Source organism: Pseudomonas sp. NKUCC02_KPG, assembly GCF_019345465.1.
Taxonomy (GTDB): Bacteria; Pseudomonadota; Gammaproteobacteria; order Pseudomonadales; family Pseudomonadaceae; genus Aquipseudomonas.
In genome coordinates this window covers 1-57671 of the sequence record NZ_JAHKRC010000021.1, presented here as the reverse complement: position 1 = coordinate 57671, position 57671 = coordinate 1, and the positions used below count along the sequence as shown (strand labels likewise).

Below are 57671 nucleotides of genomic sequence, written 5' to 3'. Positions count from 1 at the left end.
GAAAACATGTAATAAAGTGCAGTCACCCGCTGGTGCATTGGCAAGCTTTTTATTGTGTGGGTTTCTGCTCTTTCTGACAGTGTTTTTTGCCCCCCATGCTCAAGCATTGACGGCTGAAATCACTGCTGTTTTCAACCCCGATCCGGGCAACCCTCAGGTCAACCAGTTCAAAAACACCACGCCCAATTCCGGTATTTGCGCCAGCTACCCCAGCATATGTATTCCCAGAGGTTACTTCAGCATCGGTTTACGTAATCTCGAGGCACGTTCGCAGAGACCGATTCTGGCTAACCATGCCAATGTCAGAGACGGTGCGATGTTCAAGGTCCCGGCCGAACCGAGATCCGTTCAAGTGACCAACTCCCGTGGGCAGGTGGCGCAGGTGCAGTTTTCCATTTCGGCCCTGGGTGGAACCAACTGGACCCGTGACGTCAGGCTGATGACAGGCATACCGACAAACAGTGCAACTACCGCTCAGAGCCATCTTTGGGGCGGGTTCCAGTGGGGCTGGAGTTCGCCAGCGGCTTGCCCGCGGGGGCCTGCGATGGGACCTTCTTATACGGGCGCCAATTTCTTTTGGTTTACCCCTCAGCCCGTACCCTGTGGCGTTTCTCAGGCGTATGAGATCGACAGTCTGATAATGTCCAATATCAGCGTGTCGTACCTGATGACCTCTCCTGATCCCCTGCGAATGGAAACAGGCACTTATCGCGGCTCGATCACCTATTCGGTGGGGCCGGGCGGGGACTTCGATTTTGGCGACAATCTGCTCCCTACCGACAACAGTGTCACCCTCAATTTCACCCTGGACGTTCAACACACCCTCAGGTTTCAGTTTCCGGCCAACAGCAGTCGTATTGAACTGATCCCTGGCGGCGGCTGGCAGCAATGGTTGAACCAGGGGCGTCGGCCGCAAAGGCTCTGGGCTGATCAGGGTTTCAACATCTCGTCGTCCACCCCGTTCAGCATGGCACTGCAATGCGAATACCTGGTGGGCACCCTGTGCGGGATACGAAACCCAACGGGTCATACGGTGGCGGTTGAAACTCGGCTGACACTGCCAAATGGCTTGCGCGACGCCTCGGATCAACCGGTGAACCGCCAACTGCTAAGCACAACGCCTGCCGTCTATTCCCCCAGTTTCTACGTGGATAACGGTCAAGCGAAACTGCACTTTGAAGTGGCCCAGGATCAGATGCAAAGCATGCTCAATGATCATTCGGGCAGCACGTACAGAGGCACCATCACGGTTATCTCGGACAGTGAAATCAATTATTGATTCGCTGCGCCAGGCCCTGATCATCAAACCCGCCATCCGGCCCGTTCGTGGGGGTGTGACGTTTTTGTTGTGCAGGCCATTTAAGTAAACGCAATGTTTAGTCGCTTTATAGATAGACGCCCTTTAACCCGAGTCAAAGTCTGCCCATGCGCCTATCTGCCAAAAAAAAGCTCACAGTACCTATACTTGCAAGATGGCTACTTTGTAGTTGTCTTGCTCTTCTGACAGGGTTTTCAGCGCCTCAAACCCAGGCGTTGACAACCAATATCACGGCTGTTTTCAACCCTGATCCGGCCAATCCGCAAGTCAACCAGTTTAAAAACACCACGCCCAATTCTGGTATTTGCGCCACGTATCCCGGCACATGCATTCCACGGGGGTATTTCAGCATCGGTTTTGGTGGGTTCCAGGCGATATCGCAGACGCCGATTCTGGCCAACCACGCCAATGTTCGGGACGGTGCGATGTTCAAGGTCCCTGCCGAACCGAGGCCCGTGCAAGTGGTTAGCGCGTCGGGGCAGGTGGCCGAGGTGTTTTTTTCCATTTCGGCCCTGAGCGCAACCATCCGAACCCGTGACGCCAGGCTGATTATCGGTATGCCAACAGCAGAACATAATTACGCTCACAGCTTGCTTTGGGGCGGGCGACCGTGGGGATGGAACTCACCAGTGGCATGCCCAAGGGGAGCGGGGATGTATGCGGGTACCACATTCTCCAATTTCTTCTGGTTTACCCCGCAGCCTGTGTCTTGCGGCTTTCCTCCTGCGTATGAGATTGACTGGCTGAAGTTTGACAATATCAGTGTGTCTTACCTGATGACTGCCCCGGATCCATTGAGAATGGAAACGGGTACTTATAGCGGCTCCATCACTTATACGGCCGGCCCGGGCGAGGACTTCGACTTTGGTGACAACCTTCTTCCCACCGATAATAGTGTCACCTTCAATTTCAGCCTGGAGGTTCAACATACCCTCAGGTTCCAGTTCCCGGCCAACAGTCTTCGGGTCGTGCTCAACCCCGCCGGCGGCTGGCAGCAATGGTTGAACCAGGGGCGTCGGCCGCAAAGGCTCTTTGCTGATCAGGGTTTCAGTCTTTCGTCGTCTACCCCGTTCAGCATGACGCTGCAATGTGAATACCTGATGGGCACTCAGTGCGGGATACAAAACCCAGCGGGTCATACGGTGGCAGTCGAAACTCGACTGACACTGCCAAATGGCTTGCGCGATGCCTCGGATCGCCCAGTGGAACGCCAACAGTTGAGCACGACGCCTGCGGTGTATTCCCCCAGTTTTTACGTGGATAACGGCCAGGCAAAATTACACTTTGAAATCCCGCGGGATCCGATGCAAAGCATGCTGGATGCTCATTCGGGCAGTACGTACCGGGGCACGATTACCGTTGTTTCAGACAGCGAAATCGATTTTTAGTGAGGCAATCGTGGAGCAGGCGCAGAGGGGGCTCGCAATGGCATCAGCCCCCTTGCGAACTGACGCCAACCTTGATTTAGACGCGCTACATGGGTTATAGCTAAAAGGGTATCCAATCGCATTACAGGAAATTTCAACGCCCTTATGGATGGAATCACACGTATCAATCGCCGGTTCGGCTCACACTTCGCATCCCTGATTGCGAGTTGTGGGCCTCACGTCAAATGCTGCAATCATGCAGTCACAGGGTTTGTTTCCCGCCTTCTTGCACACACCGCATTACCTCTGCTCAGGCCCTGCTTTGCGGGCAGCTGCGCCAACTGGCACCATTGTTACGTCCCTCCACCTGATTATTGCTGACCACTCGCCGTTCCGGTGCGCTCACGCCCCGCTTTCAATGGTGCGTCCTGCTGCCCGGCATTTGTATTTGAAACCACTTTTTGATTCGAAGCGTTTCAGCGAGCGAAGCCAAAAGTCTCGCCTTACAAGGAGCTGTGCTCATGATTTATTTTCAGGGTAAACGAATTTTCAGTGCCATCTTCGATATGGACGGCACCATGTTTGACACCGAGCGCTTGCGCTTTAAAACACTCAAACAGGCAGCCATCGAGATTCACGGCACGCCGCTCAGTGAAGAAACACTGATGGGGTCACTGGGCTTGAGCGCCAAAAAAGCCGAGGCGCTGGCCAAGGCCAATCACGGCCAAGACTTCCCGTATGCGCAAGTCCGCCAGCGTGCCGATGAGCTTGAACTGGCCCATGTGCGCAATCAGGGTGTGCCGATCAAGGACGGCCTGCTGGAAGTGCTGGAGCGTTTGCGCAAGTACGGTCTGACCATGGCCGTGGCCACGTCGAGTCGCCGGGCCATCGCCGAGGAATACCTGATCAATGCCAACGTGCTCAAGTATTTCGACGTCACGGTGTGTGGCGATGAAGTCAGTCAGGGCAAACCCCACCCCGAGATATTCCTCAAGGCGGCCAGTGCCCTGAATTGCCTGCCACAGCATTGCCTGATGCTGGAGGATTCGGAGAACGGCCTGCTGTCGGCGATACGTGCCGACGGGCAACCGATCCTGATCGAAGACATCAAGCCTCCGGCACCCGAGGTCAAGGCCGGAGCACTCATGGCGTACCAGACCATGCACGGTTTTCTGGGTGATCTGAATGAGTGCATGCCCGACCTGGGCACCCCGGCGCTGACCGAGAGCTTCCCGCCGACACTCAACCAGTTCAGTGCCGGGATTCATGGTTTTGGCGCGATGGGAGGTGGCTACCTGACGCAAATCTTCTCCCATTGGGATGGCTACACGCGCCCCTGCGAGATCATCGCCGCCACCCGCTCACGGATGCTGCGCGAGACCATCCAGGCGTTTGGCCGCTTCAGCGTGCGCTATACCGCCACGTCCTTCGACCAGACCATCGACAACCTCAACATGATCGACATGGACGACGCCGAAGCGGTGATCCGTATGTACGACGTGGCGGAAATTGTCGGGCTGAGCCTTCCGGAAACGGCGATCCGCAAGCAGGCGGGGGTGATTGCCAAGGGCCTTATCCGTCGCTACGAACGACGGGGCCGGGAGCTGACGATCCTGATCGTGCTGAACAAGGTCGGCGGAGCCGACTTTGTGCGCCGGCATGTGCAGGCGCAACTGGAGCTGCTGGTTTCCCCCCAGCTGTGCCAACAGATACTGGACAACACCCATTTCGTCGAGACAGTCGTCAGTCGCATCGTCTCCAAATTGTCCAACGAAGCCCTGGTGCGCCAGTTGCGGATCAAGTCGAAGATATTCCAGAACAGCTTGATTGACGAGGTCGATACCCCGAAGGCCGAAACCCGCACACCGGTGCCCGAATATGAGCGCCTGATCAGTCGCTTTCGACCTTTTGCCCAGTCCAGTAACGCCCTGAGCCAGTTGCACCTGATCCTGTTCAACAGCGAGCCGGACATGCCCCTGTATGCGCAGCGGTGCAGCAACCTGCTTGAACGATTGCGCCAGGTGAAGACGGTGGACGACATCACCCAGACCCAGGTGATCAAGAACCTGCTGTGGAATGGTCCCCACGCGATCATTGCCTGGTACGCCAGCCTGCTCGGGTATTCGTGGTTGGGACAGGGCATGGGCGATCCCCGTGTGAGTGCGTTGGCCCGGCGCTTGATCGGCGAGGCTGTCGGCCCGGCCCTGGTGGCCGAAAACCCCCATATGGCGGACGCCGTGGCCGGCTTTTCGGCTACCTTTCTGGAGCGTTGCAACACCTCCTTCAAGGATCCCTGCGCCCGTGTAGGGCGTGACCCGCTGCGTAAACTGCAACGTAACGAGCGGATTTTTCGCAGTATCGACCTGGCCAAAAAACACGGGATCGACAGCAGCGCCCTGGAACTGGGCACCGCGTTGGCGCTGCACTACGCGTTGCGTACAACCGACAGCAAGGATCAGGAATGCCAGCTCATGCGCACGCTGTACCGGGACGGCGGCAGCATTGAGGCGGTACTGACCTATGCGGGGAGCTACAACGGCCAGCCATATCCGGGGCTGGACCCGATAAAGGATGCTGCGCTGATCGAGTCTGTCTGCGCTCATTTTCATGGCCCTGTCTGTGCTGAATTCGTCATGTCAGTGGCTTGATTCGATCAAGCCGCAGGGCCTGCAATGGGCCAGTCTGTAAGGTCTGTTCAAGGAGCTGATCATGATCCGACTGACCCTGGCCCAGGCTTACGAGCTGGCCGAATCGATCTTGTTGCATAACGGTTTCAATCCGGCCCATGCCCGCGCGGTGAGTGAAACGGTGCTGGCCGGGGAGCGTGATGGTTGCGCCTCTCACGGCTTGTACCGGGTGCTGGGCTGTGTCAATTCGCTGCGCGCGGGCAAGGTCTCGGCCGACGCCGTGCCGCGCGTGATCGATCAGGCGCCTTCGATTGTGCGGGTGGATGCGGGGGGCGGTTTTTCCCAGTTGGCCTTCCAGGCGGGTCTGCCGTTACTGCAGGACAAAACCCGGGCTAACGGTATTGCGGCGTTGGCGATCAATCGGTGTGTGCATTTTTCGGCACTGTGGGTAGAGATCGAACAATTGACGGCGGCCGGTCTGGTGGCATTGGCCTGCAACCCGAGCCATGCCTGGGTTGCGCCTGCCGGCGGCAGCCAGCCGGTCTTTGGCACCAACCCGATTGCGTTTGGCTGGCCACGGGCGGGCCGTGATCCTTTTGTCTTTGACTTTGCCACCAGTGCGATTGCCCGTGGCGACATCGAGTTGCATCGCCGGGCAGGCAAGTCGATACCTGAAGGCTGGGGCGTTGACGCTGAGGGGCGGCCGAGCACCGACGCCAATGTCGTGCTGGATACGGGCGCGATGCTGACGTTCGGCGGGCACAAGGGGTCTGCGCTGGCTGCGATGGTGGAATTGATTGCCGGGCCCTTGATCGGAGATTTGACCAGTGCCGAATCCTTGGCTTACGACGCGGGCAGCAAGTCGTCGCCATACCATGGCGAGTTGATTATCGCGTTCGATCCGCAGCGCTTTCTGGGGGCTGCAACCGAGCAGCATCTGGCACGGGCAGAAGTGTTGTTTGAAAGTATCGAAGGGCAGGGCGCCCGTTTACCGTCGCAACGCCGTTACGATGCGCGGGCGCGAAGCCAGGTGGAAGGGGTGCAGATCCCGCAGGCGTTGTACAACGATCTGCGGGCATTGTTGAATTGAGGACATTGTGCGGGCGGTGAAACCCTCTCGATCGCAGCGACTACAGCACGGAGTTGGTGACGAATCTGTAGTCGCTGACGAGCCGTGCGAGGCTGCGATCGGCGGCGAAGCCGTCATAAAATCGGTTCCCACGGTTAGTCAGGCATACCCCGTGCGCCGGTTTACGACCGCTACGCCGCCGATCGTAGCCTCGTTCTACTCGACAGCGACTACGGAACGCCTCACCGGCTACAAGCCGACATCGGGCAACTGCGGACGGTTGGCCAGGGCCTTGGCCATGATCCGCTCGACAAATTCACGGTCTTCCCGGGGCAGGGCCAGGCGCGGTGGGCGGGTCAAGGCGCTGCCGCGACCGGCAATGGCCTCACACAACTTGATGCACTGCACCAGGTCGGCGCGGGCGTCCAGGTGCAAAATCGGCATCAACCACTCATAGATCGGCATGGCCTCGGCAAAGCGCCCGGCCTTGGCCAGGCGGAAGATGGTTTCGCCTTCTTTGGGGAATACGTTGGACATCCCCGATACCCAACCCTCGGCACCCACGGCGATGCTTTCGAGCACCACGTCGTCAAGGCCTGCAAACAGCACAAAACGGTCGCCGACTTCATTGCGAATGTCGATAAAGCGCCGGGTGTCGCCCGAGGAGTCCTTGAAGCACACCACGTTGTCGCAATCAGCGAGGGAAATCAGGATTTCAGGGGTAACGTCATTTTTGTAGATCGGCGGGTTGTTGTAGACCATAAGCGGAACGTCGGCGTTTTTGGCCACGTAACGATAATGTTCGGCCGTTTCAAAAGGCTTTGAGCCGTAGACCAGCGCGGGCATCAACATCACCCCGTCGACCCCGACCTTGCGCACGGCATTGGCCACCTTGGCGGCTTGCACGCTGGTGAACTCGGCCACGCCACAGATCACCGGTACACGACCGCGAGAGGCATCCACCGCGACCTCGGTCACGGCGATTTTTTCTTCGGCGGTCAACGAGGTGTTTTCCCCCACCGATCCGCACACCACCAGGCCCGAGACGCCGTCGCGAATAACGTTGGAAATCACCTGGTGGGTCTTGTCCAGGTTGATGGTGAAGTCATCGTTGAATTGAGTGGTCACCGCAGGGAAGACGCCACTCCAGTTGATGCGCTTGCTCATTGTTTGTTGCCTCCGGTTATATTGATGGTATTTCGTATACGATTAAATTCAAAAAAAGGCCTTCGTATCAGCGCTGTGGGGGGGTTACGCACCCGACCAGGTGTCCGACAGGCGATAGCCCTGTGGCCACGGGTCGCTTGGGTCCAGCAGTAACTGATGGGTGCCGGTGATCCAGGCCCGGCCAGAGATGCACGGGTAGATCGCGGTGCGTCCGGCGACTTCGGTCATGGAGTCGATGCGGCAATGGAACTCGGAACCGATGATCGAGCGCCCGATAAAGCGATCACCCACCTTGAGCACGCCCTTGGCCTGCAATACCGCCATGCGCGCCGAGCAGCCGGTGCCGCAGGGCGAACGATCGATCTTGCCCGGACGGATCACCACTGCGTTGGCACCACTGGCAATCCCGTTCTGGTACTCCACGGGGGCTGCAATCTGGCAAAAGGAGATATGCGACCAGTCGGGGTTCAGCGGGTGGACAAAGCCCAGTTGCTCGTTGGCCGCACGGGTGATTTTCAAGCCGATTTCAACGATGTCTTTCGCTTCGTCCGGGCTGATCGAAAACCCCAGTTCCCGGGCATCGGCGAGTACGAAACTGTCGCCGCCATAGGCGGTGTCGACCTTGAGCGAGCCAAGGCCTTCAACTTCGATCCAGGCATCCAGACGGTCCGCGAATGACGGTACGTTCTTGATCTCGACCCGTTGCACCTTGCCGTCCCGGCAATCGGCCACGGCTTCGATCAGTCCGCCCGGGGCTTCGAGCACCAGTCGGGTTTGCGGTTCGGTCATCGGCAAAATGCCGCTGTCGAGCAACACCGTGGAGACGCATATCGAGTTGGAGCCCGACATCGGCGGCGTGTCGGCCGGCTCCATGATGATCCAGGCCATTTGTGCCCGTGGATCCTTGGCCGGAACCAGCAGGTTGACGTGGCGGAACACGCCGCCACGGGGTTCGTTGAGGACGAAGTTGCGCAGGGTTTCGTCCTGGGCAATCCACCGCGACTGTTCCCACACGGTGGCACCCGGCGGCGGGGCCACGCCACCTACAATCACGTCGCCAACCTCTCCCTCGGCGTGACAACTGACCACATGAACGATTTTCGATGACCGCATGGCTTGCTCCTGTTGTGTTGAGGTGGGCCTTGTCGCGAGCATGCCCGCGCCCACAGTGACTGGGGGTTATTTGACCGACTTGAGGAAGGCCGCCGTTTCCGCGTGCACCGGGTTGCCGATGACTTGATCGGGTGAGCCGATTTCGTGCACCAGGCCGTTGCGAAAGAACGCCACACGGTCGGATACATCCCGCGCAAAACGGATTTCATGGGTCACCAGGACCATGGTCATGCCGTCTTCGGCGAGCATGCGCATGGTGTCCAGCACTTCGCCGACCAGTTGCGGGTCGAGGGCCGAGGTGGCTTCGTCAAACAGCATGTAGTCCGGCGACATGGCCAGGGCACGGGCAATGGCCATGCGCTGTTGCTGACCGCCGGACAGCTTGCCGGGGAAGGCCTTGAGCTTGTCGCCAAGGCCCACATGGGTCAGTTGCTGCACCGCCAGGGCCTCGGCTTCGGCCTTGCTTTTGCCGAGCACCTTGCGCGGTGCAAGCATCACGTTTTCGAGCACGGTGAGGTGCGGGAAGGCGTTCCATTGCTGGAACACGATGCCGATTTTCTGCCGCAGGTGGTTGAGGTTAGTGGCGCGGTCATGGACTTCGATGCCATCGACGCGGATATGGCCCTTCTGGATCGGTTCCAGACCGTTGATGCACATCAGCAGGGTCGACTTGCCGGAGCCGGAACCGCCGATAATCGAAACCACTTCGCCCTTGTTCACGGTCAGGCTCACGCCCTTGACCACTTCAAGGTCGCCGAAGGATTTGTGTACGTTGACGATCTCAATCATTTTCTTGCCACCTTTTTTCCAGGCGAGCGCCAAGGCGGGCAACCACCAGGCTCATGACGTAATAGATAAGGCCTGCGATGCACAGCACCAGCATCGGTTCCTGGATGCGGGTGACGACGATTTGCGAGGCACGCAACAGTTCAACAATGCCGATCCACATCACCAGGGCGGTGTCTTTCATCACACTGAGCACCAGGTTGAGCCAGCCGGGGAAGGCCACCCGCATGGCGATGGGCAGCACGATATAGCGCAGGTCCTGCAAGTAGCTCAGGCCCAGGGAGCGGCTGGCCCGGCGTGTGGTAAATGGCACGGCGAGCACGCCGCTGCGCACGATCTCGGTAAAGTACGCGGCAGCGTAGACACCAAGCACGATGCAGCCGACGGTGAAGGCGCTGATGTTCAGGCCGACAATGCTCTTGAGCGAGTTGAACAGCACAAACTGGATCAGCAACGGTACGCTGCGAAACACGTCCAGCACCCAGGCCAGCGGCAGACTGGCCCGCGGCAGCAAGGCGCGCATCAGGCCGAACAGCAGTCCTGCAACAGTGCCCAGCAAAATCGCCCAGGTGGTCAGTTGCAGGGTGACCCAGGCCCCGTCCAGCAAAAACAAAAAGTCGTTCCAGGTAAAACTGGTTGAAAACATGGGTCAGTCCTCAGTAACGAAACAGTCGCCAGGCCAACAGCCGGGCTACTGCAACGATTGCTTTGGCAATCAGGTAATACAGCACCGCGGCCATGGCGAAGTATTCGAAGGTGCGGAACGTTTTGACGTTGTAGTCCTGGGTCACGCCGGTGAGGTCATTGTTCAGGCCCACGATCACGCCCAGGGACGTCATCAGTACAGCCCAGACCATCTGGTTGGTCAGCGGGTAGAACACAATGCGCAGCAGCTGCGGGACGACGATCATGCGGTAGGTCTGGAATGCACTCATGCCCAGGGAGCGGGCAGCACGGACCTGGGTTTCGGGCACGGCTTTGAGGCCGCCACGGAAGTTTTCGGCCAGGTAGCCGGCGTTGTTGAACGTGATCCCGGCCAGCAGGGCCACCCATGAACTGACATGCAGGCCCATGGAGCCCAGGCCGAAGTACAAAATATAGATTTGAAACAGCGACGGGGTGTTGCGGGCAATGGATACCCAGGTATTGCCGATGCCGCGCAACCACGGGTTCCTGGTTTCGCGCATCACGGTCAGCGCCAGGGCGATCACCACGCCGAAGATCATCGACAGTGCAGCGGTCTCAAAGGTGACCAGGGCACCTGCGAGCATGTCCGGCAAGGCGCGCATTGCCGATCGCCATTGGAAGGTGTAGTCAAACATGGGCGTAGTTCTCCAGTGAGGCAGCGGTTTGCAGCCACAGCGGCAAGCGACCGCTGGCCGTGGCACTGCACGCCGCATCCACACACTCGGCGAGGCTGGCGAAGTGAACCTTGCGCCCCACAAGGCCGGGTGCGTAGTGGGCGTATTTGCCCGAATTGGTCATCAGGTTCCTGGCGGACGGCGGGATCACCGGCTCACCCAGCATGCACCAGCAGGTATCAGTGACCAGCGTGACGCCGAAGGCTTCGAGTACGGCGATATGCCCGGCTTCGCGTGCCTGCTCCAGTACGGCACGGCCACAGGTGATCGCCAGTACCACATCAGGGTGGCGATGCCGGCCCTGGCACAGGCGCGCCAAATGAGCGAACTCGGTCAGGGAAAAGTGCGGGTTGCCCAGGGAGACCACATCCACTCTGGAATCACGGGCACTGTTGAGTTCCTGCCAGCTGAGCAGCAGGTCCTGCACATTGATCGTGATCACCGCCAGTGCTTGATCCAGGACCTGTGCCGGATTCAACGCTTCAGGTGTTACCCCGGCAATATGAAACAAAGGCGCCGCGCTGGTGGTGGCAAAGGCCGCACCGAATGCCTTGAGATCGTCCCGGTCCGGGTGATGGTGTTCCAGCCCCGACACCAACGGGATACGGCTCCCGGCCAGGGCACCGATGTGATAACCGAGCAGGGGATAGAAAGAGTCGTCGAGGTCAGCCAGTTGCGGCACCTGAACGTGTAAACGGGCTTTGCGCTGACTCTCCAGATGGCAGCCAATCAACGGCGCACGGCCGGTGAGGGCAATGCAGATATCCAGATAATCGGGGTATTTGAGTGTGCGTGCGCCGAGCACGCTGTTGGCGTACACCACCGCGTTGGACTCGGCCCAGACGATCTGCTCGCCCTCCTTGGGCGCGGTGTCCAGCAGATAAGGCGCGCAGGTGAAACTCAGCTGCGCACCCATGGCCATATAGGCATCGCCCAGAGCACTGGCCGGTACGCCGAGTACAGGGTCGATACCCAGTTCACGCCAGCGGCGCTGGTCTACGGAAATCGAATTGAGGGTAGTGGGCACCCGGACCCGGGCGCCCCATTCAACCAGTTGTTGGGCAAAGCGCAGGCTGGCAGGCCCGGTATAGATGCAGCCGTCGATATGCGCCTGGGTGATGTCGATCAGTTGTGCGGCCCCTTGCAATTGCGCCATGCGCAAAACGATTTGCATCGCGACCTGGGCGGCCTTGCCGTAGCTGCCATCGAGCAGTGCCCGATCGTGCTCGGTCAGCTCGATTTCGGTGCCTGGGTCTGCAGTGGGTGTATCGCTGAACGATGTTGTTGCGGTGTAGTCAGGCGCTGTATCAAACAGGCTCAGGTGTGTGCCGTTGACACTGGCGAACGCCTTGCGCTGCAAGCCGGCAAAGGCTTCGCTGCCGATGCAGAGCACCGGCAGGGAGCGTTCGAACAGGGTCTGGGCGACCAGCACGCCAAGGGTCAGAATCTCATCGGCCTCAGCCAGCACCAGGGCTGCGGGGGCATGACCATTGCTGATCAGCTCCATCAGCACGCTGCTACCGGTGCAGGAGCCGCGCCCGCTGGGAATCGCCAGCACCCGGCCCGCCAGGCATTCGCCACTGAGCGGGTGGTGACGGTCGATCACCTCACCGCTGAACGGGTCGACGCCGCCCCAGAAACTCAGGCCGACATCGGCGTAGAGCAGTGGGCCGACCGCTGCGCCATCAACCAGGCTGCGACCGCAGAGAGAAGTAATCCCGGACATGCTGAATACCTCAGTAGTAAACGTGAGGTACGGTCAGATCAGCCGGTGGAATCTCGGTGCCGACCCACTTGACCCACAGATCCTTGTAGCGACCGGTGCGTACTTGCTGGTTGACGAACAGGTTCAGGTAATTGAGCAGGCCGTACTCGCTGCGCTTGGCGCCCAGGGACACGTAATCAACCACGTAAGGTGCGTTGCCGGCGACTTTCAGGTTTTTGTACTTGCCAGATTTAATGGTCGCCGCGGCCACGGTGTTGGTGACGACGGTGGCTTCGATATGGCCCTGGGCAACGGCCAGCAGGGTGTCGTTTTGCGACTGATAGGCACGGAACGATCCGCTGCCCCAGCTCTTCACGTCTTTTTCCAGGGCGATGGCTTCATAGGTGCCGCTGGTATTGCCCACGGCCTTGCCCTTGAGATCGTCGAAGTTGTTGATGCCGGTATCGTCGCGGGTCAGCACCACCATCTGGAAGGCGAAGTAAGGGATGCTCAGGCCAACGGTTTTTGCACGTTCCAGGGTGTCCGAGGTAGAGGCCACGATCACGTCGGCACGGCCGGAGACCAGCGCCGGGATACGGTCAGGGAAGGGGGTTTCAACGATTTCGGCATCGACTCCGAGCACTTTCGCCAGATCGTTGCAGTAGTCCACATCGAAGCCTACCGGCTTGTTGGATGCATCACGCGAGCCCATCGGTGGGAAGTCCAGGGTGACGGCGCAGCGCAGTTTGCCCGATCCAATGATGTCGTCGAGCTTGTCGGCCTGGGCCGTGGCGATAAAGGAACTACTTAGAACAGCGCTGAGGGCTACGGCAAGTACGGGGTTTTTCATGGAAGCCTCGGAGTCGTTGAAGTGCTGTTGAATATCGATTTGAGGATTTCGTATACGATATTTGTTTAGCAAATCGTGTGCCGATTTTTCCTACAGGCACGTAAATAGTGCGCAGGCGGTGATTTCGGGTTTGCGAGGCGCTGATGGCTTGAGCCGTTGGGGTGCTGTGGGGTGGGGCGGTGTTACAGAAGGGAGCATGGCTGCAGGCAATGCCCCGAAAGGAAACATTTGTGGGGGGCAGGCGGCCAGGGTTTGCGACTACCAAGCAGCCGAGCGCACCCCGTCAGGGTGTGCCCAGGTTGTTGACGTAAAAGCCGCTCAAGCGAAACTCGCTGGGGGACAGGGAGAACGCACGGCGGAACAGCTTGGAAAAATAATTAGGGTCGCCGATCCCCACGGACAATGACACTGCCTTGATCGACAGGTCGGTCATTTCAAGAAGGTGCGCCGCGCGTTTCATGCGTTCGTGCAATACATACTCTGCCGGGGACATGCCGGTCGTACGGGTGAACACCCGGGAGAAATGGGCGCGGCTCAAGCCAGCAAGGCGGGCGAGACTGGCTACGTCCAGTTCGTCCGTGGCGGTGGGGTGGGCGTGTTTGTCCGGCCCCGTTTTCAGGCAGGCATGCACATGATTCTGGATAGTCGCGACCACACCTGAGCCACGGGTAGGCAGGGTGCAGTCCTGAACGCTCAAATCATCATGGAGCAGCATCAGGGCGTCATAGGCCAGGGCAGATGCCCGGCCTGCGGTGAGTTCCGGGGTGTGGACCAAGGTATCAATGGTGGTGGCCAGGGCTTCAATGGTCTGGTTGCTCAGTTGTAGCACCGGCCCGCGCTCTGCCAGCAGTGCCCGTTGCAGGCGCAGCGCCTCCTTGCCGTACATGGCAATCCAGAAGAACTCCCAGCTGTTGCCTTCCTCCAGCCAGTAGCAATGGTCGTGGGGCACCAGCAGCAACATGGTGTCCCCGGCATGGAGGCGGTGGTGGCGGCCTTCGAAGCGCAAATTGCCTTCGCCCGCGAGGGTGTGCTGCAAGATCACAAACGGGGTGTCCCCACGCCTGCGCCCGTCCCAGCAATAGGAGGTGTCCTGCGCCCGGTCGTAACCGGCGTTGGTGGGCATGGTGTGCAGTTGATGCCTGCCGCGGGGCAGTGAAATGACCGTGGTTGACGGCCCTCTTGCCATCATCTCGCTGAGCACAGATTTACCCGTCATCGCATAAAACTCGTCTATTCAGGGGGTGGGTCGCCTCCTACCATAGGAATCAAGCGGTTCCCAGGCAGCCTCTACAGGCATGGACTGCGGTGATGCTCTGATATTTTTTTACCTGTGTCCACTGCGAATAGAACAAGGATAAGCAGATGACTTTCAAGACCACGAAGATTGCCCTGATAGGTGCCGGCTCCACGGTATTCATGAAAAACGTGCTGGGCGATCTGTTGCACGTCGAGCTGTTGCGCAATGCGCATTTTGCGTTGATGGATATCGATCTGCATCGCCTGGAAACCTCGAAGATGGTGGCGGGCAAGATCGCCGAGACCCTGGGTGTGTCACCCGTGTTCGAGGTGACGACCGATCGCCGTCGAGCACTGGAAGGGGCCGATTATGTGGTCACGATGATTCAGGTCGCAGGCTACAAACCGGGTACCGTGACCGATTTCGAGATCCCCAGGCGCTTCGGCCTGCGCCAGACCATCGGCGACACCCTAGGCATCGGCGGCATCATGCGTGGCTTGCGTACCGCCCCGGTACTGGTGGACATCGCCAAGGACATGGGCGAACTCTGCCCCGGTGCCCTGATGCTGCAATACGTCAACCCGATGGCCATTAACTGCATGGCGCTCAATCGCTTCGTTCCCCAGGTGCGTACGGTGGGGCTGTGCCATTCCGTGCAGGGCACGGCAAAGGAGCTATCCCTGGACATCGGTGTACCGATCGAAGAAATCCGCTATCGCTGCGCCGGCATCAATCACATGTCGTTCTATACCTCGTTCGAGCGCCTGTTGGCCGATGGCAGCGTCGAAGATCTTTACCCGCGTATCCGCGCCGTGCTTGATGAAGGAAAGGTCCCGGACTGGAACCGGGTGCGTTATGAGGTGTTCAAGCACTTCGGCCATTTTGCGACCGAGTCTTCCGAGCATCTGGCCGAGTACGTGCCGTGGTTTATCAAGCGCCATCGCCCGGACCTGATCGAGCAGTTCAATATCCCGCTTGATGAATACCTGCGCCGCTGCGAGGAGCAGATCAGCGAGTGGGGCGTGCAGGAGCAGGCGCTGATCAACGGTGAAGGGCTCAAGGTGTGCCGCAGCCACGAATACGCTTCAAAAATCATCGAGGCCGAACTCACGGGTATTCCGACCGTGATCAACGGCAACGTGATGAACGCCGGATTGATCAGCAATCTGCCTGATAATGCCTGCGTAGAGGTGCCCTGTGTGGTTGACCACAACGGTATTCAACCTACCCGTGTAGGTCATCTGCCGGTAGGTCTTGCCGCGTTGATGCAAACCAATATCAATGTTCAGCTCCTGACCGTGGAAGCCCTGGCCAGCGGTCGTCGTGAGCATGTCAAACAAGCCGTGATGCTTGATCCCCACGCGGCGGCAGAACTGAGCCTCGACGAAATCGCGACCATGGTTGACGATTTGATCGAGGCCCACGAAGGCTGGTTGCCGCACTTGGGTTAAGCGCAGGAAACCTGCTGTCTTGGCCTGAAATTCTACCCGAAGTACCCGTCAAACGGCCTTGACGGGCGGCCAGTTCCTGCGCGATCAACAGATCCGCCGGGGCTGGCGCTCACGCTCGCGCAAGTGAGCACTCTCGGCACGTTTGTCCATAAAAACAATGAGTCCAGGGTGGACCTATGAACGTGACGCTCGGAACTGCAATTGGCGGGGTTCTGCCGTTTTTCAAATACGGCATGATCTTCTTTTTCTACTACTTCATCACGGGCGGTACGGCGCCTTTTCTTGCGGTGTGGCTGGGAGATGTCGGCACGCTGGATGCTGGCGCCATCGGCTTGATGTTCGGCTCCCAGGCGGTCTTTGCAATGCTGTTCCAGCCGCTCTTTGGCGTGCTGAGTGATCGTCTGGATCATCGCAAGCACCTGCTGTGTGTGGTCATCGGCCTGCTGATTTTGCTGGCACCCTTCATGAACTGGGTCTTTGCGCCGCTGCTGCGTACCCACCTGATGCTGGCGGCACTGGTGGGCGGCGTGTACCTGGGGATTACCTTCGCCGCTGGCGGCGGGGCGTTGGAGGTGTACATCGAAAAAGCCTGCCGGGCCAACCGTATCCCCTATGGTCGGGTGCGAATGTTCGGTGCCATTGGTTTCGGTTTCTCGGCGGCGATTTCCGGGATGCTGATCAGCACCAGTCCCGAATCCATTTTCTGGCTGGGCTCGCTCTGTGCGGTGCTGATGGCCGTGCTCGTCTACCGGATCAAGCCGTGCCTGGGTGTTGTGCCGACAGGGGATGGCGCCGAGAAAACGCCACCGGTTTCCTATGCCGCCATCGGGAGCCTGTTGCTGGATCGGCGTTTCTGGTTTCTGGTGCTCTACGTCGTCGGAGTCGCATGCCTGTACGACATTTTCGACCAGCAGTTTGTGAACTACTTCCGTGGTTTCTTCGAATCGCCGCAGCAGGGCATGCAAGTGTTCGGGTTTGTCACCACGCTGACGGAGTGCATGGTTGCATTGGGCATGTTCCTGATCCCTGGCGTGCTGAACCGTATCGGTGGCAAAAATGCCCTGATCATTGCGGGGCTGGTGATGTGGCTGCGCATTACCGGTTCGGGGCTCGCAACCACGCCGTATGAAATGGTGGCGTTGAAGATGCTCCATGCCCTGGAAGTGCCACTGGTGTTTATCGGTATGTTCAAGTACATCGAGGATGTCTTCGGTACACGCTTGTCGGCAACGATTTACATGGTGGGGTTTGTGTTTGCCAAGGGGGTAGGGGCGACGTTCATTTCACCGCTGGCAGGGCACATGTACGAAGTCTTCGGCTTCCGGCATACCTATATCGTGCTGGGCAGCTCGGCCTTGTTGTTCACCATCATTTCAATGTTCAGCCTCGACAGTGGCAAACACAGGAAGCCTGTCCGGCTCGACTTGCGCAAGTCGCGCTCGGCGGTGGTCAAGCTTCAGGTCATGAGGCAGCCGGTGGTTGCAAAGTAAGGCTCAAGTCCTGCAGCCGGGTGCGCAGCCTGTTCTAGTGCTGTTCACTTGAGAGCAACGCTGCTCGAGTGTGGGAGCGGGCTTGCTCGCGAGGGTCGTTAACGATGACGCGTATTGAGTGAGTCAATCCGGCGTTCTGAAGACCATCGCGAGCAAGCCCGCTCCCACAGAGGCTGAAAACGTTTAAGTGAACAACATTGGGGGGCTGCGGCCGGGGTCCAGATGATTTCTATGCCACCGCCAAAAATCCTCCACCAAATGGGAGCAGATGTACTTGGCGCTTTTTTACCTCGGAAAAAATTTCCCGCACGCGAGAACTCAGAGTTCTGGTGTGCGGGGAGAATTCATTCTTTGAAGCCGGGTAGACCATTGGCTGCTCGCCATTCCTTAACTGTCCGGGTAATCCCTTCGGCAGAATCATCAGCTCCTTCTTCTGGGTAGTAAATCAGGTCAGTACCGTCAGGATGCCCTGTGAGCTGTCTGAACTTGTCAAGAAACTCCCCCAGTTTTTCATCGGATGCACCATTATCGTTTGCTTCAAATAGCTCATCCAAAAACTCGATGAACTGCGCTTCGGTATAATCAGAAATTGTCTTGCTCATGGGGGCACTTACCTGTGATTCTCAATATGGTTTTTTGGAGTATTGACTCGTAAGTTGTCCACGTCATAAACAGGCCCTCCGTCCGTGATGCGCTCGACATGGTGCAGTTCGAAAGTATTTCTCTTTCCGACGGTATCCCGTTCCCGAGCATTTGGTGCGTAACCTTCACGCATACGATTGCGGTTACGCTTTACAAACTGCGCACTCAATTCTGGATCATTCGCAACTTCCTCCCAAAATGCCGCCCGGAATTTGTCGAAGCTAGAGAACTTGCGACCTCGGAGTCTATCGGCAATGCATGTTGGAATCGGTGCGCCTGGTCCGGTGTCCGCCCCAGCTAGCCAGATTCCTGATACGTCCTGCCCGCTGCCTGTCACCACACCAGGAACATGGCGCACACTTAATGACAGGTATATTGGCGCGATTTGCGGCTGACTCGGAAACCAGATAATCGCGTCCTGATAATCCGGTGGGTACTCGGGGTTAATCAGGATCTGGTCAGCTTTCTCGCCCGGTGGATACACCCACACGGCAGGCTTCAGCGTGACCCCTTTGAGCGCCGGTATCCCCAGCACGGCGTTGGGGTCTGCGGCCGGGGTCCAGATGATTTCTATGCCACCGCCGAAATCCGCCACCAGTTGCTCGCCACGTGGCTCAGCTTTGATCACCGGGACGTTCTGCCATTGCGATTGGCCCCCGGTGTAAAACCCGTACAGGTCGACCGAGCCGTCGGGCAGGTGTTTAACCGTTACCCGTGCCCGCGTATTGCCCTGGGTCAACTCGGCATATTGCGCGGACGAATAGAACGCACTGTCGGGCGAGGTCGTGTTCGGCATCAGCGCCGCCACAACGATTGACAGGTTGGCGGGCACCACCGCCGCAAGGGTTCCGCCCAGGCGACTGGCCAGGGCCGTAGCACTGGCGAAACCGCCAATCCACTCCAGGGCTGTGGCGCCTGCCGTCATCGCGCTGCCCGAGCCGAGCACCGCGTAAGTTCCGTACTGTTTCAGCGACTCCACCGGTATAAAACCTTGGTGGTTCGTGACGCCATCGGGCAGTGCGCAGGACTTCGCAAAAACGTAGCCCGCCTGCTTGCCCTCTACCTTTCTCTGGGCCGCTTCCCAGCGTTCATCGGTGTCCCGGTCGTTCTTTTCGTTCGCGGCCACCGCTCTGGCCCAAGCCGCCTGCGCCGCCTCGGCTTTTTCTTGGCTGTCGTCAAACGCTGGAATGGGTAGCGAGTCCGGAGTGTCTTTAAATCCGGGTTTGTTTTGGTACATGAACGCTCCATGTCATCAGAAAGAATCCTGGGGCAACGCCAGGCATTATTCCTTCAGGCAAAATAGGGTGAGTATTTGCGTTCCATCCTTGGGCCAACTAGGGGTGACAAAATCTCCGGTCTGATGGACGGCTCGTCAGTCGCAACGAATCCGAGTAGAAAATAGCGTTGATTGCGGGCTCAGTGGCTTTGCGGCAAATGCTCGAACAGGGTTTTGCACACCCCGGCGATATGTTCATCCAGCAGCCCGACGGCCCGCTCCACATCACCGGCGCGGCAAGCATCGAGTATCTCCCGGTGTTCGTGATCTGCGCGGTGCTTGCCTGCCGACAAACTCATCTGGATACGCAGGTAGCGTTCAAGTTTGTCGTTGACCGAGCGGATCAGGCTGATCATGAAGGGCCGCTGCGCCGGCTCGTAGAGGCAGGCGTGAAGTTCCCAGTTGAGCTCGGCCCAGCGACCCACGTCATCCTCGCCGACAAACTCCTTACAGATGCGTTCGGCGCGAGCGAAGGTGTCCGCGGTCATGTTGGGGATGGCCAGGCGCAGCAATTTGTCTTCGAGCAGCATGCGCACTTCAAACATCTGGGCCAGCTCGGCCTCGGAAATCCGCGTGACCATGGCCCCGCGATTACGCTGGAACATCACCAGGCCTTCAGCCTCCAGACGCTTGAGGGCTTCGCGTACAGGAATCTTGCTGACATTGAACTGGCGGGCGATTTCGTCCTGGCGAATCGGCTCATCCTCGGCAAAGTGCCCGGCGACGATGGCATCGCGCAGATGCAGGGTGATGATTTCCGAGGTGGACGGTGAGTTGCCCAGGTCGGGAGCATTGAATTTTGGGTGGGCCACGGTCGTCATCGTTCACTGGTAAAAAAGATATGGTATACGAAAGTCGAAAGGTATTCCTTGTGCCGATGGTCGGTTGGGCTTCTTTGATTAAGGTCTCAGCGGACAAACGCCAGCACGCTGGCTGGCGACCCGGAGCCCGCCTGCAGGCGAAGCACGCCGATAACCAGCGTAATGCCGGTTGGCGGTAACTGGTCAAGATTGTTCAGGCACTCCAGAATTATGCCGTTGCGCGCCAGTACTAGCCGGTTGCAGGCAAAGGATGTTTCCTGGCCGGGATCTACACCGTGGGTGTCGATCCCTATCCCGGCGATGGCGCGTTGCTCAAGCAAAAAACGGCTGGCATCGGCACCGACGCCAGGAAAGTGCAGGCCTTGCTCATCGCCATTGAAAAATCGCACGGGTTGCGACCAGCGCGATTGCCAGCCGGTATGAAACAGCACCACCGAGCCGGCTTCGATGAGGCCGTTGTCGACTTCCCACTGCTCAATGTCCTGAATACTGATGACATGGTCCGGGTTGTCACGGGCCGGGGCCTGAACATCAATGACCACGGCCGGGCGCACAAGGGCCTCGGGTCGATAGCCGTCGATGCCCATTGCCTGGGGAAAAAAACTGCTCGGGGCGTTCATGTGGGTTGCGCTGTGCTCGCCCATGCTGAAGCTGCGCAGGTAATAACCGTGTTCCTGCAGTGAGGCCTGGGGAGTAAAGGTGGTGGGTGGATCATCGGGCCAGACGGGGATATGGGTAGTAATCAGATGGCTGAGGTCGACAATTCGATCGAACTGGATGTTTGGCATGGCTGATTTGCTCCTCGGTGAGGTCATGCATGGTGCCAAAGATTATTTGATCAAACAAAGCGCAATTCAGATCTGATAGGGACTCCGTTTTTTGTGTCGAAAGGCATTACCCTTCGTGTTCAAACCTGAGCACGGCATCCAGCCCGCCGTCGGGTCGATTGTGCAGTTCCAGTGTTCCACCGTGGGCCGCCGCGACGGTCTGGGCGATGCTCAGCCCCAGGCCATAGCCACCGGTGCTGCTGTTGCGCGATGACTCAAGGCGATAGAACGGCTCCATAACCTGGGTCAGCTGTTCGGGCGCAATCCCCAGGCCGCTGTCCCTGACCGTGATGGTCAGGCTGGCGGGCTGCTCGTCGACGATCACGTGCACGTCACGGGCATACCGCACGGCATTTTCCAGCAGGTTCTGGACGCAGCGTTTCAGGCTGCGGGCATAACCCGAGAGCGGTCGGGCAGCCCGGCCGGTGAGGGCGATGTGTTCACCCACATCCTGCAGGTCGGCCTGAAGGCTTTGCAGCAATGCGTTGATATCGATGCTCTGGCGGGGCTCGTTGATTTCACCGCTGCTGACGAAGTCCAGGGTGGTGGACACCAGCCCCTCCATATCGGTCAGGTCTTTGCGAAAACGCTCCTTGAGCGGCTCGTTGTCGAGCATCTCGGTGCGCAGTCGCAGGCGTGTGATGGGCGAGCGCAAGTCGTGGGACACCGCCGCCAGAAAACGCGTGCGCTCGGCCAGACTGGCCAGCAGGCGTTGTTGCATCAGGTTGAACGCCTGGGCGGCACGTTGCACTTCCACCGGCCCCTTGATGGGCAGCGGCTGGCGCCGGATGTCCTGGCCCAGCGCCTGGGCAGCCTGTGCCAGTTGATTGAGCGGGCGAACGGCCAGGCGCACCGCCAGCAAGACAATGATGGCCACTACGATGATCCGCACCAGATAGATGCGCAGAAAGTAATCGATCATCACATCCGCCGGCGCCAGGCTGGTCCAGCCCTGATCCTCGCGGGCTTGTACATGCAGCCAGCGGCCATCGGCCAGGCGCAGCTCAAGGGTAAATTGACCGGCGGCGGGGCTTGAACCGAACAGCGTATCGATCCCGGCCTTGTGCCCCTGATTGTCGAGCAGGGTCAGGTTGAGCAGGTTCAAGGGTGTTTGCGTTGCCGTCTTTTCATCGATCAGGCTGCGCAGCAACGACTCGGTTGCCCGATCCTGGGCCGTGAGCGGCGCACGTTCGGCACTGGGGGCATTACGCAGTTCAAGGTTGAAGGCGGGGGTGCTCAAGCTTTGCAGCAAAAGCCCGGTGCGCCGGGGATCGGTCGTTGCCATGCGGACAATATCGGCCAGGCGACTGGCGATCAGGCGCGTGGGGATTTCCAGTACCTGGCTGTGGCGCACGTCATACCAGATGCTGCTGGTCAGCACTTGGGCTGCCAGCATGCCGCTGACCAGAATCACCACCAGCCTCCCATAGAGGGTGCGGGGCAACAGGGTCATGACTCGCTCGTCACGCAGGCCGAGGTGAGCATATAGCCCTCATTGCGCACGGTTTTGATCAGGCCGGGCGCCAATTGCTGGCGCAAACGGCTGACGCAGACATCAATGGATCGGTCGAAGGGCGTGCTGTCCTTGTCGAACACATGGTTGAGCAAAAAGTCCCGGCTCAACGGACGGTTGGGGTGCTGCAACAGCAAGCGCAGCACGCGGTAGTCGGAGTTTCCCAGGCTGATCACCAGACCGTCGGCGGACAGCACTTGCCGGGCGCGGGTGTCGAGCCGCCACTCATCAAAGCGCACATAAGTGGCCTCATCGACCCGGGCACGCTGCGGAAAACTCTGCGCCCGGCGCAACACCACTTTGATGCGTACCAGCAACTCCCGGGGGTCGAAGGGCTTGGGCAGATAGTCATCCGCGCCGATCTCCAGGCCCACGATACGGTCTATCAGGCTGGCGCGTGCGGTCAGCATGATCACCGGGATATTGGAGCTGCCGCGCAGCGTGCGGCACAGGCTCAGGCCGTCTTCGCCGGGCAGCATCAGATCGAGCACGATCAGGTCGATAACGCTCAATTCCAGACGGCGGCGCATTTCCTTGCCATCGCAGGCGGTGGACGCCTGATAACCCGCGTCGCGCAGATAGTCGGCCAGCAACTGGCGGATGTCGGGGTCGTCATCGACGATTAACACATGATCTTGCTTGGACATGGGCAGTACAGACGCCTTGAGTCAGATGAACATTGAGCCGGGGAGGGGCGCACAAATAGCCGATTCCACGGCGCGCAGCCGGGCTAAATGTAATGGAATGTTGTGGGTGCTGTTTTCATGCACTGGCAATACAAAGTCAGGCGATCCGCTGCAATGACGCTCTTTAGAATGGCGAATCTAAATGCGAGTCATTGTAATTAAGGAAGGCCCGATGCCATCGTCACCCGATGCGGCAGTAGTTCGCAATACCCCTTGTGCATTGAACAGTACGCTTGCCCCCGTTTTCAGCCTGCTGGCCCTCGGCGTATTGAGCCCGGCGAGCCAGGCGGCGCAGTCCTCGACAGAGGTGCTGACCCTGCCCGCATCGAACGTGGAGGGCTCTTATGACTCGCCGTTCAAGGTCGACGAAGTGTCATCGCGCAAGGTCATGACGCCGCTGCTGGATGCCCCGCAGAGCATCACCATCGTGCCCCAGCAGGTGCTCAAGGAGCAGAACGCCCAGAGCTTGCAGGACATCTTGCGCAATGTGCCGGGCATCACCTTCATGTCCGGAGAGGGCAATCTCGGCTGGGGTGATCTGTTTTCCATCCGCGGGTTTTCTTCCGAGCAGAGCCTGACCGTCGATGGTGTGCGCGATGCGGGCATGTCCAGCCGCAACGACACCTTCAACCTGCAACAGGCCGAGGTGTTCAAGGGCACCGGCGCCATCGAGTCGGGTATTTCGGCAGTGGGCGGCAGCGTCAATCTGGTGAGCAAGGAAGCCCATATGGGGGATGCCAATCGGGTGTCTGCCGGTGTCGGGACCGATGGCTATCGACGCCTGACCGCTGATATCAACCATGAGTTGAATGACACCAGCGCGGTGCGCATCAACCTGATGAAGCACCAAAGCCAGGTGGCTGAACGCGATGAGGTCGACTACGACCGCTGGGGCATTGCCACCTCGCTGGCTCTGGGGCTGTCGACGCCGACCCGGGGCTTTGTCGATTTTTTCTACCAGAAGGATGACAACACCCCGGACGGCGGCCTGCCGATCTTGCGCGGCACAGATGGCAAGCGCATGCCCGGGGTCAAACGCAGCAACTGGTACGGCGACTCCAGTCTGTACACCCAGCAAACCGAGACCACTTCGTTGACCGGGCGCCTGGAACACGACTTCGACAACGGGACGTTGCTGACCAACCAGGTGCGCTGGCAGCGCACCGACAGCTTTTCGGTGCTGTCACCGGCGCGTTTTACCGCCGCAGGCGCCGACGGCGCGAAAACCTGTACCGCCAACCGTTGCGCAACCCTGGGTTATGTCGGCGTGGGGCCGGTGTCGACGGTCAACGGGGTCAATGTCTACACCGACTACACCAACACCGGCAGCACCGCCAACGGGATACTGCGGGGCAGTGATTTCGGCTTGTCCAAACGCTACACCATCCTCGATAACCAGACCGACCTGAGCTTTGAATTCGACACCGGCGCCATCAGCCACAAGGCCGTGGCCGGGCTCGATGTCTACCATGAAACCTACGGTGGCCTTGAGCGCAACGCCAAGGTGCCGGCGCCGAACATGACGTTCGACATGGCTGACCCACAGCATGACTTTGCGGCGGTCTACACCACCAAGGGCGTCGGCGAGCCGCGTTCGAGCATCGACAACGCCGGGCTGTTTTTTGGTGACACCCTGACCCTGAATCAGTGGTGGCAGGTCATGGGGTCCCTGCGCTATGACCACTGGAGTGCCGAAACGACTCAGCGTGGCCAGGACGATGTCAAGGACACCTCGGGTGCCTGGAGCGGTCGCGCCGGGGTGGTATTCAAACCACAACCCAACGGCACGATTTACGCGTCCTACAGTGAGTCGACCCAGCCTTCGGCGCTGGGAGCCTCGACCAACAACCAGATCTACGGTGCTGCCAGTACCCGTCGCTATACCCCGGCCAAGTCCAGGACTTATGAGCTTGGCACCAAGTGGGACCTGCTGGACAAAGGCATGAGCGTGACCGCGGCGGTGTTCCGCACCGAGCTGGTCAACTCCTGGGAATACGCCGAGGGTGAAGCATCGCCGGTGCGTGCCTTGCCTGCCAAGCGGGTCGATGGCGTGGAGCTGGGCCTGCAAGGCACCTTGACCGATCGCTGGACGGCCTACAGCGGTTTCTCGGCCCTCAAAAGCGAACAGACCAAGGGTGTCAACAAAGGCGCAGAGGCCAAGAACGTGCCCGACCTGACGGCCAACCTGTGGACCACCTACGCCTTTACTGATGACCTGAGCTTGAGTTATGGCGCCAACTACGTGGGTCGTCGTCGCTACACCGACAACAAATACGTGGGTGGCCTGAATAACAACAGCAGCTATGCCGACGGTCCTTCAGGGGTGCTTGCGATCTACACCCAGGACAAGGAAAAGGCCCCCGGCTACTGGGTGCACTACCTGGCAGCGCAGTACAGGTTCAATCGCCAGACCACGGTCAACCTCAATGTCGACAACCTGTTCAACACCTTCTACTTCAGCCGCGTCGGCGCCTCGCTGGATGGCTTCCAGCTGTATGGCGTGCCGGGAGCCGGACGCACGCTGACGGCGAGTATCGATTATGACTTCTGATTCCGGGTTGTTGCGGAGCGAGAGATGCTGATCGAAATCGCTGACCTGTTCAGCCCGCAGGAAGTGACCGAGATGCGCCGCGTGCTGCTCGATCAGCCGTGGGTCGATGGCAAGCAGACCGCCGGAGTGCGCTCGGCGCGGGGCAAGTTCAACCGCCAACTGGCCGAAGACAACGAGGTCGGCCTGCTGCTGGGCCAGCGCATTCTGCAGCGGCTGTCCGATAACGCGTTGTTCATGTCTGGCGCGTTGCCCAAGCGCATCTACCCGCCCTTGTTCAACCGCTACAGCGCAGGCGAGTCGTTCGGTTTTCATATCGACAACGCCATTCGCGGCATCAAGGGCGTTCGTGAACGGGTGCGCACGGACGTGTCCGCGACCCTGTTTCTGGCCGATCCCCACAGTTATGACGGCGGCGAACTGGTGATCCGCGACACCTTTGGCGAGCGCAGCGTCAAGTTGCCCGCCGGGCATCTGGTGCTGTACCCGGGCAGCAGCGTGCACAAGGTCAACCCGGTGACCCGGGGCGAGCGTGTTGCGAGTTTTTTCTGGATCGAAAGCCTGGTGCGCGAAGACAGCCAGCGCAGCCTGTTGCTGGACATGGACGTGGCCATTCAACGCTTGACCGCCCAACAGGCGGATGACGAATCACTGCTGCAACTGAGCGGCGTGTATCACAACCTCTTGCGGCGCTGGAGCGACGTTTGAGCCTTTTATTCAGCGGGAGATTTGCCGTGTCGAGAGTGTTTTTGCGTCAGGCCTTTGTACGCCTTGGGGCCATGCTGGTGCTGGTGGCGTTGGGGACTTCGTGCGCCAGTGCCAAAGAGGTCACTGATGCCTTGGGGCGGGTGGTCAAGGTGCCGGACCAGGTGCAGCGGGTGGTGCTGGGGGAAGGGCGGCTGATTTCGGCCTTCGCGCTGCTCGACCGCGATCAGCCGTTCAAACGTATCGTTGGCTGGCAGAACGACCTGCGCAAGCTTGACCCCAACACCTACGCGGCTTACGTGGCGAAGTTCCCCGAGGTCAAGGACATCCCGTTGATCGGCCAGGCCTCCGAGCAGAGTGTCAGTGCCGAGCAGATCCTGGCGCTCAAGCCGGATCTGGCGGTGTTCAGTATTTCCGGGCATGGCCCCACCGATCACAGCCCGGTGGCCGATGTGCTGGAAAAAGCCGGGATTGCGGTGTTGTTCGTCGATTTCCGGGTCAACCCGATGCAAGGCACCGAGGACAGCATGACAGCACTGGGCCAGGCGTTGGGGCGCGAAGCCCGGGCCAGTGCCTTTCTTGATTTCTACCGCCAGCACATCGAACGAATCACCCAGACCCTGGGCGCGATCGATGACAGCCAGCGCCCAAAGGTGTTTCTGGAACTGCTGGGCGGGGTCTGGGCCAATCCTGGGCATACCACCGGCAAGGGCGGCATGGGCGAGCTGATCCGCCTGGTGGGCGGGCGCAATATTGCCGAGGGCGTGGTGCCCGGGGCGCTGGGAGACATCAGTGTTGAATACGCGCTCAAGGCCGATCCCGATGTGTACATCCTCTCGGGCAATCAAAAGCCCGGTGTGATGCTGGGCGCGGGCATCGATGAACAGACGGCCCGGGCGTCCCTCAAGCACGTGCTTAAGCGTGCGGAGTTTGTCGAGCTGCGGGCGGTGCGCGAGGGTAATGTCCATGGCCTGTGGCACGACTTTTACAATTCTCCGTACAACATTCTCGCCATTGAGGCGATGGCCAGGTGGATTCACCCCGAAAGGTTTGCCGACCTTGATCCACAGCTGACGCTGGCTGAAATCAACCGACAGTTCCTCGATACGCCGCTGGCGGGCCAGTACTGGATCAGTGAGCAGAAATGACCTCAATCGCCAACCCGGCAGTGATTGCTGCCAGCCAGGGTTATCGGCGTCTGCTGGCGCGACGGTGTTGCCTGTTGCTGGTGATGGGCTGCGCGCTGGTGGGCGCCGTGCTGCTGGACCTGTCCACCGGCTCGTCAGGCATGGGGCTGGGGGACTTGATCCAGGGGCTGCTGCACCCGCAAACCCTGGACGTGACTGACCGCGTGATCATCTGGAATGTGCGTCTGCCCTATGCGCTGATGGCCGTTATGGTCGGCGCAGCCCTGGCCCTGGCCGGTGCGGAAATGCAGGCGATCCTCAATAACCCGCTGGCCAGTCCGTTCACCCTGGGCGTGTCGTCGGCCGCTGCGCTGGGGGCTTCGCTGGTGATCGTGTTTCCGGTGAGCAGCGCCTTGTTGAGTCGCGACTCCCTGGTGGCCCTGTCGGCTTTTGTGTTTGCCTGCGGCTCGATGTTCCTGCTGCACGGCATGTCGCGGCTGCGCGGGGCAGGGGTCGAGACCCTGGTGCTGTTCGGTATTGCGCTGGTGTTCAGTTGCAACGCACTGGTTGCCCTGTTGCAGTTGCTGGCCACTGAAGACGTCCTGCAGCAACTGGTGTTTTGGAGCCTGGGCAGCGTGGCCCGGGCCAATTGGGACAAGCTGGGGATTCTGGCCCTGGTGGTGGCGCTGACTGCGCCGTTTTCCCTGCACGCGGCTTCACGCATGACGTTGCTGCGCATGGGCGAGGAGCGGGCGCAGAGCTTTGGCGTGGATGTGCGGCGGCTGCGGTTTTTCTCATTGCTGCGCATCAGCCTGTTGGCCGCCACGGCGGTGGCGTTTGTCGGCACCATTGGTTTTATCGGCCTGGTGGGGCCGCATATTGCGCGGATCCTGATCGGTGAGGACCAGCGCTTTCTGTTCCCGGCCAGTGCGCTGGTGGGCGCGTTGTTGCTGTCGCTGTCCTCGGTGGTCAGCAAAATAATCATGCCGGGCGTCATCGTGCCGGTGGGCATCGTCACCGCGCTGGTGGGGGTGCCGATTTTTGTGGCGCTGGTCTACAAGCGGGGCAGGCAGTTATGAGTGAGCAGGGGTTGTTGATCCGTCACGGGCACGTGAAGTACGGGCGCCGGGTGGTGATTGGCGATGTCTCGTTGCCAGAGCTGCATCCCGGCACGCTGACCGCCCTGATCGGGCCCAACGGTGCCGGCAAATCAACCTTGTTGCGTGGGCTGGCGGGGCTTGAGCCCATGACCGGTTCTGTCAGTCTGCAAGGTCGGCCACTGGCGCCGATGTCCGTGGCCCAGCGCGCCCGTCTCATCACCTACATGCCCCAGCACTTGCCACCCGGACTGGGGTTGAGTGTGACCGAAAGCGTCATGGCGGCGTTGCGGGTGGGGGCAGGCGGCGATTACCTGTTGCAAGCCTATGAGGCCTTGCAGCGCATCGGCATCCAGCACTTGGCCGATAACCTGCTCAACGCATTGTCCGGTGGTCAGCGGCAACTGGTCAGCCTGGCACAACTGATTGCCCGCAGGCCCCGTGTGATGCTGCTGGATGAGCCCACCAGTGCGCTGGACCTGAGCTATCAACTGCGGGTAATGGAATGCGTGCGGGCGATGGTGCGACAGCACGGGCTGATTGCCGTGATCGTCATGCACGACATCAGCCTGGCGGCCCGTTACGCAGACCGGATTGCGGTATTGCGCGAGGGCGCGCTGATCGGTTTCGGCCCCCCGGAGCAGGTGCTGACCCCGCAACTTTTCGCCGAGGTTTATGGGGTTAATGCTCGCGTTGAGCGCTGTTCGCAGCAGACCATCCAGATTCTGGTGGATGGTGCGCTGGAGGTGATTCAGGTCGGGCATCAGGGGTAGGGGCTGAATTCAACGGAAATCAATTTGGTAAGGCCAATTCAATTATTATGAAAACTGGTCTTGCCAATTTTTTTGGCTGCGTGTAATTTTCGAGGCGTGATCATCCAAGCGGCACTCAAGCCTGCACACAATAAGAGGAGATCCAGATGCCCTGTCTTTTCCCCTCCGTTGCTGCAGCCCCCCCTGTTTGTCACCCCTCTATCACCTCGCCTGTACCCGTAGCCCCCGGGCTAACGACGGAGAATAAAAAATGCTGACTGTGATCTGTAACGAGCCGCGCTCGCTTACCGCCATCGAAAGTCCGATTCCCGAGCGCAAGCCCGGCGAAACCCTGATCAGGGTCAAACGCGTGGGCGTATGTGGCACTGACCTGCACATTTACACCGGCAACCAGCCGTTCCTTGAGTACCCTCGGGTCATGGGCCACGAGTTTTCCGGCATCGTCGAAACCAGTGAAGAGGGCAGCGGTCTGGTCGCTGGGGACGTGGTCTACGTGATGCCCTATATCTCGTGTGGCACGTGCATCGCCTGCCGTCAGGGCAAGACCAACTGCTGCACCCGGATTCAGGTGCTCGGCGTGCATTGCGACGGCGCCTTTACCCAATACCTGAGCGTGGCCCATCAATTCATTCACAAGGCCGAGGGCGTGTCGCTGGACCAGGCGGCAATGATCGAGTTCCTGTCCATCGGCGCCCATGCGGTGCGCCGCTCGAACATCCAGGCCGGGCAGCGCACGCTGATCGTCGGAACCGGACCGATCGGCATGGCGGCGGCGATCTTTGCAGGGCTGCGCGGGGCCATCGTCACCGTGCTCGATACCCGTGACGACCGCCTGGATTTTTGCCGCAAGCACCTCAATGTTCACGCCGCAGTGAAAATTGGCGAGGGTGACAAAGAGGCGCTCGCCGACCTCACCGAAGGCGATTTCTATGACGTGGTGTTCGACGCCACCGGCAACGCCCGGGCCATGGAGCGCGGCTTTGAATTTATCGCCCACGGCGGCACCTATGTGATGATTTCCGTGGTGCGTGACTCGATCACCTTCTCCGATCCCGAGTTCCACAAGCGCGAAGCCACCCTGATGGGCAGCCGCAATGCCACTGTCGAAGACTTCCGCTACGTCGAGCAATGCCTGCGCGATGGCCTGATCCCGGACCAGGCGCTCAATACCCACCGTATCCCGCTCAGCGAAGTCGTGAACCAATTCACTACGCTGCTGGATCCGCAGCAAGGCGTGGTCAAAGCCATTATCGAGTGCTGAGGGGGTGGTGATGAGCGATAGCCAATTTCCGCCGATCCTGCAGTTCGGTACCAGCCGGTTTCTTCAGGCTCACGTCGACTTGTTCGTGTCCCAAGCCCTGGAGCGTGGCGCAGCCCTGGGCCGCATCGCCGTGGTACAGAGCACCGACAGCCCTGCCAGCACTGCGCGCACCGCAGCACTGGCCAGCGGTACACCGTACCGGGTGCTGATCCAGGGCATCGAAAACGGTCAGGTGGTGGAGCAGAACCTGTGGGCCTCGGCCATCAGCCGCGCGGTGCATGCCACCGAGCAATGGCCGGTGCTGCGCAAGGGCTTTGTGGAGCAGGTCAAAGTCGTGGTGTCCAATACCGGGGACCGGGGTTATCAACTTGATTCGCGGGATACGCCGGCGTTGCTCGACGCGGATGCCCCGGCACCGGTCAGCTTCCCGGCCAAGCTGTTGGTGTTGTTGTATGACCGCTGGGTAAACAACCCCCAGTCCACCTTGTCGCTGTTCCCCTGTGAACTGGTTGCGCGTAACGGCGACGTGCTGCGCGATCTGCTGGTAACGCTGGCCCGCCGTTGGGCGCTGGGCGATGCATTCGAGGCCTACCTGATCCACACCTGCCGCTGGGCGAACTCCCTGGTCGACCGCATTGTTTCCCAGGCCCTTGAGCCGGTGGGCGCGGTGGCTGAGCCCTATGCCCTGTGGGCGATCGAGCGCCAGGAGGGGCTGACCCTGCCGTGCAGCCATGAGGCCATTGTCCTGACCGATGACCTGGACGATTTCGAGCGCCTCAAGCTGTTTACCCTGAACCTGGGCCACAGCTATCTGGCCGAGCGCTGGTTGAGCGATGGCCGACCGGCCACCGAGACGGTCTACCAGGCCATGCAGAGCCCAGCCTTGCGCGCCGACCTGGAAGCCCTGTGGGCCAGCGAGGTGTTGCCGGTGTTCGCTGCCCTCGGCCAGTTCGACGTGGCGCAGCGTTACGTCGACAGCGTGCGTGAACGCTTTGGCAACCCGTTCCTGCAACACCGTCTCGCTGATATTGCGGTTAACCATAAAGACAAGAAGACACGCCGTTTGCTGCCCCTGATCGAGCTGGCTGAACAGCTTGCTCCCGGTCTTGAGCAGCCGATGTTGCGGGCCGTCCTGCTCAGCCAGCACTGAGTGGCGCGCCATAACCGTTGAGGATCCACCATGAACCTTGCAAGCTCATCCTTACTGGTACTGACTGGGGGCGATGACGTCGCGGTCGCACGCGGCGATATCGCCCAAGGCCAGGTATTGCATGCCGACGGCCTGGCCATCATCGCCCGGACCGACATTCCCTCGGGCCACAAGATCGCCCTGCGCGGTGTGGTTTGCGGGCAGCCGATTCGCAAATACGGTCAAATCATCGGGCAGGCCACCGTGGACGTGAAGCCCGGTGACTACGTCCATGTACACAACCTTGAAATGCCCTCGGGCAGTTCCACCAACACCCTGGCCAACGTCTACCAGCCCACTGTTTTCAACGACAACGACGTCAGTTTTGACGGCTATCTCCGTGCCGATGGCCGTGTGGGTACGCGCAATTACATCGGGGTCATTTCCAGCGTCAATTGTTCGGCCACCGTGTGCAAGCAGATTGCTGCGGCGTTCGATGCCGCCCACCTGCGCGATTACCCCAATGTCGACGGCGTGGTTGCAATCACCCACGGCAGCGGCTGTGGCATGGGGGCCAAGGGCGACGGGATCGAGATCCTCAAGCGCACCCTTCGCGGCTATGCAGACCATGTGAATTTTGCCGGTGTACTGGTGATCGGCCTGGGGTGTGAAGTCAACCAATTGGCCCCGTTGATGGAGCAACTGGCCGATCGGCCGGCAGCGCTCAAGGCCAGCCTGGTGATCCAGGAGGCGGGCGGCACCCGCGAAACGGTGCAGCGGGGGATCGAGCTGGTACAGGCAATGCTGGCGCCCGTAAACAGCCAGCAGCGCAGCCGTGTATCGGCCCGGCACCTCACCGTGGGCCTGCAGTGCGGCGGTTCGGACGGGTATTCGGGGATCACCGCCAACCCGGCCCTGGGGGCGGCGGTGGACCTGGTGGTGCGCCACGGGGGGACGGCGATTTTGTCGGAAACCCCCGAAATTTATGGTGCCGAGCACTTGCTGACCGCCCGTGCCGCTACACCGCAGATCGCAGAAAAATTGATGAGCCGGATTCATTGGTGGGAAGACTACGTGCGTCATCACGACGGAGACATGAACAACAACCCGTCACCGGGCAACAAGGCCGGTGGCATCACCACCATCCTTGAAAAGTCCCTGGGCGCAGTGGCCAAGGCGGGCGCCACCGGCCTGATGGGGGTTTACGAGTATGGCGAGACGATCGAACAGACAGGCCTGGTGTTCATGGACACCCCTGGCTACGACCCGGTGTCCGCCACCGGTCAGGTGGCGGGCGGGGCGAACCTGATCTGCTTCACAACCGGGCGCGGTTCGACCTACGGCTGCAAACCGACGCCGTCCCTGAAAATCGCCACCAATACCCGACTGTTCGAGCGCATGGCTCTGGACATGGATTTCAATGCCGGTGCGATCGTCGAGGGTGCAGAGTCAGTGGCCGAAGCCGGTGAGCGGCTCTTCCAGTTGATGCTCGCAACCGCGTCGGGTCGCCCCACCTGCAGCGAAGAAAACGGCATGGGCGACAACGAATTCCTGCCTTGGCAAATCGGTGCGGTGATGTGACATGAGCGACTCAACAGAAACGATCGACATTGTGACCTGCGGTGAGGCGATGGGCCTGTTCAGCGCCATGACCGACGGTAGCCTGCATGAGGCCGAACAGTATGTGCGTGCCGCCGCAGGCGCCGAGCTGAATGTGGCCACGGGCCTGGCACGCCTTGGTTTTCGGGTCGGCTATATCAGCCGCTTGGGGGATGACACCCTCGGCCACTGGCTGCGCGAGGTCATGGCGCGTGACGGTATTGACCACCGGCACACCGTGCAGGACAGCGAACACGCCACGGGCCTGATGTTCAAGTCGCGCCGTTCGGACGGCGGCGACCCCGACATCGAGTACTACCGCAAAGGTTCGGCGGCCAGTCACTTGAGCCTGGCCGATTATCCGGCCGGGTACTGCCGTGGCGCCAGGCATCTGCATATCACGGGCATCAGCCCGGCACTGGGCGACAGCGTGTGCGAGCTGATTGTGCACATGGCCCGTGACATGCGTGCCGCAGGCTGCAGCGTGTCATTCGACCCCAACCTGCGGCCACGGCTCTGGGCGTCCCAAGCCCACATGGTGGCTTGCCTGAATGATCTGGCCGGGCTGGCCGACTGGGTGTTCCCCGGTCTTGCCGAAGGCCGTTTGCTCAGTGGCCTCGAACAGCCCGCCGACATTGCCCGGTACTTCCTGGACAGAGGCTGCTCCCTGGTGGTCATCAAGCTCGGTGCCGAGGGCGCCTATTACGCCAGCGCCACTGAAAACGGCTACAGCCCCGGCTACCCGGTGAGCAACGTCGTGGACACCGTGGGCGCGGGCGACGGTTTTGCCGTGGGCGTCATCAGCGCCTTGCTCGAAGGCTCAAGCGTTGCAGGGGCCGTGGCCAGGGGCAACCTGATCGGCGCCCGGGTGCTGGGTTTCCCGGGAGACAGCGATGGATTACCGACACACGCAGAACTGGCGAGGTTTTCCGAACACACGTGATACGCAGAGTGAAGATGCCTGAGTGCATCCTGGATAACACCTACTCCAACAATAAGAAGAGGTACGTTCCATGAGTTATCAAGCGTTGTATGACTCGCCCGCGCTGGCGAGCGGCGTCAAGAAAGCAGCGATCCGGCTGTTGCCGTTTCTCGCCCTGATGTATGCCCTGGCGTTTATCGACCGCGCCAACGTCGGTTTTGCCAAGATCGCCTATCAAGCCGACACCGGTATCGGTGACGCCGCATTTGCCTTGGGCGCGGGGATTTTCTTTATCGGTTATGCGCTGTTTGAAGTGCCCAGCAACCTGATCCTGCAGCGAGTGGGCGCGCGGGTGTGGATGGCACGGATCATGGTCACCTGGGGGCTGGTCTCGGCGTCGATGATGTTCGCCACCAGCGAGACATCCTTCTACGTCATCCGCTTTTTGCTGGGGGTGTCCGAGGCGGGCTTCATGCCCGGGATCATCCTGTACCTGACGTACTGGTTTCCGGCCAAGCAACGTTCTCGCGCCATTGGCCTGTTCTACTTTGGCGTACCGGTGGCGATGCTGATCGGCAGCCCGTTGTCGGGGTTCATCCTCGATACCAGCAACCCCTTTGGCCTGACCAACTGGCAGTGGATGTTTGTGGTCGAAGGCCTGGCGGCCTCGGTGGTCGGGGTGATTGCGTTCTTTTATCTGGCGAGCCGTCCAAGCGAAGCCAAATGGCTGACCGCTGAAGAAAAACACGCCATGAACACCGTCATTGAAGGCGAAGAAAAGGCCAAGGGCTACGCCAGCCACGGCTCGATCTTTGGTGTACTCAAAGACAAGCGTGTACTGATGTTTATCGCCATTTACTTTTGCGTACAGATCGGTAATGCACCGCTGGCGTTCTACTTGCCGGCCAAACTGGCCTCGACCCTGGGTGGTCAGGTCAACACCTCGGTCGGCCTGCTGCTGATGATCCCCTGGCTCTGCACCATCGTCGCCATGCGTATCGCCACGGTGTATGCCGACAAACACAACAACCATCGCCTGGTCGCATCCTCCATGCTTGCCGTTGGCACGCTTGCCTTTGCATCGCTGTCGGTGATCAACACGCCAGTGCTGACCCTGTTGGCGTTCTGTATCGCCATACCGGGTCTGGTGGCCAGTCAGCCCGTGTTCTGGAGCCTGCCGACCCGTCATTTGGGCGGCACCAGCGCGGCTACCGGGATCGCCTTCATCATCTCGATCGGCAACCTGGGTGGCTTTGTCTCGCCGCAGATCAAGGCCTACGCCGATACAGTGACCGGCAACAGCAGCACCGGCTTCCAGGTCGTGGCAGCGCTGTGCTTTGTCAGTGTGTTGTTGCTGCTGATGCTCAAACGCACACCGTCGACGGCGACCACTGCTTACGTGCCGCCTGCCGACCTGACGTCTAGTCGCCCGTAACCCCGCCTGTACCCTCAAGGCCGGCCTGCACCCGCAGCTCGGCCTTGACCACTTCCATCGCCGCCGTGGGCACCCGTCCTTTGCGGCTGATCAGCCCGAAGGGCATCAAGCGCGCCGCCACCGTGATCGGCAGCGGTGCCAGCACCCCCAGTTCGCTGTAGTACTCCACCAGTGACAGCGGCATCAAGGCGAGCATGTCGGTTTGCTGGAGCAGTGAGACCGTGAGCATGGTCGAGGCGGTTTCAAGTGGGCTGGCAGGAGCCTGCACCTGGGATTGGCGAAAAATCTGCTGATAGATTTCCCGCAGCGGCGCGGGTTGCGATTGCACGATCCAGGGGTAGCGGGCCAGGGTTTCCAGGGTGACGTCGCTGTTGTGCTGCTGCGGATGGCCGGTGCGAGCGACGATCTGAATCACCTCTTCATCGAACGCTTCGAAGTTCAGGTCTTCGGTTGGCCAGCCATCGGTGATTCGGGCGATGACCAGGTCCAGCTGATCAAGACTCAAGGCCTGGAGCAGCACGTCACTGGTGTCGATGACCACGGTGATGTTCAGCTTGGGATGGCGTTGGGTCAATTGCGCCAGGGTGCGTGGCAGCAGGCCGCCCACCAGTGACCCCATTGAACCGATGCGCAAGGTCCCGAGATTGCCCGATTGCAGGGCCGTCATTTCTTCGTGCAGGCCGCTCATGTCAGCGAATACCAGCTGCGCATAACGAATGGCCGCTTCCCCCAGCGTGTTCGCGACCAGGCCCTTGTGGGTGCGGATAAACAACGCTTCGCCCACCAGGCTCTCAAGCTCGTGCAGCGCCTTGGTCACTGCAGGCTGGGTCAGCGCCATGATGTTCGCGGTCTTGCGCAGCGAGCCTTCTTCAGACAGGACAAACAGCAGTTGCAGGTGGCGCATGCGCAGGCGACTGCGAAACTGTTCAAGCGGCTTGATCATGGGGCGATTACCTGGAGTGATCGGTGTAGTCGAAACATTCAATTTCGCAGAGGGGTCGTGCAGGACAGACTGCGGGTGCGGCACGAAAATAACATGAATAAGCCTGCATCCACCGCAGACGGCGGGGCAAGCTTCAACTTCAGGATAACCCCATGTCTACCCTTATTACCCAGGTCGCTGTCCGCGATATTCGCTTTCCTACTTCCAGAAGCATGGATGGCTCGGATGCGATGAATTCGACGTCGGACTACTCAGCCACCTATGTCACCTTGCACACCGATTCGGGCGACGGGCTGGAAGGGCACGGTCTGACATTCACCATCGGGCGCGGTAACGATTTGTGCGTTGCCGCGGTCAAGGAACTGGCCAAGCTGTTTGTCACCGGTCGTACCCTGGAAAGCATCATCGGCAACTTCGGGGCCTACTGGCATGAAATCGTTGCCGGTGACTGCCAGCTGCGCTGGGTCGGCCCGGAAAAAGGGGTGGTGCACCTGGCCACCGCGGCCATCATCAACGCGCTGTGGGACCTGTGGGCCAAGAAAGAGGGCAAGCCGGTCTGGAAACTGCTTGCCGACATGAGCCCCGAGGAGCTGGTGCGCTGCGTCGACTTCACGTTTATCACCGATGGCCTGACGCCACAGGAAGCCATAGCGATGTTGCGTCGTGCGGCACCGGGCAAGGCCGAGCGCGAACAGCAGATGCTGCGCGAAGGCTACCCCGGCTATACCACCGCTGCCGGCTGGCTGGGTTATTCCGAAGAAAAAATGCGCCGCCTGGCCCGTGAGGCGGTGGACGCAGGCTGGACCCATCTCAAGCAGAAGGTGGGTGCCGATATCGAGCAAGACATGCACCGCGCCCAGATCCTGCGTGAGGAACTGGGTTGGGATCGCAAACTGATGATGGACGCCAACCAGACCTGGGACGTGGACGAGGCGGTCAGCAACATGCGGCGTCTGGCCGAGTTCGATCCCTGGTGGATTGAAGAACCCACCAGCCCGGACGACGTGCTCGGTCACGCGGCGATTCGCCAGCGCATCCACCCGATCGGCGTGGCCACCGGTGAGCATGCGCACAACCGGGTCATGTTCAAGCAGTTCTTCCAGGCCGGTGCCCTGGACTTCTGTCAGCTCGACCCGGCGCGCCTGGGTGGCCTGAACGAAGTGCTGGCAGTGGTGTTGATGGCCGCCAAGTTCGGTGTGCCCGTGTGTCCCCATGGCGGGGGTGTCGGCTTGTGCCAGTACTCGCAAAACATTGTGCTGTTCGATTACATCGCGGTCTCGGCTTCGCTGGAGAAACGCGTGCTGGAATACGTGGATCACCTGCACGAAAACTTCCTCGAACCGATCGTGATACGCCGCGGACGCTACATGCCGCCCCAACAGCCGGGATACAGCGTGACGATGAAACAATCGTCCCTGGAGCACTTTGAGTACCCCAATGGCCCGGAGTGGCAAGACCAGCATCAGGGCTGATCTGCCAGATGAAGTGTCCAGGGCGGCCACCGAGGTTTCTCCAGTCCACCTCGGCCTCTGTGGTAGCCTTTGGCATCATTTCTCGGACTCAGACTCGATGGTCTCCTCCTATCCTGCTCCAGAGCGCAAGCTCTACCAGAAAATCGCCGACCGGCTTCGTGAATACATCGTTCAGGGCGACTTCAAGGTCGGCTCGCGTTTGCCTCCTGAACGCGACTTGACGCAGTTGCTGGGGGTGTCACGGCCTTCGTTGAGGGAGGCGCTGATTGCCCTGGAAATAGAAGGCAGTATCGAAATCAAGATGGGCTCCGGGGTCTATGTTGCCGCGCGCGTGCCCGAGGGCGGCGCACGCACGGTGACCCTGGGTGAGAGCCCCACCGAACTGATGCAGGCGCGGGTACTGATCGAAGGCGAGGCCGTGGTGCTGGCCTGCATGCACGGGAAGAAAAGCGATTACCGCTACCTCAAGGACTGCATCGACGCCATGCGTGCGAGCATCAAGGCCAATCGGCCACCCCTGTATGACGACCGCAAGTTTCACCATCGCCTGGCGAAAATGACCGGAAATTCCGCGCTGGTGCGGATCATTACGTCGTTGTTCGACGAGCGCCACAGCCCGATTTCATCGCACCTTAGCGAACACTCCGAAAACCCCGGGACCTGGGATGCCGCCGTGATCGAGCACGAATTGATCCTGCACGCCCTGGAGAGCAAGGACGTGATCGCTGCGCAGACAGCCATCCGCCAGCATTTGCTGCGCTCAGAAGCCCGTTGGCTGGGGGCGCTGGAGGCGGAGTGATATCTGCTCCTCGTGCAGGGGGCGCCATAATGGAGCGTATTGCCCCGGGTGCACCGGCGTGAGGCATCAGCTGTCGCGTTCCACCCTTGCAAGGCTTGGCCGTGAGGGCGGTTTCGAGTTGGCCTGGTAGTTGCTATCAATTTGACATCATTTATGTCATTGAGAGTGTATTGAATGCCGCTATCCAGCAGTTCCATGACGCTGTCCTCTCGAGAGAAACACTGGCTACCCTGGTTCGGCAAAACCGGAAAAATCATGATGGGCTGGTCGTGCTGGCTTAATCGCGCGGCTTACCCTGTGATTGAACAGACATTCGAAGCCATCGCTGAGACCCGTGTGCAGTTGCTGCAAAACTGGACTCGCGAGCAATGGGAGCACCTGGCTGAACTGGCAGAAAGCCTGGCCGGTGACTTCGCCCAACTCGATAGCACTTCGCTGACGGACAAGCTCGCTCAGGCAGAAGACTTTTCAGAATTATTTGTGCTTGATACCCGCGCCAATGTCCTGGCCTCGACCTGGAGTCGGCGCGCGAGCACCAGTCTGGAACATGCACGGGCATTGGCAGAAGGCTTGAAGGCGCCGTTTCTGCAGGGGCCTTACTGCGACCCGCTGACCTTGCAGATCGGCCCGTCTTCTTCACGCTTTCACGATGAAGTGACATTGATGTTCTATCAGCCGATCAAGGTCGGCGCCACCGTGCTGGGGTGCCTGTGCGGTCGCGTACCCAACGATGTGCTGGGTGATCTGATCCAGCGCGAGGCCGGGCACATCTTTGCCGAGTCCGGTGACAACTACCTGTTCATGGCCCAGTCCCGTTTTGATCCGGCCATTGCGCCAGGGACCGCCTTGTCCCGATCGCGCTTCGAGGACGGTACATTCACCCATGGAGAAAACCTCAAAAGCGGGGTGCAAACGCCCTGGAGAACCGTCCAGATACAGCGCCATACCGAGCTGGAACTGCGCTTCACCGACCCTGCCACACAGCAACTGCACGCGGGCGTTCGCGAGACCATCCGTACGGGTTCCAACCTGTTCGTGACCTATCCCGGTTATTCGGACTACCGGCACATTCCGGTGGTGGGCAAGGGCGTCACGTTTCAGTTACCGGGTTCACCGGATCGCTGGGGAATGATGTGCGAGGCCGACCTGGAGGAAGTCTATCGTCGGCGCTCCCTAAGTTATGGTCTGATGAAGCCTTACCTTGCGACCATGGCAGGCCTGTTTGCCTGCAACTACGTGGTCCGGCATTACAGTGGCCTGGGCCAGGACATGATTGATGCCGCCGAAATTCTGAGCATGGTGTGTGCGGCAGTGCTGTTCAGCCGGTGGGGGCCAAAAAGACTGGCTGCCAGGCTGAACGTGATGACGGGCGTGATCATGACCATCGCCGAGGGTGAGGGCAACCTGCGCCAGCGACTGGACACCACGAAAATGGCCAATGACGAAACCGGGGATATGGGGCGCTGGATCAACAGCTTCATCGACCATCTGGACTCGGTGGTCGGCCAGGTGGTGAAAGCCAGCAGCACGGTCGGCAGCACCAACCGGATGATGCTGGGGCGTAGCCAGCAAGCCAGTGTAACGTCTGCCGAGGTCGGCGAAGCGGTTCATCGCATGATGATTATCGTCGAAGACCAATTGGGCGAGATCCAGCAGGCCTCGGCCAGTGCCGAGCACATGAAGCAGGCAATGGATGAAGTTGTCGCCCGTGCCCGCGAACAGTTTCTTGCCGTACAGGAAGGCACGCAGTCCATCAGGGATGTGGTTGAGCGTTCATCTTCGAGCGTGCAGTTGCTCGACAGCAAGATGACTCAGATTGGCAACATCACCGGTCTGATCAGCGCCATCACACACCAGACCAATCTGCTGGCGCTCAATGCTGCCATTGAAGCTGCGCGTGCGGGGGAGCATGGGCGGGGATTTGCGGTGGTTGCCGATGAAGTGCGAAGCCTGGCCTCACGCACATCGCGCGCGGCTGAAGACATCAGGCACATGGTCGAAGGTTTGCAGAGCGAAACGCAAAGAGCGGTCAGCTTCATGGAGGAGGGCGTCAAGGACGTCGATAACAGCTTGCGCCTGGCCGAAGATGCGTCCTCGGAAAACGTACACCTGCACCAGGCGGTTGAAAGCATGTTTGCGATCATCCAGCAACTCAACATGCGCAGTCTCGACTATGGCAGGACGATCAAGCAGGTCGACCATAGTTCCACGCAAATGCGCCAGACTGTTGTGATGCTGCAAAACAGTGCTGAAACCGTGCGGCTCAATGCCAATAAACTGCAAAAACTGGTGGGGCAGTTTGAAGTGAGTCGAGTGCTGGTGAAGGCTTGATAATTGGGGGCGGAGGGTCAATCAGGCACACCGCGTGTACCGGTTTTGCGACCGCTGCGCGCTCGATCGCAGCCTCGTTCTACTCGTCAGCGGCTACACGCGGTACACCCGGGATGGGGGCCGAAGCCTGTAGTCGCTGACGAGCCGTGCGAGGCTGCGTCCGGCTGCGCAGCAGTCGTAAGGTCGGCTTCCACGGTTAATCAGGCAAACCGCGTGTACCGGTTTTGCGACCGCTTTGCGCTCGATCGCAGCCTCGTTCTACTCGTCAGCGACTACACGCGGTACACCCGGGATGGGTGCCGAAACCTGTAGTCGCTGACGAGCCGTGCGAGGCTGCGTCCGGCTGCGAAGCAGTCGTAAAGTCGGCTTTCACGGTCAATCTGGCACACCGCATGTACCGGTATTGCGACCGCTGCGTCGCAGTGGCGCACCATCTCGAACGCAGCTTCGTTCCTTCGGCAGCGGCTACAAGGAGTGCAGTCAGTCCTGTACGTGGCACCTGACTTGCTGGTGTTGACTTCCGCGCATCACTTGAGGCTGCTTGCAGCCCTCTCTGTTCAAACCGCAGCGCTCAAGGAAAAAACAACCCTCGGGCAGGTTCCTGTTGCCCGGCAACTCGGTAGGTGCCGCCACTTGCTCGGCAAGCAACGGTACACCCAGTCGCGGCACGGCTTCGAACAGCAGGCGTGTGTAAGGGTGACGCGGCTGCTCCAGAACCTGGGCGGCACTGCCCAGTTCGACGATCTGTCCCAGGTACATGACCGCCACCCGATCAGCCATATGGCGTACGACCGAAACGTTGTGGGAAATCAGGATGTAGGTCAGGTTGCGCGCCTGCTGCAGTTCGGCCAGCAAGTTGAGGATCTGGGCCTGCACCGAGATGTCCAGGGCAGAGGTCGGTTCGTCGAGGACGATGATGTCCGGGTCTGATGACAAGGCCCTGGCGATCGCAATGCGCTGGCGCTGGCCACCGGAAAACTGGTGCGCAAAACGGTCCAGGTATTCCGGGCGGATGCCCACCTGGGCAGCCACTTTGGCGGCAATGCTGCGCATCTGCTCGCGTGAGCGCATGCCTCGGGCATACAGCGGTTCGGTGATGATGCGCCAGATAGGCAGGCGAGGGTTCAGGGACGATTGCGGGTCCTGGAACACGATCTGGACGTTACTGCTGCCCTCGCCATTTTGCCCGTTGGCCCAGTTCAGTTCACCGCTGCTGGGCTTGAGCAGGCCCATGAGCAATTGGGCCAGGGTGCTTTTTCCGCACCCCGACTCGCCAACGATGCCCAGGGTTTCCCCGGCCCGGACTTGAAGGTCGATGCCATTGAGCGCGTGGGCGTAGCCCCGGGGACGGCCCAGCCAGTCATTGCTGACGGGGAAGCGCACGCGAACGTCGGTCAGCTTGAGAATCTCGGGTCCCGTGTCGATTGCAGGGTAAATCAGCGCACTGTTCATCACGAAAGCTCCTCTTGCGCCAGCCAGCACGCGCTCTTGCGTTGCTCATCCCGGTTGATGGCGGTCAGCACCGGGCGTTTTGCGCACACCGGCATGGCCTGCGTGCAGCGCTCGGCGAAGGTGCAACCGGTGGGCAGTTGTGAAAGGTTGGGGACTTGTCCGGGAATGGTCATCAGTGGCTGTCCAGGCTCGACCATCTCGGGCAGACCACTGAGCAAACCCCGGGTGTAAGGGTGACGGGGATTGCTCATGACCTCGGCGGTCAGGCCCTGTTCTACCACTGCCCCGGTGTACATCACGTAGACCCGGTCGCAGAACTGCGACACCAGCGCCATGTCGTGGGTGATCAACAGGATGGCCGTGCCTTTTTGCCGGGCCTTTTCGCGCAGCAACAACAGCACCTGGCGTTGCACCGTCACGTCGAGGGCGGTGGTGGGCTCGTCGGCGATCAGCAGTTGCGGCTCGCAAGAGAACGCCAGCGCAATCATCACCCGCTGGCGCATGCCACCGGACAGTTCGAACGGGTAGCTTTCCAGCACCTGCTCGGGGCTGGCGATGTGCATGTCGCGCAGCAGGGCAACCGCCTTGGCATGGGCAGCACTGACGCTGATCTTCTGGTGGTGAATGATGACGTCGAGCATTTGCCGGCCAATACGACGGGTCGGATTCAGGGCGGTCATCGGCTCCTGAAAGATCATGGCCGCATCGCGACCACGAATTTTCAGCAAGTCTTTTTCAGGTGCGCTGAGCATGTCGCGGTTGAGCATGCTCAGGCTGCCGGAGGTGATGCGATAGCTACGTTCGGGAAGTAGCCGCATGCTCAGCATCGCGGTCACGGACTTGCCCGATCCGGACTCGCCGACCACGCCGACTATTTCGCCGGGATTGACGTGCAGGGACACACCGTTCAGCGCCTTGACGCTGCTCTTGTAGGCAGGGAACTCAAGGCTCAAGTTGTCGATGGCCAGCACAGGATTGCACGTAGTCATGGTCATTTCCCCTGTTGGCGTGGGTCGAGCAGATCGCGCACGCCATCGCCCAGCAAGTTGAAACCGGTGGCGGTGATCAATATCGCCAGCCCCGGAAAGGTGGAGTACCACCAGTTATCCAGGATGTAGTTGCGTCCCGTGGCGACCATCGCGCCCCATTCCGCCGTAGGCTGCTGTGCGCCCAGGCCAATGAAACCCAGGGCTGAAGCCATCAGGATGGCGCTGCCGATGTCCAGGCTCAGTTGCACCAGCAAGGGCGGCATGGCGTTGCGGGCGACGTGCCAGTGCACCATGTGCCAGCGCCTGGCGCCGAACGTCTCGGCGGCCTTCACGTAGCCCATCTGGCGGATGCCCAGCGCCTGGCCGCGTGCCAGGCGGACATAGGAGGGAATCCGCACCAGGGTGATTGCCAGCATGGCATTGAACAGGCTTGCCCCCAGTGCGGCGGCCAGGGCCATGATCAGCACCAGTGACGGCACCGAGAGCATGATGTCCATCAAGCGCATGGTCAGGGCGTCAAAGCGCCCGCCGATCACTCCGGAAAAACAACCCAGCAGGCCGCCGATGAAACACGATGAAAAGGCCACGAACAGGCCAACGCCCACTGACTGCTGGCTGCCGTAGAGCACTCGGCTGAACAGGTCCCGGCCCACTTCATCGGTGCCGAACCAGTGCTCGGCGGACGGTGGTGCCAGACGCTCGGCCAGGTTCAGGGCGTTGGGGTCGTGGCTGGCCAGCCAGGGGGCGAAGATCATGGACGCCACGACCATCAGGGTGATCAGCAGGCCCGCCATGGTCAGCGGGCTGCGGCGGACCTGATAGGCCAGGTAGGTCAGTTTTTCACGCCATTGCGGGCCGTGTGTTGCGCTAAGGGGGACCGACATCTCAATTCACCTCGCCAATGCGTGGATCGATCACGCGGTACAGCAGATCGATGGCCATGTTCAGCAGTACATAGATAAACGACACCAGGATGGCGAAGCCCATCACCGCCGGGAAATCCAGGGACTGGATCGACTTGACGACATAGGCACCCATGCCCGGCCAGGCAAATACGGTTTCGGTCAGGACTGCGCCGTAGAGCAGATCGCCCAGGGTCAGGCCCAGAACGGTTACCGACGGAATCAGTGCATTGGGCAGGGCGTGTCGCAGGATCACGGTCCAGCGCGACAGGCCATAGGCCCGGGCGGTACGGATATAGTCCTCGCCCAATTGATCGAGCATGGCGGAGCGGATCTGCCGCGAGATGACGCCTAGGGTCACGAAACCGAGGGTGGCCGCGGGCAGGATCAAGTGCTTGAGTGCATCGAAAAACAGGGTGAAGTTACCGGCCAGCAGGGAGTCGATCAGGTAGAAACCGGTGATGGTCGTCGGTGGCGTGAGCCCTTCGGACAGGCGACCACCGCCGGGCAGCCAGCCAAGGTGGCCATAAAACAGCACGATGGCGCCCAGGCCGAGCCAGAACGCCGGGGTAGAAATGCCGGTGACGGCCAGGGTGCGTGCGATCTGATCGATGGCGCGGTTGTGGTAGACCGCCGACAGCACGCCCAGCGGCACGCCGACCAGGATGGCGAAGAACAACGCCACCAGGGCCAGTTCCAGGGTCGCCGGGAAGAACGCCTGTAGATCCTCCAGTACCGGGCGGTTGGTACGGATCGATGTGCCGAGATCACCCTGGACCAGGTCCAGCACGTAGCGGCCGTATTGTTGGTACAGGGGCAAGTCCAGCCCCAGTTGATGGCGGATACCGGCGACCAGCGCATCGCTGGCACGGTCACCGGCGATCAACCGTGCGGGGTCGCCGGGAATCAGGTGGGAGATGGTAAAGGTAATCAGCGAGACACCGAACACGACCAGTAACAGGCCAAGCAGGCGCTTGCGCAACAACGTCAGGAAGGCCATAGGGCACCTCAGTCACTCTAACGACAGAAATCCAACGCCATGCGCGCCATTGCTGGCGCGCACGCAGCAGCAGGTTTACTTGCTCATGCTGCCCAGGTTGAACACCTGCTCGAGCATCGGGTTGAACACGTAGCCCTTGACCGAATCACGCATCGGCAGGGTGTAGCTCTTCTGATAGAGGTAAACGTAGGCGCTGTCGTTGAGCACCACTTTCTGCGCCTGCTGGTACAGCTCGGTGCGTTTGGCGGTGTCGCTGGTGGTGGCGGCTTCGCGGATCAGGGTATCGACCTGCGGGTTGCTGTAGAACGAACGGTTGCCCTGCAGGCCCTGCATCTTGGAGTCGAACCAGAAGTTCATGAACATGTACGGGTCGGCGAAGTCCGGGCTCCAGGTGCCGACGGCGATGTCGTAGTCGGCCTGGCCAACGCGCTCACGCAGGGTGGCGTTGGCGGTTTTCTCCAGCTTGAGGTTGATGCCCAGTGGGGCGAGGGCGGCTTGTAGGGTCAGGCCGATCGGCTCCCAGTTGGCGTCCTTGTCGGAGTACATGTAGCTCAGGTTGGTGATTTTCTTTGGCACCTTGGCCAGGCTGTCCATGGCCGCAGGCATGTCCTGCTTCATGTTGGGCAGCGAGCTGTCGTAGGCCCACATACCGTCCGGGATCGGTCCGTTCAGCAGTTCGGCCTTGCCCTTCAGGATGCCTTTGACGATGCCGTTGTAGTCCACGGCTTCGGTGATTGCACGGCGCGCATCGACGTTGGTCAGGGGGCCTTGCTTGTTGTTCAGGTACAGGTAGGTGACCCGCAGCGAAGGGAACTCCTTGACCACGACGCCCGGTTTGCTGGCCAGAGAACCCAGCTGGTCTTCAGGCATGTCTTCGATGATGTCCAGATCACCGCGCTCCAGTTGCAGGCGGCGTACCGAAGGCTCGGCGATGATCTTGAGCACGACGGTCTTGAGCGCAGGTTTGGCACCGGCGTAATGGGGGTTCGGTTCCATGGTCAGCGACTGGCCTTTCTGCCAGTTGCTCAGGCGGTAAGGGCCAGAACCTGCGGTGTGGCTGGACAGCCAGGCATTGGCCTCTGCGCCTTTGTTGGCCACCAGCGGATTGACGATCGAGGCACCGTTGTGGGCCAGTGTGAACAGGAAGGGCGCGAACGGTGTCTTGAGGGTGAAACGCACGGTCTGCGGGTCGATCACCTCCACCACCATGTCTTCCGGGAAAGCACCGGACGGCCCTTGCTTGAGGGTCATCAGACGGTCGAAGGAAAACTTGACGGCCGCAGCGTCTACGCCCGTGCCGTCATCGAACTTGTTGCCGGGCTTGAGTTTGAATTCCCAGACCAGATTGTCCGGGGAAACAGTCCAGCTCTCGGCCAGGTCTCCCTGGACTTCGGTGCTGCTCTTGTCGCCGTCGGTCTTGTAGCCCACCAGCCGCTGGTAAGACGGGTAGGTGATGGTCCAGTCGTTGTTGTCAAACGTCACGGCCGGGTCGAGGGTCTGCGGGTCGGCGGGTTTGCCGATGACCAGGGTGTCCTGTGCGGTGGCTGCTGTCGCCGCTTGCCAGGCGCCAAGGCTCAAGGCTGCGCAGAGCATGCCAGGCAACAGTTTCAGGGTACGGGAAGCGGTGGTGCGGTTCACGGTCTTGATGAGGGTCATGCCGGTTTCCTTCAACATTCGATGTCTGGAAGTAGGTTTATTTTTGGAATCTATAACCGGGCAGTAGCAGATGAAGCATGTTTGAAACGTTTTTGTTGTTGTCGTAAAGCGGTGTCACAGGCATCGAAACTCTATGGTTTCGTGGCCGGATTACTCGTGGAGCAAGGGGTAATCGTCTGCGTTGGGCAGCTCGAAATGCCACCACTCCGTGGGGATCGCCTGGAAGCCCGCGCCCAGCATGATGCCCAGTAACAGCAGGCGATTGCGCTGCACGTTGACCGGCAGGTCGGGGTAGAACTGGTGGGACTTGTCTTCCATCGCGTCGAACGCGGTGCCCATGTCCAGCGGCTGGCCGTTGTCGTCCACAAGGGTCAGGTCCACGGCAACACCGCGACTGTGGTGAGAGCCCAGATGCGGATCGCGCACGTAGTCGCCGTTGGGCAATGCCTCCCATAGCAAAAACTGGGCATAGGGCGGGCGATAGGCGTCATAGATGAGCAGGCTGTAGCCCGCCAGGTTCGCCAGCTGGCTGGCCTTGCGCAAACAGACGGCTGCATCGCGGTGCAACTGGCAACGGGCCGTCGGGTAGATGATTTTGCCGGCCAGGTTGTCGGCAGTGGCGTAGATCATTTCGATCTGCACCTGATACTGCTCGACATTGATTTCAACGAGCGGGCTTGGGGTGGCAACGCATTGGTTCACACAAACACTCCATTTGTGATTTGTTTGAGGCGATCGGCTCAGCCTTCGAACTGGCCGAAGGCTTTTTGCAACTGACGATTTTTTGCCAGGCGTTCATCCAGATGCTCGCCGTATTTTTCTGCCACGGCCGACACCATCAGATTCAGCAGGCATGCCAGGGGAGCCGGGGAATCCCAGAACTGCCCGACGTCGGTCTTGATCTGCAGCAGGTCCAGCGGGTAATCCCGGGCCCAGGGGCATTGCAGGTCGGTGATCAGGGCCAGGGGCAAATCGTTGTCGCTGGCCGCGTCGCAGAAGGTCTGGGTCACGCTGGAGTACGCCCGGAAGTCGGCAATGATCGCGTACGGATTGGCGAAACCGGAGTTCAGGGTTTCGGCGTAGATGCCCGACAGGCCGTCAACGTAGTAGACCTTGGGGCGGATGTACTCAAGGTGACTGTGAAAAGCAGTCAGGATGCCGCGGGTGGACTGGATGCCGAGGATAAACACCGCATCGGCTTCGTGAATGCGTTGCACGATCCGGGCAAAGGTTTCGCTGCGGGCCAGTTCATAGACCTGCTGGATGGCCTCGATTTCACGATGCAGGGAACGGTCCAGCGCATCATCGCAGCTGTTTTCGGCGCGGAAGGCGCCGATACGGTCGGTGATCAACCACGAGGTAGGGGCTTCACCGCGCAGGCTCTGCTTGACCTCATCCAGGTTCTGATAACCCAGGGAACGCAGGAAACGGCCCACGGAAATACCCGTGGTAGAGGTTTGCTGCGCAATGCTGTCAGCGGACTCGAAGGGCAACTGTTGCGGATTGCCCAACAAGTAACTGGCAATACGCTTGCCGGTGGGTGTCAGGTTGGAGAACTCTTGTTCCAGCAACTGAAGAAAGCTGTTTTTTTCCAAGGACATAAGAGCGCGCCGACACTGTGGTTGTTATTGGTATGTCATTTGTTTGCTTCGTGTTAGCAACATAACATTTGTTTTCACGGCAACACAACGCCTTTTCTGAAGCGTGTGCAGTGAAGTGTTTTTTGCGGGTATCACGAGCGCCTTGGGCGCTCGCACAGATACTCAGACAGCCATGACCATCTCATGCCAGGCCATGCCGCCATGTTCGGAGGGGGATGGCTGAACGTACTGATAGCCCAGCCGGGTATAGAGCCCGACGTGCTGTTCTTTGCACATCAGGTGGATGGTTTTTTTCCCGAGGCTGCGCATCTGCTCGACAAACTCGTGCATCAGCAGCGTTGAAAAGCCCTTGCCCTGGTGTTCAGGGGACACCACCACGGACATGATCACCACATTGGGCGCCGCTGGGTCGTGCCCGATCAGCTCCTTGAAGGCCTCATCCGACATGACCACGTCGTGGGCGCAGCCGCTATTGATGAAACCCACCACCTGGCTGGCCTGCTCAAGGATCAGAAATCCCTGGGGATACTGGGCGATCCGTGTACGAATCTTTTCCAGAGTGGCGGCTTCATCGCCTTCATAGGCTGAAATTTCGATCTGATAGCAGCGCTCCGCGTCCTGCGGGGTTGCGTGTCTGAATAGGGGGGGTGGTAGAACCATGGGCTGCTCTCTGTGGTGGGGGGTGTCAGTGTCCGTGCTTTTGGATAGGTGGCAATTTTACAGGGGGTGGGGTGTTCTTATTTTTATTTTCTGAAAAATATCTAAGGCTAGTTTCGAATCGGGCGATGAGTACCCCCGAAAGCCATTCCAACCCAATGGAAACTCCCGGCTATCGGGGGTGAAACCTGTCGCGGTGGACTACACCAGTACGCCAATCACCGGCACGATCAGCAAGGTGCTGATTGCCATCGACAAGACATTGCCGATATAGGGGTGCATGTAACCGGGCACCCACCGGGCGATGGCGCACGCCAGGGGCGGAGCGATCAAGGCGCCGAGCACTGCGCTGGCAATCATCACCACCGGGCTGGCGCCGTAGGTGAGCACCGCCGCAGGCACGACTGATACCAGCGGCACGTACGTGGGATACCAGCCACGTTTTCGCCATTCTCCACGCCACACAATGACGCCCACCAACGAGGTCAGCGCCTGCGCTGCAACCATCTGCAGCAGCACGCCGGAACCATAGGCGGGACTGAGCGGGTTCAAGGTGAAGGCCAGTAAAACCCCCGCCAACATGCCCAGGCTGGCCCACTCGTTGCCATAAAACGGCGCCTCTGAAAAGTCTGCCAGCACACGGCGTGCTATCCAGATCACGCCGTAGTCCGGCGTATTGGCAGGCGGTGCAGGCGCAGTTGGCGGTTTTTGCTCGTGGCGGGGTGTCACCAGCGCTGGCAGCGCCCGGCACAGGCCAAAAGCAATCACGCTCCCCAGTGCCATGCCCAGCACATTTCCGATGACCACGGGCAAGCCCAAGGGCACGCACACGTAGTTGACGATCAACAGACACGATGGCGTGACGAGCAGGGCGCCGAGGATTGCTCCGTTGAGGGTGACTTTCCAGCCGCCGCCAAACAGCAGCACCATCGCTGCCGGCAAAGACACAAATGCGGCGAAGGTGGGCTGCCAGGTGTCAGCCGTCATGGTCCAGCCCCACAGCGCATTGCTGAGCAACAACCCCAGCAATGAACTCGTCACCAGCCATGGCCACAAGCCGGTGCCATAGCTGATGCTGAACCCTTGCCAGGTTTGGGCGTAGCGACTGGCCCAGTACCCCAGGGCGCCACCCAGCAACAAGCCCAGCGAGGCCAGCTCATGCTTGTAAAACGCGACTTCGCTGATATCGCCCAACACCCAGCGCAGCCAGGCCAGGGGGGAGGGCATACTCGCCATCATGTCGCTGTAGGCGGGCCAATACACCGTGCCAGCGCTTGAGTACGTCACGGCCACCCAGGCCGTCACTGCGCCAACCATCAGCAAGGTGCCGACCAGCAGGATCAGAAAACGGGCAGCGGGCCCGGGGGTTTCTCTGTCGGAAAAGATCTGCATGATGTTCACCCGCTCAACGCGGCAAACGCGGGTGATGGCAATAGCCGAGCAGCTCGTCATACACATCGGTACGACGGTCGCGCAGCAGATCGTTCAGGTTGTTCCAGATCGGTGCGCTGCGGGCGGTCGAGAGGTCGATGTCAGCGTAGAGAATGGTCTGCTCGTCGGCCGATGCAATTTTGCCGATGGGCCAGCCATTGGTTCCGGCAATCAGCGAACAGCCCAGGTAGCGCGCATCCTGTTCCTTGCCAATGCGGTCGGCCGCGGCAATAAACACGTTATTGACGTGGGCAGCGGTCATCGTCAGGTACGAGGCCATGCATTTGCCCGCCTCGTCGAACAGCGGCGGTGGGGTCCAGACCCAGTTGTTCAGGCTGCAGATAATATCGGCGCCTTGCTGGCTCAGCAGGCGGGGCACTTCGGGAAACCAGATATCCCAGCAAATCAGCAGGCCGATGCGCCCGATGGAGGTTTCAAACACCGGAAAGCCAAGGTTGCCGGGGGTGAACCAGAGCTTTTCCTTGTTCCACAAATGCGCTTTGCGGTACTTGCCGACAAAGCCGTCCGGGCCGAGCAGCACCGCCGTATCGAACAGCTGCATGGCGTCCTGCTCGGCAAGACCGGCCACCAGATAGACCTGGTGTTTTTGCGCAAAATTGATCCACGCCTTGACACTGGGACCGTCTGGAACGGTTTCGGCATGATCGAAGGCATCCTGGCGATTGGCAAACAGATAGCCGGTGTTGGCCAGCTCCGGGAGCACAATCAGATCCGCTCCGTTCATGGCCGCCTCCCGGGCCAGGTCCAGACTGTTTTGCAGATTGCTCTGGATGTTGTGAATGCCTACTTGCGGATCGAATTGCACCACCGCAACGCGTACCGCACTGACTGCGACAGATTCGCTCATGACTGACACCTCTTCTTGTTTTTATTGGCCCGCCTCACGTGGCGGGTAATTAGTAAGAAGAGTTGTTAGCAAGAGCGTCTGTCGCTGGATTCCGTGTCTCGTGTAGTCCGTCTATTAGGTGATTGCAGGGTTTTTATTTGTGGACTACAGGGATAGAGGTATTCGGGCACTGAGCTTGAGTGCTTCATGGGGGAATCTGGTGAATTAATCGGTCAGCCACGAGACGGGGCTCACCGCAAGCCTCTCATCGTAAGCGGACAAAAAACACATTGGTGGGGACGGTCACGAGGTAAGTGTTCAAGGTGATGATTCAACGACGGGCCCTGTCTAGACGTGACTGACTTGCGCGTAATCCACGCACAAGCCAGCAGACACGCCCGCTAAAGCATAGAGTCGATATCAAATGGTTTGGGTGCACCGCTGCGGGAGGCGAACATCAAATAGCCGTCATCCTGCTGCGGAATCATTGCAATCTGCACCTGCAGGTTGTTCTCCCGCTGGTCCTTCCAGCGAAGCAGAGCGGCTTGCAGGTCGGGAGATTGCGCGGCACTGCCGTAGACATCTGCCGGCTTGAGCCGACGAAATCGGAGTGCCTTGAGCCGTTGCAGCGAATCAGCAAGCTTGCCTGACTCACCGGACAATTCACTCACCGTTTGCAGGTACTCGGGATCGTGTTTGTGATAGCCCAGCGTGTCCACTACTTGCTTGCGCTTATCTTGTACCTTACTGCGCATCGTACTTAATGCCGCCTCCACCAGATTGTATTCACGGTCGGTGACTACCGTCCCGTTTGCTTCCTGAGTTTGCTGCCAGCGTCGCAAGGTCGCCCAGGAGTACGGGATATAAGAGCCCGGTATGCTGTGATCCGCTAAATTCATGGCCTGATCGATGAAACCACCACGAAATGGCAGATCACCGTCTTTGGCGAGCGCCCGGGTGCAGGCCGCCTCTTCTATGGAGGCACAACCCGGATTCCAGAGAATCGACGACTTCTCCTTGGGGTTAAAATCCACCGGCATGAAGTGGTGTAACTCGCCATGGTGCTCATAAGGCGCACCCCCCACACGAACAAGACCTGACACAAAGATCAAAAGGCCTAAAACCGGGTTGGTCACAAACAGTGACACAAGCCCAGGAATCCAGATGGACCGCCGTGCGTTCATCCAGGGGGCGGGGACACCGGGAATCATGTCGTTGTTGTTGACCATGCGGTGATGTTTCAGTGGCTTGGCCGCTTCAACGAAAGTGGCATCACCCACGCGGGGCGATCCATAGGTGTAAAGGAGAATGTTGTATTTCTGAGTTTCAGAACATCGCAAGGCTTCTGCCAATAGCAAGGCAATCGCTCCGCCCAAACTATGGCCACTGATTATGATTTTTTGGCCGACATAAAATCGGGATAAATAGTCTTGAATAAACTCTTTTAAAGCTTTATAGGCATCGTAAAAGCCATTATGGACTTTTCCTTTACCCTCGATGAAGGGTACTTGCTCAGCATCCGCGTCACGCCACCAATCCGATAATTCCAGCGTTCCACGGATAGCGATCAGTATCACTTCATCATGATGGGTGATAAACGCCTGCGTGCTCTTTGCGCTAAATACATGCTTGGTGGTGTCATCAAAAAAATGCAAATTAGCAGGATGTTCCTGAGTTTTACTGGGTTTGTTTTGCTCATACAACGTTGGGTCGAACGGCAAAATTTCAAATCGCTTCGAGTACGGCACATCTTCATACAGTGGGAAATAGCGGTGAACTGACGATTGTGAACGGTCTACCCTCCAACTTTCCCGGTAGTTTGAAAGAGCATCGCCAAAAAAGTGACCGACACTGGGATCCAGTGAAAAATTCACAGCGTCTACCGGCTTCAGTGCAGGGTGCTGGCCGAAGTCGGAATAACTTAAATTCGCCATGATCGCAAGCTGATACAGGTTCAGTGCGCAGAAGTCTCCATCGGTAGAAAGCATGGGTCTAAGGGCACGCAGTGGGCGCACCTGTAGCAGTGTGTGCCGGTTCGGCAGCAGCCCAACTCCCGAACTGGATAATGGCTGCGGACCATACCGAAGCTCATCAAGCGCCCTGACCAGGATGTCATCCGGCGGGTATTTGCGGTCAACCGGGGGAGGTAAATGCGCGCTGTGCTTGACCAGGTCCCGCACCTCAACCTGGATGAATTGATCGCCCGCTTTTTGCGCGGGATTGTGGTCGACAGGAAAGCCGTCTTTGTGAAAAAAACGGGTTTGTTCGGCGCGGACTTGAAGTTCGGTAATTGGGATGGGATATGATTGTCTATCCGCGATTTTCTCATACCAAATATCAATACCTCCTTGGTACTCACTATCGACCTTTAATATGCAAGGCCCTCGATAGCAGTTTTCAATTTTAGCGAAGCCTTCGGAGTTCAGGAATCCCGTATACTTCTGCTCCGCACTGTCCTGAAGAGAGTATGCAAGACCTGCATAGGGTTTGCTATCACCGAATTCATCCACTAGTTTAAAACTAAACCAGTGACCTTTTAATGGGCAGGCAAACATTTCACCTCTAAAAGACGGCTTATCCACATCTTCCATTGATTTATAAGAGCTCATTGTTTGACATCCTTATTCGGTGCAGTTGGGGTAGACGGTGCAGTCACGCCCATCAGGCATTTTGAAGCTGGTGAATATAGGTGGGGATTGACAGCGGAAACTTTCTTTTGTGTCTATACAGTGTTTCCAGCCTTTAGAAGTTTCTAACCACGAACGCCTAAAGTAAGGCAATTCTACTTTCGCTTCTGTGAGTACCAATTTCACGGTCTTGCCCGCTAACTGATCGCGCTGCAGCGCTCCGCCTGCCAGGCTTTTTTGCACGACGCCATTCGTGTCGAGTGCCCGGCACTGCAGGATTTTCACGATGTAACGGTACGGACCCATCGTGCGGAAAAACCACTGGCACTGGCCCTGAAAGACCAGCGGTCCGGATGCGGGAAAAGGGCGAAGCGTTTCTGTTGGTTCATCAAGAATGGACAAACCGGCCCTTTGCAGACTCATGTCCAGCTCACGTTTACCCCACTGACCTTCGATATGCAGCACCACATTTGTCAAAACCATTGAACAACCCCTGCTTGTATCCGTCAGCGGCAGCTTGAACTCAACCGGGCGCGTTTCTATGGATTGCCCGCTTTGAATACGGTTTTTACTGGAACATGAATCGCCGGAGGTCGATGCGTAATACGCCACTGGACTAATGGTGAAGTTTTCAGGCATCTCGGCTTGAAAGGTAAAATGTTCTGGTTGTGCCATTGAACAGCCCGAAACTACAAAGGCCATTGCATTCACAAACAAGACCCGCAGGAACCTGGGAGACATATGTCGTTCGTTCATCATGCTGATTGCTCTCCTGACCAGAACTTCACTTCATTCAAAAGGCGCTCGAAGTGAACCTGCGGGTCTTCGTCGGCATGTGGCAGCCAGCTTCTCAACAAGGGTGGCTTGAGTGTATTGATGATCAAAAAGTGCAGTTGCTCAGGGGTGGACCAGCCCCATTGCCTAGCCTGGGAGAGTTGTTCTGCGAGCCAGGTACTTGGGTCCTGGCGCTGGCTGAGTCGCATCAGCTCGTCGCTGTGTTCTGCCAACAGATACCGGTAGATATTGGAATGAAGCATCGCCATCGTCTGGCTCGCGGGCACTGGCACGTTCAGCCACGCCGGGTCAGCAGGTACCGGATGCATTCCGGGAGCAGGATTGTTAACGACTGCCCACTGTGAACCCTGCCAAAAACACACACTGATCGCGGGCCCCAGGTACTCAGGGCGGGCCTCTTCAGGGATATGCTCCAAGGCACGGGTGAGGGCACGATTATCGTGAAAACGGTACAGCGCCTGATGGGGGCGAGTGCCGGTAATCACGCGTTCGCGCCAGTGCCGGGTCAGCGCAGGCAGGTCATCTTTGCCAATACTGGCAAGCCAGCCCCAATTACGTTCAGGCACCTCAAGCAGCGCTATGATGTGTTCGTTATCGGGACTGTTGATGAGGAAGATGAAGGGCCCCGCATCAGCGAGGTCTGCGAGCGGAGTCTCGCTGTACACCCTGCAGTATTGCTCCAGGCCGTGGTTTTTCAGCAGGGCCTGCCGGGCAGCACGCTCGCCTTCAGAGTCCAGAATCAAGCACAGCGAGTGGCCGAGCGTTAGCTGTTCTGCCATCCATTGCCGCACAGAGGCAATCTTCATGAGTTCACTCCATTCGGTAGGCAAAGCCCGTCTTTGCACGCCACGCAAATCGGGCAGGCGTCCATGTTTTTAACTTTCGTACCCGCCATTAGGGCGGTGAGTGTCGGAGCGAACATGGGCTGTGCCGAGCGCGCCTGGGCGGCTTGCAGCGAAGGAACACCCGCCACGGGCGCGCCCCCCTGAACAATGTCCACGCTGCTGAAAATGCCGCCTGCAGTGATGAGGATGTGTTGACCACCAGCCTGGAGCGTCAGGCTCATGCCGGCATTGATCACCACATTGGCGGCAGTGACATGGGCGTGTGCCCCGGCCTGAATCACCAGCGTGCCGTCGGCCGTCGTGCTGCTGTTGCCGGTGATGCTGATCAGTTCGTTGCCACCGATCACCGTGTTACGCAGGCCTTGGGTGGTGTGCAGTTCGTCACCCTTGATCAGGCTGGAGCTGTTGTTGTCCACCTGCTCAACGCGGTCGTTGCTGATCAGGCTGTGGCTGTCCCGCGTGATGTGCTCGCGGCGGTCGTTACCGATGTGGGTGTCGCTGTCGTTGAGGATCACCTGTTCGATGTCGCGCTGCGCCCGCAGGTGGATCAACTCCTGCCCGGCCCGGTCTTCAATCGACAGTTCGTTGTAGCCGCCATTGGCGGGTGAGCTGTGGCTACGCAGTACCGTTTTGGTCTTGTGCGCGGGCAAGGGGTAGGGCACCGGCGTGACCTTGTTGGGGACGCAACCGGTAATCAGTGGATGGTCGGGATTACCCTCCAGATACGTCACGACGACTTCCATGCCGATGCGCGGGATAGTCACCGCACCGAAACTTTCTCCCGCCCAGCTGGATGACACCCGCAGCCAGCAACTGCTCTTGTCGCTGCCCAGCTCGGCGCGGTCCCAATGGAACTCGACTTTGACCCGGCCGTATTCATCGCAAAAAATCTCTTCCCCTACAGGCCCCGTAACGCGGGCCGTCTGGCTGACCAATACGGATTTGCGCGTGACCAAGGGAGGCCGGTAGAACACGTCCCAGGGGATCGCACTGAAGGTGTTGCGGTAACCCTGGGTGAAGCCGTCTTCGGGGTTAACGTCGCTGGTGATCGCTTCCTCCAGCGCCTGAGGTTGCTTGCCTGTGTGCGTCACGCTGAGCAACAGCCACAAGTCGTTGCAGGCTTTACGGGGGTGTTCGGTCAGGTCAAAGAAGTGACCGCTGCGCAGAGTCGGCTGGTCGCTTTTGCCCTCGGCTAACTGGTAGTCGGTGCGGTGTCGCTCCAGGGCTTGGCGGGCGATTTGTCTGCCGAGCTTTTCATTTTCGATCAACGCCGGGTAACGGTAGTCTTCGAGCGCCGGGTTGAACTCGGCTGTGAAGTGGCTTTGCAGCAACAGGCTTGGGCGTTTTAGATCATAGCCCCGGCGTGTGGTGGTACTGGTTCGGGTGCTGTAACGCATCGAGAACTGGCTGACGACCGGGTGA

The 57671-nt window shown here is 59.6% G+C and carries 48 protein-coding genes (1 of these 48 running past the window's edge); 19 read left to right on the top strand and 29 right to left on the bottom strand.

Going from position 1 to position 57671, the window contains the following annotated elements; translation table 11 throughout:
- The 4 genes from KO536_RS24370 to KO536_RS22685 all read left to right on the top strand — a co-directional run.
- Positions 1-1279, top strand: partial view of a hypothetical protein gene (locus KO536_RS24370; protein ID WP_257623054.1) — the 3' portion only. It extends 38 nt beyond the left edge of the window; the window shows 1279 of its 1317 coding nt (coding positions 39-1317); its start codon lies beyond the left edge, outside the window; the stop codon is at positions 1277-1279.
- 146 nt (positions 1280-1425) lie between these two features.
- On the top strand, positions 1426-2706 hold the full coding sequence (locus tag KO536_RS24365) for a hypothetical protein (protein ID WP_257623053.1): 1281 nt from the start codon (positions 1426-1428) through the stop codon (positions 2704-2706).
- 500 nt (positions 2707-3206) lie between these two features.
- Positions 3207-5333 (top strand): bifunctional mannitol-1-phosphate dehydrogenase/phosphatase, encoded by a 2127-nt coding sequence (gene mtlD / locus KO536_RS22690; RefSeq protein ID WP_219263049.1) that lies wholly within the window; start codon positions 3207-3209, stop codon positions 5331-5333.
- 61 nt (positions 5334-5394) lie between these two features.
- Positions 5395-6402, top strand: a complete 1008-nt coding sequence (locus KO536_RS22685; protein ID WP_219263044.1) for an Ldh family oxidoreductase — start codon at positions 5395-5397, stop codon at positions 6400-6402.
- A 228-nt stretch (positions 6403-6630) separates the two neighbouring features.
- Here KO536_RS22685 and KO536_RS22680 read toward each other — a convergent pair whose 3' ends face one another.
- The 8 genes from KO536_RS22680 to KO536_RS22645 all read right to left on the bottom strand — a co-directional run bounded on the left by KO536_RS22680 (position 6631) and on the right by KO536_RS22645 (position 14579).
- Entirely contained in the window at positions 6631-7548 is a 918-nt protein-coding gene (locus KO536_RS22680; protein ID WP_019827259.1) for a dihydrodipicolinate synthase family protein, read from the bottom strand.
- A gap of 84 nt (positions 7549-7632) precedes the next feature.
- The gene (locus KO536_RS22675; RefSeq protein WP_219263043.1) at positions 7633-8661 is read right to left on the bottom strand and encodes a proline racemase family protein; all 1029 of its coding nucleotides are present in this window, start codon (positions 8659-8661) and stop codon (positions 7633-7635) included.
- A 66-nt stretch (positions 8662-8727) separates the two neighbouring features.
- Positions 8728-9450: an amino acid ABC transporter ATP-binding protein gene (locus KO536_RS22670; RefSeq protein WP_133076855.1), complete on the bottom strand. Its 723-nt coding sequence runs from the start codon at positions 9448-9450 to the stop codon at positions 8728-8730.
- Positions 9443-10093: an amino acid ABC transporter permease gene (locus tag KO536_RS22665; RefSeq protein WP_133076854.1), complete on the bottom strand. Its 651-nt coding sequence runs from the start codon at positions 10091-10093 to the stop codon at positions 9443-9445. Before KO536_RS22665 ends, KO536_RS22670 begins: the two co-directional genes overlap by 8 nt.
- A gap of 10 nt (positions 10094-10103) precedes the next feature.
- On the bottom strand, positions 10104-10769 hold the full coding sequence (locus KO536_RS22660; RefSeq protein ID WP_133076853.1) for an amino acid ABC transporter permease: 666 nt from the start codon (positions 10767-10769) through the stop codon (positions 10104-10106).
- Positions 10762-12534, bottom strand: coding sequence for an aconitase X (locus tag KO536_RS22655; protein ID WP_219263042.1), 1773 nt, complete (start codon positions 12532-12534; stop codon positions 10762-10764). Before KO536_RS22655 ends, KO536_RS22660 begins: the two co-directional genes overlap by 8 nt.
- 10 nt (positions 12535-12544) lie before the next feature.
- On the bottom strand, positions 12545-13363 hold the full coding sequence (locus tag KO536_RS22650; RefSeq protein WP_133076851.1) for a transporter substrate-binding domain-containing protein: 819 nt from the start codon (positions 13361-13363) through the stop codon (positions 12545-12547).
- 283 nt (positions 13364-13646) lie between these two features.
- Positions 13647-14579 carry an AraC family transcriptional regulator gene (locus KO536_RS22645; RefSeq protein ID WP_219263041.1) on the bottom strand — a complete coding sequence of 311 codons (933 nt, stop codon included), beginning with the start codon at positions 14577-14579 and terminating at the stop codon, positions 13647-13649.
- A 146-nt stretch (positions 14580-14725) separates the two neighbouring features.
- Between KO536_RS22645 and KO536_RS22640 the strand changes: the two genes are divergently transcribed.
- Positions 14726-16051, top strand: coding sequence for an alpha-glucosidase/alpha-galactosidase (locus KO536_RS22640; RefSeq protein ID WP_133076849.1), 1326 nt, complete (start codon positions 14726-14728; stop codon positions 16049-16051).
- A gap of 176 nt (positions 16052-16227) precedes the next feature.
- Positions 16228-17541 (top strand): oligosaccharide MFS transporter, encoded by a 1314-nt coding sequence (locus tag KO536_RS22635; RefSeq protein ID WP_219263040.1) that lies wholly within the window; start codon positions 16228-16230, stop codon positions 17539-17541.
- 344 nt (positions 17542-17885) lie between these two features.
- Here the strand turns inward: KO536_RS22635 and KO536_RS22630 are convergent, their stop codons facing one another.
- From KO536_RS22630 to KO536_RS22605, 6 genes are all read right to left on the bottom strand, one after another.
- Complete coding sequence (locus KO536_RS22630) at positions 17886-18143, bottom strand: bacteriocin immunity protein (protein ID WP_219263038.1); 258 nt, start codon at positions 18141-18143, stop codon at positions 17886-17888.
- Positions 18144-18151: 8 nt separating this feature from the next.
- The gene (locus KO536_RS22625) at positions 18152-19420 is read right to left on the bottom strand and encodes an S-type pyocin domain-containing protein (protein WP_219263037.1); all 1269 of its coding nucleotides are present in this window, start codon (positions 19418-19420) and stop codon (positions 18152-18154) included.
- Between the two features lie 179 nt (positions 19421-19599).
- The gene (locus KO536_RS22620) at positions 19600-20280 is read right to left on the bottom strand and encodes a GntR family transcriptional regulator (protein WP_133076847.1); all 681 of its coding nucleotides are present in this window, start codon (positions 20278-20280) and stop codon (positions 19600-19602) included.
- Positions 20281-20366: 86 nt separating this feature from the next.
- A complete protein-coding gene (locus tag KO536_RS22615) occupies positions 20367-21068 on the bottom strand; it encodes a cyclase family protein (RefSeq protein ID WP_219263036.1) in 702 nt (233 codons plus the stop codon).
- 106 nt (positions 21069-21174) lie between these two features.
- Complete coding sequence (locus KO536_RS22610) at positions 21175-22560, bottom strand: ATP-binding protein (RefSeq protein WP_219263035.1); 1386 nt, start codon at positions 22558-22560, stop codon at positions 21175-21177.
- Positions 22557-23267 carry a response regulator gene (locus KO536_RS22605; protein WP_133076845.1) on the bottom strand — a complete coding sequence of 237 codons (711 nt, stop codon included), beginning with the start codon at positions 23265-23267 and terminating at the stop codon, positions 22557-22559. Before KO536_RS22605 ends, KO536_RS22610 begins: the two co-directional genes overlap by 4 nt.
- 211 nt (positions 23268-23478) lie before the next feature.
- Between KO536_RS22605 and KO536_RS22600 the strand changes: the two genes are divergently transcribed.
- From KO536_RS22600 to KO536_RS22555, 10 genes are all read left to right on the top strand, one after another.
- Complete coding sequence (locus KO536_RS22600) at positions 23479-25857, top strand: TonB-dependent siderophore receptor (protein ID WP_219263034.1); 2379 nt, start codon at positions 23479-23481, stop codon at positions 25855-25857.
- A gap of 24 nt (positions 25858-25881) precedes the next feature.
- On the top strand, positions 25882-26562 hold the full coding sequence (locus KO536_RS22595) for a Fe2+-dependent dioxygenase (RefSeq protein ID WP_133076843.1): 681 nt from the start codon (positions 25882-25884) through the stop codon (positions 26560-26562).
- Positions 26563-26633: 71 nt separating this feature from the next.
- On the top strand, positions 26634-27707 hold the full coding sequence (locus KO536_RS22590; RefSeq protein ID WP_257623059.1) for an ABC transporter substrate-binding protein: 1074 nt from the start codon (positions 26634-26636) through the stop codon (positions 27705-27707).
- Positions 27704-28765 (top strand): iron ABC transporter permease, encoded by a 1062-nt coding sequence (locus tag KO536_RS22585; RefSeq protein ID WP_219263033.1) that lies wholly within the window; start codon positions 27704-27706, stop codon positions 28763-28765. Before KO536_RS22590 ends, KO536_RS22585 begins: the two co-directional genes overlap by 4 nt.
- Positions 28762-29556 (top strand): ABC transporter ATP-binding protein, encoded by a 795-nt coding sequence (locus KO536_RS22580; protein WP_219263032.1) that lies wholly within the window; start codon positions 28762-28764, stop codon positions 29554-29556. Before KO536_RS22585 ends, KO536_RS22580 begins: the two co-directional genes overlap by 4 nt.
- Positions 29557-29806: 250 nt before the next feature.
- The gene (locus KO536_RS22575) at positions 29807-30817 is read left to right on the top strand and encodes a zinc-binding alcohol dehydrogenase family protein (RefSeq protein ID WP_219263031.1); all 1011 of its coding nucleotides are present in this window, start codon (positions 29807-29809) and stop codon (positions 30815-30817) included.
- A 10-nt stretch (positions 30818-30827) separates the two neighbouring features.
- Positions 30828-31967: a mannitol dehydrogenase family protein gene (locus tag KO536_RS22570; protein ID WP_219263029.1), complete on the top strand. Its 1140-nt coding sequence runs from the start codon at positions 30828-30830 to the stop codon at positions 31965-31967.
- Between the two features lie 30 nt (positions 31968-31997).
- Positions 31998-33527 carry a UxaA family hydrolase gene (locus KO536_RS22565; protein ID WP_219263027.1) on the top strand — a complete coding sequence of 510 codons (1530 nt, stop codon included), beginning with the start codon at positions 31998-32000 and terminating at the stop codon, positions 33525-33527.
- A gap of 1 nt (position 33528) precedes the next feature.
- Positions 33529-34488, top strand: coding sequence for a sugar kinase (locus tag KO536_RS22560; protein WP_219263026.1), 960 nt, complete (start codon positions 33529-33531; stop codon positions 34486-34488).
- A gap of 70 nt (positions 34489-34558) precedes the next feature.
- The gene (locus tag KO536_RS22555) at positions 34559-35902 is read left to right on the top strand and encodes an MFS transporter (protein WP_219263024.1); all 1344 of its coding nucleotides are present in this window, start codon (positions 34559-34561) and stop codon (positions 35900-35902) included.
- Here KO536_RS22555 and KO536_RS22550 read toward each other — a convergent pair.
- Positions 35889-36845 carry a LysR family transcriptional regulator gene (locus tag KO536_RS22550; protein ID WP_219263022.1) on the bottom strand — a complete coding sequence of 319 codons (957 nt, stop codon included), beginning with the start codon at positions 36843-36845 and terminating at the stop codon, positions 35889-35891. The two genes, KO536_RS22555 and KO536_RS22550, sit on opposite strands and share 14 nt — an antisense overlap.
- A 152-nt stretch (positions 36846-36997) precedes the next feature.
- On the opposite strand from KO536_RS22550, the gene KO536_RS22545 reads away from it, so the two are divergent.
- From KO536_RS22545 to KO536_RS22535, 3 genes are all read left to right on the top strand, one after another.
- On the top strand, positions 36998-38317 hold the full coding sequence (locus tag KO536_RS22545) for an L-fuconate dehydratase (RefSeq protein WP_219263021.1): 1320 nt from the start codon (positions 36998-37000) through the stop codon (positions 38315-38317).
- Positions 38318-38414: 97 nt separating this feature from the next.
- A complete protein-coding gene (locus KO536_RS22540; RefSeq protein WP_219263020.1) occupies positions 38415-39116 on the top strand; it encodes a FadR/GntR family transcriptional regulator in 702 nt (233 codons plus the stop codon).
- A 174-nt stretch (positions 39117-39290) separates the two neighbouring features.
- Positions 39291-41447, top strand: coding sequence for a methyl-accepting chemotaxis protein (locus KO536_RS22535; RefSeq protein WP_133076832.1), 2157 nt, complete (start codon positions 39291-39293; stop codon positions 41445-41447).
- A 480-nt stretch (positions 41448-41927) separates the two neighbouring features.
- Here the strand turns inward: KO536_RS22535 and KO536_RS22530 are convergent, their stop codons facing one another.
- The 14 genes from KO536_RS22530 to tssI all read right to left on the bottom strand — a co-directional run.
- Positions 41928-42899, bottom strand: a complete 972-nt coding sequence (locus tag KO536_RS22530; RefSeq protein ID WP_219263019.1) for an ABC transporter ATP-binding protein — start codon at positions 42897-42899, stop codon at positions 41928-41930.
- Positions 42899-43888 carry an ABC transporter ATP-binding protein gene (locus KO536_RS22525; protein ID WP_219263018.1) on the bottom strand — a complete coding sequence of 330 codons (990 nt, stop codon included), beginning with the start codon at positions 43886-43888 and terminating at the stop codon, positions 42899-42901. Before KO536_RS22525 ends, KO536_RS22530 begins: the two co-directional genes overlap by 1 nt.
- 2 nt (positions 43889-43890) lie before the next feature.
- Complete coding sequence (gene ddpC / locus KO536_RS22520) at positions 43891-44772, bottom strand: D,D-dipeptide ABC transporter permease (RefSeq protein WP_219263017.1); 882 nt, start codon at positions 44770-44772, stop codon at positions 43891-43893.
- 1 nt (position 44773) lies between these two features.
- Positions 44774-45790 carry an ABC transporter permease gene (locus tag KO536_RS22515; RefSeq protein WP_133076828.1) on the bottom strand — a complete coding sequence of 339 codons (1017 nt, stop codon included), beginning with the start codon at positions 45788-45790 and terminating at the stop codon, positions 44774-44776.
- 75 nt (positions 45791-45865) lie between these two features.
- Positions 45866-47446 (bottom strand): ABC transporter substrate-binding protein, encoded by a 1581-nt coding sequence (locus KO536_RS22510; protein ID WP_219263015.1) that lies wholly within the window; start codon positions 47444-47446, stop codon positions 45866-45868.
- 150 nt (positions 47447-47596) lie between these two features.
- On the bottom strand, positions 47597-48148 hold the full coding sequence (ddpX, locus tag KO536_RS22505; RefSeq protein ID WP_219263013.1) for a D-alanyl-D-alanine dipeptidase: 552 nt from the start codon (positions 48146-48148) through the stop codon (positions 47597-47599).
- A 38-nt stretch (positions 48149-48186) separates the two neighbouring features.
- The gene (locus tag KO536_RS22500) at positions 48187-49047 is read right to left on the bottom strand and encodes a MurR/RpiR family transcriptional regulator (RefSeq protein WP_219263011.1); all 861 of its coding nucleotides are present in this window, start codon (positions 49045-49047) and stop codon (positions 48187-48189) included.
- Between the two features lie 162 nt (positions 49048-49209).
- Entirely contained in the window at positions 49210-49707 is a 498-nt protein-coding gene (locus KO536_RS22495) for a GNAT family N-acetyltransferase (RefSeq protein ID WP_133076824.1), read from the bottom strand.
- Positions 49708-49905: 198 nt separating this feature from the next.
- Positions 49906-51096 carry a hypothetical protein gene (locus KO536_RS22490; RefSeq protein ID WP_219263009.1) on the bottom strand — a complete coding sequence of 397 codons (1191 nt, stop codon included), beginning with the start codon at positions 51094-51096 and terminating at the stop codon, positions 49906-49908.
- A gap of 13 nt (positions 51097-51109) precedes the next feature.
- A complete protein-coding gene (locus tag KO536_RS22485; protein WP_219263007.1) occupies positions 51110-52003 on the bottom strand; it encodes a nitrilase family protein in 894 nt (297 codons plus the stop codon).
- A gap of 380 nt (positions 52004-52383) precedes the next feature.
- The gene (locus tag KO536_RS22480) at positions 52384-54591 is read right to left on the bottom strand and encodes a lipase family protein (RefSeq protein ID WP_257623052.1); all 2208 of its coding nucleotides are present in this window, start codon (positions 54589-54591) and stop codon (positions 52384-52386) included.
- Between the two features lie 12 nt (positions 54592-54603).
- Positions 54604-55368 (bottom strand): hypothetical protein, encoded by a 765-nt coding sequence (locus KO536_RS22475; protein WP_257623051.1) that lies wholly within the window; start codon positions 55366-55368, stop codon positions 54604-54606.
- Positions 55365-56210 (bottom strand): DUF4123 domain-containing protein, encoded by an 846-nt coding sequence (locus KO536_RS22470; RefSeq protein WP_219263006.1) that lies wholly within the window; start codon positions 56208-56210, stop codon positions 55365-55367. The genes KO536_RS22475 and KO536_RS22470 overlap by 4 nt, the downstream gene beginning before the upstream one ends.
- Positions 56207-57671 (bottom strand): type VI secretion system tip protein TssI/VgrG (gene tssI, locus KO536_RS22465; protein WP_219263005.1); only part of this gene is annotated, 1465 nt, incomplete at its 5' end. The genes tssI and KO536_RS22470, both read right to left, overlap by 4 nt.

Bases quoted from the DNA above. Each gene is read 5' to 3' on its own strand.
- KO536_RS24365 (WP_257623053.1), top strand. From the start codon at position 1,426: ATGCGCCTATCTGCCAAAAAAAAGCTCACAGTACCTATACTTGCAAGA.
- mtlD (WP_219263049.1), top strand. From the start codon at position 3,207: ATGATTTATTTTCAGGGTAAACGAATTTTCAGTGCCATCTTCGATATG.
- KO536_RS22685 (WP_219263044.1), top strand. From the start codon at position 5,395: ATGATCCGACTGACCCTGGCCCAGGCTTACGAGCTGGCCGAATCGATC.
- KO536_RS22680 (WP_019827259.1), bottom strand. From the start codon at position 7,548: ATGAGCAAGCGCATCAACTGGAGTGGCGTCTTCCCTGCGGTGACCACT.
- KO536_RS22675 (WP_219263043.1), bottom strand. From the start codon at position 8,661: ATGCGGTCATCGAAAATCGTTCATGTGGTCAGTTGTCACGCCGAGGGA.
- KO536_RS22670 (WP_133076855.1), bottom strand. From the start codon at position 9,450: ATGATTGAGATCGTCAACGTACACAAATCCTTCGGCGACCTTGAAGTG.
- KO536_RS22665 (WP_133076854.1), bottom strand. From the start codon at position 10,093: ATGTTTTCAACCAGTTTTACCTGGAACGACTTTTTGTTTTTGCTGGAC.
- KO536_RS22660 (WP_133076853.1), bottom strand. From the start codon at position 10,769: ATGTTTGACTACACCTTCCAATGGCGATCGGCAATGCGCGCCTTGCCG.
- KO536_RS22655 (WP_219263042.1), bottom strand. From the start codon at position 12,534: ATGTCCGGGATTACTTCTCTCTGCGGTCGCAGCCTGGTTGATGGCGCA.
- KO536_RS22650 (WP_133076851.1), bottom strand. From the start codon at position 13,363: ATGAAAAACCCCGTACTTGCCGTAGCCCTCAGCGCTGTTCTAAGTAGT.
- KO536_RS22645 (WP_219263041.1), bottom strand. From the start codon at position 14,579: ATGACGGGTAAATCTGTGCTCAGCGAGATGATGGCAAGAGGGCCGTCA.
- KO536_RS22640 (WP_133076849.1), top strand. From the start codon at position 14,726: ATGACTTTCAAGACCACGAAGATTGCCCTGATAGGTGCCGGCTCCACG.
- KO536_RS22635 (WP_219263040.1), top strand. From the start codon at position 16,228: ATGAACGTGACGCTCGGAACTGCAATTGGCGGGGTTCTGCCGTTTTTC.
- KO536_RS22630 (WP_219263038.1), bottom strand. From the start codon at position 18,143: ATGAGCAAGACAATTTCTGATTATACCGAAGCGCAGTTCATCGAGTTT.
- KO536_RS22625 (WP_219263037.1), bottom strand. From the start codon at position 19,420: ATGTACCAAAACAAACCCGGATTTAAAGACACTCCGGACTCGCTACCC.
- KO536_RS22620 (WP_133076847.1), bottom strand. From the start codon at position 20,280: ATGACGACCGTGGCCCACCCAAAATTCAATGCTCCCGACCTGGGCAAC.
- KO536_RS22615 (WP_219263036.1), bottom strand. From the start codon at position 21,068: ATGCCAAACATCCAGTTCGATCGAATTGTCGACCTCAGCCATCTGATT.
- KO536_RS22610 (WP_219263035.1), bottom strand. From the start codon at position 22,560: ATGACCCTGTTGCCCCGCACCCTCTATGGGAGGCTGGTGGTGATTCTG.
- KO536_RS22605 (WP_133076845.1), bottom strand. From the start codon at position 23,267: ATGTCCAAGCAAGATCATGTGTTAATCGTCGATGACGACCCCGACATC.
- KO536_RS22600 (WP_219263034.1), top strand. From the start codon at position 23,479: ATGCCATCGTCACCCGATGCGGCAGTAGTTCGCAATACCCCTTGTGCA.
- KO536_RS22595 (WP_133076843.1), top strand. From the start codon at position 25,882: ATGCTGATCGAAATCGCTGACCTGTTCAGCCCGCAGGAAGTGACCGAG.
- KO536_RS22590 (WP_257623059.1), top strand. From the start codon at position 26,634: ATGCTGGTGCTGGTGGCGTTGGGGACTTCGTGCGCCAGTGCCAAAGAG.
- KO536_RS22585 (WP_219263033.1), top strand. From the start codon at position 27,704: ATGACCTCAATCGCCAACCCGGCAGTGATTGCTGCCAGCCAGGGTTAT.
- KO536_RS22580 (WP_219263032.1), top strand. From the start codon at position 28,762: ATGAGTGAGCAGGGGTTGTTGATCCGTCACGGGCACGTGAAGTACGGG.
- KO536_RS22575 (WP_219263031.1), top strand. From the start codon at position 29,807: ATGCTGACTGTGATCTGTAACGAGCCGCGCTCGCTTACCGCCATCGAA.
- KO536_RS22570 (WP_219263029.1), top strand. From the start codon at position 30,828: ATGAGCGATAGCCAATTTCCGCCGATCCTGCAGTTCGGTACCAGCCGG.
- KO536_RS22565 (WP_219263027.1), top strand. From the start codon at position 31,998: ATGAACCTTGCAAGCTCATCCTTACTGGTACTGACTGGGGGCGATGAC.
- KO536_RS22560 (WP_219263026.1), top strand. From the start codon at position 33,529: ATGAGCGACTCAACAGAAACGATCGACATTGTGACCTGCGGTGAGGCG.
- KO536_RS22555 (WP_219263024.1), top strand. From the start codon at position 34,559: ATGAGTTATCAAGCGTTGTATGACTCGCCCGCGCTGGCGAGCGGCGTC.
- KO536_RS22550 (WP_219263022.1), bottom strand. From the start codon at position 36,845: ATGATCAAGCCGCTTGAACAGTTTCGCAGTCGCCTGCGCATGCGCCAC.
- KO536_RS22545 (WP_219263021.1), top strand. From the start codon at position 36,998: ATGTCTACCCTTATTACCCAGGTCGCTGTCCGCGATATTCGCTTTCCT.
- KO536_RS22540 (WP_219263020.1), top strand. From the start codon at position 38,415: ATGGTCTCCTCCTATCCTGCTCCAGAGCGCAAGCTCTACCAGAAAATC.
- KO536_RS22535 (WP_133076832.1), top strand. From the start codon at position 39,291: ATGCCGCTATCCAGCAGTTCCATGACGCTGTCCTCTCGAGAGAAACAC.
- KO536_RS22530 (WP_219263019.1), bottom strand. From the start codon at position 42,899: ATGAACAGTGCGCTGATTTACCCTGCAATCGACACGGGACCCGAGATT.
- KO536_RS22525 (WP_219263018.1), bottom strand. From the start codon at position 43,888: ATGACTACGTGCAATCCTGTGCTGGCCATCGACAACTTGAGCCTTGAG.
- ddpC (WP_219263017.1), bottom strand. From the start codon at position 44,772: ATGTCGGTCCCCCTTAGCGCAACACACGGCCCGCAATGGCGTGAAAAA.
- KO536_RS22515 (WP_133076828.1), bottom strand. From the start codon at position 45,790: ATGGCCTTCCTGACGTTGTTGCGCAAGCGCCTGCTTGGCCTGTTACTG.
- KO536_RS22510 (WP_219263015.1), bottom strand. From the start codon at position 47,446: ATGACCCTCATCAAGACCGTGAACCGCACCACCGCTTCCCGTACCCTG.
- KO536_RS22500 (WP_219263011.1), bottom strand. From the start codon at position 49,047: ATGTCCTTGGAAAAAAACAGCTTTCTTCAGTTGCTGGAACAAGAGTTC.
- KO536_RS22495 (WP_133076824.1), bottom strand. From the start codon at position 49,707: ATGGTTCTACCACCCCCCCTATTCAGACACGCAACCCCGCAGGACGCG.
- KO536_RS22490 (WP_219263009.1), bottom strand. From the start codon at position 51,096: ATGCAGATCTTTTCCGACAGAGAAACCCCCGGGCCCGCTGCCCGTTTT.
- KO536_RS22485 (WP_219263007.1), bottom strand. From the start codon at position 52,003: ATGAGCGAATCTGTCGCAGTCAGTGCGGTACGCGTTGCGGTGGTGCAA.
- KO536_RS22480 (WP_257623052.1), bottom strand. From the start codon at position 54,591: ATGAGCTCTTATAAATCAATGGAAGATGTGGATAAGCCGTCTTTTAGA.
- KO536_RS22475 (WP_257623051.1), bottom strand. From the start codon at position 55,368: ATGATGAACGAACGACATATGTCTCCCAGGTTCCTGCGGGTCTTGTTT.
- KO536_RS22470 (WP_219263006.1), bottom strand. From the start codon at position 56,210: ATGAAGATTGCCTCTGTGCGGCAATGGATGGCAGAACAGCTAACGCTC.